This window comes from Methylobacterium planeticum (assembly GCF_008806345.1).
Lineage (GTDB): Bacteria > Pseudomonadota > Alphaproteobacteria > Rhizobiales > Beijerinckiaceae > Methylobacterium > Methylobacterium planeticum.
This window is the reverse complement of record NZ_VZZJ01000009.1, coordinates 110,989-168,101: the sequence shown is the minus strand read 5'-3', so window position 1 is coordinate 168,101 and position 57,113 is coordinate 110,989. Positions and strand designations below refer to the sequence as shown.

48 protein-coding genes and 1 tRNA gene (2 of these 49 only partly in view) are annotated in these 57,113 nt (G+C 70.6%); 27 read left to right on the top strand and 22 right to left on the bottom strand.

The features are described from left to right. The 3 genes in view from F6X51_RS13095 to F6X51_RS13085 are tightly spaced (each overlapping or abutting the next) and all read left to right on the top strand, a layout consistent with a single transcriptional unit that may run on beyond the window. Positions 1-195, top strand: partial view of a transglutaminase family protein gene (locus F6X51_RS13095; protein WP_150964096.1) — the end only. The gene continues 3,075 nt to the left of window position 1, outside the view; 195 of the gene's 3,270 nt are visible here — the last part of the coding sequence; its start codon lies off the left edge, out of view; its stop codon occupies positions 193-195. Then, positions 192-2,711 carry a circularly permuted type 2 ATP-grasp protein gene (locus tag F6X51_RS13090; protein ID WP_150964095.1) on the top strand — a complete coding sequence of 840 codons (2,520 nt, stop codon included), beginning with the start codon at positions 192-194 and terminating at the stop codon, positions 2,709-2,711. The genes F6X51_RS13095 and F6X51_RS13090 overlap by 4 nt, the downstream gene beginning before the upstream one ends. Continuing rightward, positions 2,708-3,613, top strand: a complete 906-nt coding sequence (locus tag F6X51_RS13085) for a transglutaminase family protein (RefSeq protein ID WP_150964094.1) — start codon at positions 2,708-2,710, stop codon at positions 3,611-3,613. The genes F6X51_RS13090 and F6X51_RS13085 overlap by 4 nt, the downstream gene beginning before the upstream one ends. Before the next feature lie 173 nt (positions 3,614-3,786). Here the strand turns inward: F6X51_RS13085 and mntR are convergent, their stop codons facing one another. From mntR to F6X51_RS13045, 8 genes are all read right to left on the bottom strand, one after another. After that, positions 3,787-4,239, bottom strand: a complete 453-nt coding sequence (gene mntR / locus F6X51_RS13080) for a manganese-binding transcriptional regulator MntR (RefSeq protein WP_150964093.1) — start codon at positions 4,237-4,239, stop codon at positions 3,787-3,789. Between the two features lie 132 nt (positions 4,240-4,371). Then, on the bottom strand, positions 4,372-6,105 hold the full coding sequence (locus F6X51_RS13075; protein WP_150964092.1) for a thiamine pyrophosphate-binding protein: 1,734 nt from the start codon (positions 6,103-6,105) through the stop codon (positions 4,372-4,374). Positions 6,106-6,845: 740 nt separating this feature from the next. Then, positions 6,846-8,303: an amidase gene (locus F6X51_RS13070; protein WP_150964091.1), complete on the bottom strand. Its 1,458-nt coding sequence runs from the start codon at positions 8,301-8,303 to the stop codon at positions 6,846-6,848. 117 nt (positions 8,304-8,420) lie between these two features. Continuing rightward, the gene (locus tag F6X51_RS13065; protein WP_150964090.1) at positions 8,421-9,224 is read right to left on the bottom strand and encodes a succinate dehydrogenase iron-sulfur subunit; all 804 of its coding nucleotides are present in this window, start codon (positions 9,222-9,224) and stop codon (positions 8,421-8,423) included. A 93-nt stretch (positions 9,225-9,317) separates the two neighbouring features. Then, the gene (sdhA, locus tag F6X51_RS13060; protein WP_150964089.1) at positions 9,318-11,135 is read right to left on the bottom strand and encodes a succinate dehydrogenase flavoprotein subunit; all 1,818 of its coding nucleotides are present in this window, start codon (positions 11,133-11,135) and stop codon (positions 9,318-9,320) included. Positions 11,136-11,163: 28 nt separating this feature from the next. Further along, the gene (gene sdhD / locus F6X51_RS13055; RefSeq protein WP_150964088.1) at positions 11,164-11,577 is read right to left on the bottom strand and encodes a succinate dehydrogenase, hydrophobic membrane anchor protein; all 414 of its coding nucleotides are present in this window, start codon (positions 11,575-11,577) and stop codon (positions 11,164-11,166) included. 13 nt (positions 11,578-11,590) lie between these two features. Beyond that, positions 11,591-11,992, bottom strand: coding sequence for a succinate dehydrogenase, cytochrome b556 subunit (gene sdhC / locus F6X51_RS13050; protein ID WP_150964087.1), 402 nt, complete (start codon positions 11,990-11,992; stop codon positions 11,591-11,593). A gap of 147 nt (positions 11,993-12,139) precedes the next feature. Continuing rightward, positions 12,140-13,492, bottom strand: a complete 1,353-nt coding sequence (locus tag F6X51_RS13045) for an SLC13 family permease (protein WP_407658524.1) — start codon at positions 13,490-13,492, stop codon at positions 12,140-12,142. Between the two features lie 284 nt (positions 13,493-13,776). Here F6X51_RS13045 and F6X51_RS13040 point away from each other — a divergent pair, with 284 nt between their 5' ends. Next, positions 13,777-14,661: a LysR substrate-binding domain-containing protein gene (locus F6X51_RS13040; RefSeq protein ID WP_150964086.1), complete on the top strand. Its 885-nt coding sequence runs from the start codon at positions 13,777-13,779 to the stop codon at positions 14,659-14,661. Positions 14,662-14,884: 223 nt separating this feature from the next. Then, on the top strand, positions 14,885-15,484 hold the full coding sequence (locus F6X51_RS13035) for an AprI/Inh family metalloprotease inhibitor (protein ID WP_150964085.1): 600 nt from the start codon (positions 14,885-14,887) through the stop codon (positions 15,482-15,484). A gap of 37 nt (positions 15,485-15,521) precedes the next feature. Here the strand turns inward: F6X51_RS13035 and F6X51_RS13030 are convergent, their stop codons facing one another. After that, positions 15,522-17,222 (bottom strand): outer membrane beta-barrel protein, encoded by a 1,701-nt coding sequence (locus tag F6X51_RS13030; protein ID WP_150964084.1) that lies wholly within the window; start codon positions 17,220-17,222, stop codon positions 15,522-15,524. Positions 17,223-17,588: 366 nt separating this feature from the next. Here F6X51_RS13030 and F6X51_RS13025 point away from each other — a divergent pair, with 366 nt between their 5' ends. The 3 genes from F6X51_RS13025 (at position 17,589) to F6X51_RS13015 (ending at position 21,122) form a co-directional block, all read left to right on the top strand. Further along, positions 17,589-18,599 (top strand): KpsF/GutQ family sugar-phosphate isomerase, encoded by a 1,011-nt coding sequence (locus tag F6X51_RS13025; RefSeq protein ID WP_150964083.1) that lies wholly within the window; start codon positions 17,589-17,591, stop codon positions 18,597-18,599. A 107-nt stretch (positions 18,600-18,706) separates the two neighbouring features. Then, the gene (gene mutL / locus F6X51_RS13020; protein ID WP_150964131.1) at positions 18,707-20,710 is read left to right on the top strand and encodes a DNA mismatch repair endonuclease MutL; all 2,004 of its coding nucleotides are present in this window, start codon (positions 18,707-18,709) and stop codon (positions 20,708-20,710) included. Between the two features lie 7 nt (positions 20,711-20,717). Then, the gene (locus F6X51_RS13015) at positions 20,718-21,122 is read left to right on the top strand and encodes a cupin domain-containing protein (protein WP_191970108.1); all 405 of its coding nucleotides are present in this window, start codon (positions 20,718-20,720) and stop codon (positions 21,120-21,122) included. 82 nt (positions 21,123-21,204) lie between these two features. Here the strand turns inward: F6X51_RS13015 and rsmD are convergent, their stop codons facing one another. The 4 genes from rsmD to F6X51_RS12995 form a co-directional block, all read right to left on the bottom strand. Then, positions 21,205-21,762, bottom strand: coding sequence for a 16S rRNA (guanine(966)-N(2))-methyltransferase RsmD (rsmD, locus tag F6X51_RS13010; protein ID WP_150964081.1), 558 nt, complete (start codon positions 21,760-21,762; stop codon positions 21,205-21,207). Continuing rightward, positions 21,759-23,735, bottom strand: a complete 1,977-nt coding sequence (locus F6X51_RS13005) for a pseudouridine synthase (protein WP_150964130.1) — start codon at positions 23,733-23,735, stop codon at positions 21,759-21,761. The genes rsmD and F6X51_RS13005 overlap by 4 nt, the downstream gene beginning before the upstream one ends. An 823-nt stretch (positions 23,736-24,558) precedes the next feature. Then, complete coding sequence (locus tag F6X51_RS13000) at positions 24,559-24,735, bottom strand: DUF1328 domain-containing protein (RefSeq protein WP_109895258.1); 177 nt, start codon at positions 24,733-24,735, stop codon at positions 24,559-24,561. 72 nt (positions 24,736-24,807) lie between these two features. Continuing rightward, positions 24,808-25,011, bottom strand: coding sequence for a CsbD family protein (locus F6X51_RS12995; protein WP_150964080.1), 204 nt, complete (start codon positions 25,009-25,011; stop codon positions 24,808-24,810). Between the two features lie 154 nt (positions 25,012-25,165). Between F6X51_RS12995 and F6X51_RS12990 the strand changes: the two genes are divergently transcribed. Further along, complete coding sequence (locus F6X51_RS12990; protein ID WP_150964079.1) at positions 25,166-25,630, top strand: nucleoside deaminase; 465 nt, start codon at positions 25,166-25,168, stop codon at positions 25,628-25,630. A 77-nt stretch (positions 25,631-25,707) separates the two neighbouring features. Beyond that, positions 25,708-26,412 (top strand): SDR family NAD(P)-dependent oxidoreductase, encoded by a 705-nt coding sequence (locus tag F6X51_RS12985; RefSeq protein WP_150964078.1) that lies wholly within the window; start codon positions 25,708-25,710, stop codon positions 26,410-26,412. Positions 26,413-26,424: 12 nt separating this feature from the next. Here the strand turns inward: F6X51_RS12985 and F6X51_RS12980 are convergent, their stop codons facing one another. From F6X51_RS12980 to purD, 3 genes are all read right to left on the bottom strand, one after another. Further along, a complete protein-coding gene (locus F6X51_RS12980) occupies positions 26,425-27,333 on the bottom strand; it encodes an alpha/beta hydrolase (RefSeq protein ID WP_150964077.1) in 909 nt (302 codons plus the stop codon). A 179-nt stretch (positions 27,334-27,512) separates the two neighbouring features. Next, positions 27,513-27,653 carry a hypothetical protein gene (locus tag F6X51_RS27885; protein WP_191970107.1) on the bottom strand — a complete coding sequence of 47 codons (141 nt, stop codon included), beginning with the start codon at positions 27,651-27,653 and terminating at the stop codon, positions 27,513-27,515. Positions 27,654-27,789: 136 nt separating this feature from the next. Beyond that, a complete protein-coding gene (purD, locus tag F6X51_RS12975) occupies positions 27,790-29,073 on the bottom strand; it encodes a phosphoribosylamine--glycine ligase (protein WP_150964076.1) in 1,284 nt (427 codons plus the stop codon). 227 nt (positions 29,074-29,300) lie between these two features. Between purD and xseA the strand changes: the two genes are divergently transcribed. The 12 genes from xseA to F6X51_RS12915 all read left to right on the top strand — a co-directional run bounded on the left by xseA (position 29,301) and on the right by F6X51_RS12915 (position 41,044). Further along, a complete protein-coding gene (gene xseA / locus F6X51_RS12970) occupies positions 29,301-30,878 on the top strand; it encodes an exodeoxyribonuclease VII large subunit (RefSeq protein ID WP_150964075.1) in 1,578 nt (525 codons plus the stop codon). A gap of 296 nt (positions 30,879-31,174) precedes the next feature. Further along, positions 31,175-31,402, top strand: a complete 228-nt coding sequence (locus F6X51_RS12965; protein WP_150964074.1) for a DUF4170 domain-containing protein — start codon at positions 31,175-31,177, stop codon at positions 31,400-31,402. Positions 31,403-31,616: 214 nt separating this feature from the next. Continuing rightward, positions 31,617-32,561: a ribose-phosphate pyrophosphokinase gene (locus tag F6X51_RS12960; RefSeq protein WP_150964073.1), complete on the top strand. Its 945-nt coding sequence runs from the start codon at positions 31,617-31,619 to the stop codon at positions 32,559-32,561. Between the two features lie 253 nt (positions 32,562-32,814). Beyond that, the gene (locus tag F6X51_RS12955; protein WP_150964072.1) at positions 32,815-33,534 is read left to right on the top strand and encodes a DUF1013 domain-containing protein; all 720 of its coding nucleotides are present in this window, start codon (positions 32,815-32,817) and stop codon (positions 33,532-33,534) included. Positions 33,535-33,673: 139 nt separating this feature from the next. Then, on the top strand, positions 33,674-34,243 hold the full coding sequence (locus F6X51_RS12950) for a hypothetical protein (RefSeq protein WP_246696780.1): 570 nt from the start codon (positions 33,674-33,676) through the stop codon (positions 34,241-34,243). A 311-nt stretch (positions 34,244-34,554) separates the two neighbouring features. Beyond that, a complete protein-coding gene (rpsA, locus tag F6X51_RS12945; RefSeq protein ID WP_150964071.1) occupies positions 34,555-36,270 on the top strand; it encodes a 30S ribosomal protein S1 in 1,716 nt (571 codons plus the stop codon). A 391-nt stretch (positions 36,271-36,661) separates the two neighbouring features. Further along, positions 36,662-37,648: a signal peptide peptidase SppA gene (gene sppA, locus F6X51_RS12940; protein WP_150964070.1), complete on the top strand. Its 987-nt coding sequence runs from the start codon at positions 36,662-36,664 to the stop codon at positions 37,646-37,648. A 32-nt stretch (positions 37,649-37,680) separates the two neighbouring features. Next, positions 37,681-38,040 (top strand): integration host factor subunit beta, encoded by a 360-nt coding sequence (gene ihfB, locus F6X51_RS12935; protein WP_281407641.1) that lies wholly within the window; start codon positions 37,681-37,683, stop codon positions 38,038-38,040. A gap of 12 nt (positions 38,041-38,052) precedes the next feature. Beyond that, the gene (locus F6X51_RS12930; RefSeq protein WP_150964068.1) at positions 38,053-38,418 is read left to right on the top strand and encodes a lipopolysaccharide assembly protein LapA domain-containing protein; all 366 of its coding nucleotides are present in this window, start codon (positions 38,053-38,055) and stop codon (positions 38,416-38,418) included. Between the two features lie 230 nt (positions 38,419-38,648). After that, a complete protein-coding gene (locus F6X51_RS12925; RefSeq protein WP_150964129.1) occupies positions 38,649-39,308 on the top strand; it encodes a phosphoribosylanthranilate isomerase in 660 nt (219 codons plus the stop codon). A 306-nt stretch (positions 39,309-39,614) separates the two neighbouring features. Continuing rightward, positions 39,615-40,856 (top strand): tryptophan synthase subunit beta, encoded by a 1,242-nt coding sequence (gene trpB, locus F6X51_RS12920; protein WP_150964067.1) that lies wholly within the window; start codon positions 39,615-39,617, stop codon positions 40,854-40,856. Between the two features lie 111 nt (positions 40,857-40,967). Continuing rightward, positions 40,968-41,044: transfer RNA gene (locus F6X51_RS12915), tRNA-Met, on the top strand. Positions 41,045-41,265: 221 nt separating this feature from the next. On the opposite strand, the gene F6X51_RS12910 is transcribed toward F6X51_RS12915, so the two are convergent. The 4 genes from F6X51_RS12910 to F6X51_RS12895 form a co-directional block, all read right to left on the bottom strand. Continuing rightward, positions 41,266-43,161 carry a peroxidase family protein gene (locus tag F6X51_RS12910; protein WP_150964066.1) on the bottom strand — a complete coding sequence of 632 codons (1,896 nt, stop codon included), beginning with the start codon at positions 43,159-43,161 and terminating at the stop codon, positions 41,266-41,268. Between the two features lie 1,568 nt (positions 43,162-44,729). Continuing rightward, a complete protein-coding gene (locus tag F6X51_RS12905) occupies positions 44,730-45,716 on the bottom strand; it encodes a glycoside hydrolase family 18 protein (RefSeq protein WP_150964065.1) in 987 nt (328 codons plus the stop codon). Next, the gene (locus F6X51_RS12900; RefSeq protein ID WP_191970106.1) at positions 45,713-46,996 is read right to left on the bottom strand and encodes a polysaccharide biosynthesis/export family protein; all 1,284 of its coding nucleotides are present in this window, start codon (positions 46,994-46,996) and stop codon (positions 45,713-45,715) included. Before F6X51_RS12900 ends, F6X51_RS12905 begins: the two co-directional genes overlap by 4 nt. Before the next feature lie 97 nt (positions 46,997-47,093). Next, positions 47,094-50,360 (bottom strand): polysaccharide deacetylase family protein, encoded by a 3,267-nt coding sequence (locus tag F6X51_RS12895; protein ID WP_191970105.1) that lies wholly within the window; start codon positions 50,358-50,360, stop codon positions 47,094-47,096. A 1,390-nt stretch (positions 50,361-51,750) separates the two neighbouring features. Here F6X51_RS12895 and F6X51_RS12890 point away from each other — a divergent pair. Then, positions 51,751-52,569 carry a hypothetical protein gene (locus tag F6X51_RS12890; RefSeq protein ID WP_150964062.1) on the top strand — a complete coding sequence of 273 codons (819 nt, stop codon included), beginning with the start codon at positions 51,751-51,753 and terminating at the stop codon, positions 52,567-52,569. 44 nt (positions 52,570-52,613) lie between these two features. Here F6X51_RS12890 and F6X51_RS12885 read toward each other — a convergent pair whose 3' ends face one another. Together F6X51_RS12885 and F6X51_RS12880 are read right to left on the bottom strand one after the other, a co-directional pair. Continuing rightward, complete coding sequence (locus F6X51_RS12885) at positions 52,614-53,453, bottom strand: Crp/Fnr family transcriptional regulator (protein WP_322098524.1); 840 nt, start codon at positions 53,451-53,453, stop codon at positions 52,614-52,616. 105 nt (positions 53,454-53,558) lie between these two features. Beyond that, positions 53,559-54,311 carry a Crp/Fnr family transcriptional regulator gene (locus F6X51_RS12880; RefSeq protein WP_150964061.1) on the bottom strand — a complete coding sequence of 251 codons (753 nt, stop codon included), beginning with the start codon at positions 54,309-54,311 and terminating at the stop codon, positions 53,559-53,561. 182 nt (positions 54,312-54,493) lie between these two features. On the opposite strand from F6X51_RS12880, the gene F6X51_RS12875 reads away from it, so the two are divergent. From F6X51_RS12875 to F6X51_RS12860, 4 genes are all read left to right on the top strand, one after another. Continuing rightward, positions 54,494-55,258 (top strand): Crp/Fnr family transcriptional regulator, encoded by a 765-nt coding sequence (locus F6X51_RS12875; RefSeq protein ID WP_150964060.1) that lies wholly within the window; start codon positions 54,494-54,496, stop codon positions 55,256-55,258. 1 nt (position 55,259) lies between these two features. Then, positions 55,260-55,523, top strand: coding sequence for a hypothetical protein (locus F6X51_RS12870; RefSeq protein ID WP_150964059.1), 264 nt, complete (start codon positions 55,260-55,262; stop codon positions 55,521-55,523). 129 nt (positions 55,524-55,652) lie between these two features. Beyond that, positions 55,653-55,871, top strand: a complete 219-nt coding sequence (locus tag F6X51_RS12865; protein WP_150964058.1) for a hypothetical protein — start codon at positions 55,653-55,655, stop codon at positions 55,869-55,871. A 347-nt stretch (positions 55,872-56,218) separates the two neighbouring features. Next, positions 56,219-57,113 carry the 5' portion of an HWE histidine kinase domain-containing protein gene (locus tag F6X51_RS12860; RefSeq protein ID WP_150964057.1) on the top strand. Its footprint extends 1,652 nt past the window's final position, so only the first 895 of its 2,547 coding nucleotides appear in the window; the start codon lies at positions 56,219-56,221; the stop codon falls past the right edge of the window.

The window sequence follows — 57,113 nt, the reverse complement described above, 5'->3', positions numbered from 1 at the left end:
TGCCGCTACCACGTCGCGCATCCCGGGGGCCGCAACTACGAGACCTACCCGGTCAACACCTACGAGGCGGAGGGGCGCCGGCTCGCCCGCTTCCAGGCGCACGGCCACACCCCGGGCCGGATCGAGATGCCGCTCGCCGAGGCGAACCCGGAATTCCCGCTCACCCTCGACCTGCGCAGACCCGCGCCGCGATGAGCCCGGCCGGCCGCCAGGGCGAGGAGGGACCGCCCGAGCGACTGGCCCGCTGGACCGGGGGCTACCGGCCTCAACCCGGGCTGCCGGACGAGTTCATGGCGGCGGACGGCGCGATGCGCGGCGCCTGGCCCCGGCTGCTCGAGCGCCTCGGCGACCTGGGCGAGGCCGAGATCATGGCCCGCTTCGTCTCGGCCGAGCGCCATATCCGGGACACCGGCATCTCCTTCCGGATCTACGGCGACCAGCGCGAGCATGCCTGGCCGCTCGGCTCGCTCCCCCTGGTGATCGAGGCCGACGAGTGGCGCACCCTGAGCGAGGGCCTCGTCCAGCGCGCGGAGCTGATGGAGGCGATCCTCGCCGACGTGTACGGGCCGGCCGGCCTCGTCTCGGCCGGGCTCCTGCCCGCTTCGGTCGTGGCGGGCAGCCCCGAGTTCCTGCGCCCCCTCCACGGGGTCAGCCCGCCGGGGGGGCGCTACCTCAAGCTCTACGCCGCCGATATCGGGCGGGCCCCCGACGGCCGCTGGCGGGTCCTCGCGGACCGCACGCAGGCCCCCTCGGGCCTCGGCTACGCGCTGGAGAACCGGATGGTGCTGAGCCGCACCTATCCGGACCTCTACCAGGACCTCCACGTCGAGCGCCTGCCGCCCTTCTTCCAGAGCTTTCGCGAGGGCCTCGCGGCGGGCGCCGAGCGGGCCGATCCCCGCATCTGCCTGCTGACCTCCGGGCCCTACAGCTCGACCTATGTCGAGCAGGCGGCGCTCGCCCGCTATCTCGGCCTGATGCTGGTCGAGGGGGACGACCTCGTGATGCAGGACGGGTGCCTGCAGGTGCGCACCGTCTCGGGGCTCAAGCGGGCCGACGCCCTCTGGCGCCGGATCGACGGGGACTACCTCGATCCGATCGAGCTGAACCCGGCCTCGCGCCTCGGCGTCCCCGGCCTGATCGAGGCCCTGCGCAACGGCAGCCTCGTGATGGCCAACATGCCGGGCTCGGGCATGGTCGAGTCGGGGGCGCTCGCCGCCTACCTGCCCGGCATCGCCCGCGCGCTCCTCGGCGAGGACCTGCGCCTCGAGAGCCCGCGGACCTGGTGGTGCGGCGACCCGGACGGCCTCGCCTACGTGCGCGACCACCTCGACGACCTGACCCTGCGCCCCGCCGCCACCCCCCAGCGCGGGGCGGGGCGCGACGCGATCCTGGGGCCGCACGCCCTCGCGGCCGACCGGGCGCAGGTCGTCGCGGCCCTGCGCGACCGGCCCTTCGACTATGTCGGCCAGGAACCCGCGCCCCTCTCGACGATGCCCGGGTGGGAGCGCACCGAGTCCGGCCTGCGCTTCGTGCCGCGGCCCTTCGCCCTCCGGGTCTTCGCCGCCCGGACGCCCCAGGGTTGGCGCGTGATGCCGGGCGGCTTCTGCCGGATCTCCGAGCGGCCCGACGTCGACCCGATCGAGATGCGCCTCGGCATCAAGTCGGCCGACGTCTGGATCCTCTCCGGCAGCCCGGTCGACGCCCCGACCCTCGCCGTGCAGGGCGCGCCCCGGGTCCGCCGGATCGCCGGGCACCTGCCCTCGCGGGCGGCCGACACCCTGTTCTGGTACGGGCGCTACACCGAGCGGGCGGAGGCGGTGATCCGCCTCGTCCTGGCCCATCTCGGGAGCGTGGGCGACGCGGTCGTCACCGACATCACCGGGGACGTGCGCGCCCCGACGGCCCTGCGCATCCGCGCCATCCTCGACGAGTGGGGCGCGGTCAGCGCCCCCGACCTGCCCACCGCCGCGATGGCGCAGGAGGCCCTCGTCGGGCGGGAGAGCCGCGGCTCCGCGCGGGCCCACATCCTCTCGGCCCGCACCAACGCCGCGACCCTGCGCACGCGGCTGTCGGGCGAGGCCTGGCGGGTGCTCGCCGACCTCGTCGACCTGCTCTCCCTCGACCAGGCCCGCGACTTCGCGGAATCGCAGTTGCTGCGCCGGGCCGAGCGGGCGCTCAGCCACATCGCCGCCCTGTCCGGGCTGACCCACGAGAACATGAGCCGGGCGGCCGGCTGGCACTTCGTCGATCTCGGCCGGCGCATCGAGCGGGCGATCAACACCTGCTCCTTCGCCATGGCCTTCGCGGGCGACGAGGCCAGCGCCGACGACCTCGGGGTGATGCTGGCCCTGTGCGACTCGCAAGTGACCTACGGGGCGCGCTACATGCAGGGCGTGGCCCTCGACCCCGTCCGCGACATGGTTCTGCTCGACCCCTACAATCCCCGCTCCGTCGCCTTCCAGGTGGAGGCGGTGCTGCGCCACCTCGCGGACCTGCCGGCGCTCAGCGCCGACGGCATCCCGGAGCCGCAGCGGCGCCTCGCCTCGCGGATCGCGGCCGAGTTCTCCGCCGGGGAGGCCGGGGATTTCGACGGCGTCGCGATGGCGCGCCTCGAGAGCGAGCTGGAGCGCCTCGCCGACGCCGTCGCGGGCCGCTACTTCCCGAACGGGCCGCACGCCCTGCGCCCGGAGAAGCTCGCGGGGCTCGCGTGATCTACACGTTGCGCCACCTGACCGCCTATCGCTACGGCCGGCCCGCCCGCTTCGCCCGCTGCTCGCTGCGCCTCCGCCCCCGCGACGGCGAGGGCCAGACCGTGCTGGCGAGCCGCGTCGAGATCACCCCGGCCCCGAGGACCGAGGTCCGGCGCCAGGATTATTTCGGGATCGAGACCACGGCGATCACCATCGACACGCCGCACACGGCCTTCCGGGTCGAGGCCCTGTCCCGCATCGAGGTGGCCCGTCCGCCCCTGCCGGACCCGGAGGCCGGCCGGCCCTGGGAGAGCGTGCGCGACGCGGCCGCGGCGAGCCGCGACCTCGGGCCGGATTCGCCCGTGCACTTCCTGTTCCCGAGCCAGCGCGTGCCCCTGGTGGCCGCCGTCACCGATTACGCGCGGGCGAGCGTCCTGCCCGGCCGCAGCGCCTACGGGCTCGCCCACGACCTGATGCGGCGCATCCGGGACGATTTCCGCTTCGACGCGAAGGCCACCACCGTGTCGACGCCCCTGGCCGAGGCCTTCGCGCTCCGGGCCGGCGTCTGCCAGGACTTCACCCACGTGATGATCGCGGGGCTGCGCGGCCTCGGCCTGCCCGCCGCCTATGTCAGCGGCTACCTGCGCACCATCCCGCCGCCCGGACGGCCGCGCCTGCGCGGGGCGGATGCCAGCCACGCCTGGGTCTCGGTCTGGTGTGGCGACCGCTGGATCGGCCTCGACCCGACGAACGGCGTCGGGGTGCGCGACGACCACATCGTGGTGGCGCGGGGCCGGGATTACGGCGACGTCTCGCCCATCGACGGGATCGTCAGCGCCTCGGGCTCCCAGAAGCTGAAGGTCGAGGTCGACGTGGTGCCGGAGCACGAGGAGGCGGAGGTCGCCGCCGCGCTCTTCGCCTGAATCCCGCATCCCCCGCATGGACAGGGCCGCCCCGCATGCCCTGTGGCGCGCCATCCCGGTCGGAGATGTCGCCGGGAGGCCGGCCTCCCGCCGCATCCCGCGGGAGGGCGGGGTGATCCGATACGGCCCAAGGGCCGGGGCAGAGCCGGGGCCCGCGGATCCGCCTCCGAGTCTCAGGCGTCCCGCTCGCCCTCGGCGAAGCGGCGGAAGGCCTCGAGGGTCTCGGTGCTGACATGGTGTTCGATGCCCTCCGCGTCCCGGCGGGCGGTCTCGGGGCTGACCCCGAGGGCGCAGAGGAAGCCCTCGACGATGCGGTGGCGCTCGCGGCTCTGCTCGGCGAGCACCCGGCCGGCCTCGGTCAGGAACACCCCCCGGTAGGGCCGCTGCTGCACGAAGCCCTCCTCGGCCAGCCGCTTGAGCATCTTGGCGACGGTGGGCTGGGCCACCCCGAGGCGGGCCGCGATGTCGACCTGGCGGGCCTCGCCGCCGTCGCCGATCAGGTCGGCGATCAGCTCAACGTAATCCTCGACGAGCTCGAGCCGGCGCGCCTCCCGGGCCTGCCGGAAGCTCTCGACATGGACTTCCGGATCGAGGAGGGCGGGCTCGGGTCTCGACGATTCCTGCATGGTGCCGGCCTGTCTCCCCGCTGCTCCGCACCGGTCCCGGGCGCGGTCCCCTCTGTCGGGCCTGTGTAGCAAACGCGGGTGGGGGTACGGGAGTCCCGCCCGCCGAATTCGCCGTCCCCCTCCGGCTCCCCGTCAGGTCGGGCTGACGATCACCTCGATCAGGTTCGGCAGGCCCGAGCGCAGGCCGGCCTCGATCGCCGGGGCGATCTCCTCCGCCCGGGTGATCCGCCGCGCCGCGACCCCCATCGAGGCCGCGAGCGCCGGGAAGTCGAGGCGCGGGTCGACGAGGTCCATGGCGATGAAGCGGTTGGCCCGCACCGAGGCGTAGTGCGTCTGGCTCTTCATGAACTTCTTCAGGATGTTGTACTCGGCGTTGTTGATCACCACGAAGGTGATGGGCAGCCGCTCGTGGGCGGCGCTCCACAGGGCCTGGGGCGAGTACATCGCGGCCCCGTCGCCGACGATGCAGACCACGGGCGACCGGTCGAGCCCGAGGGAGAACCCGACCGAGGCCGGCATGCCCCAGCCGAGGACGCCGCCGCGCATCGAGGAATATTGCCGGGTCCAGTTGCTGTGCAGGAAGGTGCGCAGGTGCCCGAGGGTGGCGGGCGCCTCGTCCACGATGGCGATGTCGGAGCCGACCGCCCGGGCGATCTCGCGGGCGGCCACGAGCGGCGTCACCACGGGGGCGTCGAACTGGGCGTCGGCGGCCGAGAACAGCCGGGCCCGCCGGGCGTCGTAGGCGAGGACCGCCCGGGCGCGCTCCGCCGCGTAGGCCTCGCGGCGGTCGGCGATCCGGGCCTCGAGGAGCGGCTGCAGCACCGTCAGGGAGGCCCGGATGTCGCCCACCATCGAGAGCGCCGTGACGTAGGTGCGCCCGAGGTCGCGCACGTCGGCCGAGAGCTGGAACACCTGCGTGCCCGGCGGCACCGCCGAGCCCTCGGTGTACAGGACCGTGATCAGCGACTTGCCGCCGAGCGCGAAGACCGCGTCGTAACCCCCGAGGATCTCGGCGATCTCGGTGGCCTTGGTCGGCAGGTTCCCGGCCCAGAGCGGGTGCGCGGTGGGGAACGGGATATGGGCCGGCCAGGACGAGCCGTAGACCGGAGCGGCCAGCGCGTCGGCGAGGCGCACGGCCTCGGCGGACGCGTCGCTCGACTCGATCTCGTCGCCCGCGATCAGCGCCAGCCGCCCGGGCGGGATCGCCGCGAGGTGGTCGGCCAGCCGGTCGAGGGAGCCCGCCACGGCGCAGCGGTCGATGGTGGAGATCTCGCCCGGCGAGGCGTCGGTCATCTCCTCCATCACGTCCATGGGCAGCGACAGGAAGACCGGGCCGGAGGGGGCGGCGTTGGAATCGTGGAAGGCGCGGCGCAGCAGGATCGGCAGCTGGTCCGCGTGCGTCACCTCGCGGGCCCATTTCACGGCGGGCGCCGCGATGGTGACGAGGTCGCCGAACAGCAGCGGGTCGGTGAGGACGTGCCGGGAATCCTGCTGGCCTGCCGTCACCACGAGGGGCGTGCCCGTGATGTGGGCGTTGAGCAGGTTGCCGAAGCCGTGCCCGAGGCCGCCCGCCGTGTGCAGGTTGAGGAAGGCCGGCCGGCGCGCCCCCTGGGCGTAGCCGTCCGCCATCGCGACCGCGCTCGCCTCCTGCAGGGCCAGCACGTAGGCGATGTCGGTGGCCTCCGTCAGGGCGTCGATCAGCGGCAGCTCGGTGGTGCCCGGGTTGCCGAAGATGTAGCGCACGCCCTCGCTGCGCAGCACCTCGACGAGGACCGCCGCGCCGCGGCGGCGCCCGAGGGCCTCGGTGGTGGTGATCGCGCTCTTCGTGGTCGTGCTCTTCGTGGTTGCGTTCTTCGTGGTCGTCATGGACCCCCGCCTGCCTGACCCGCCGCCCCGAGGCCGAGGCTACGCCGTCCCGCAGGAGGCTACGCCTTCGCGCGGGCGAGGCAATCGCCCCCGGCGCGCGATGCCCGGCCGAGACCGGCCCGGGCATGCATGCCGGGCCTGCCGGCGGGGCATCCCCCTCGGGCCTTCGCGGCGCGGCCCCAACGCGGATGCGGCCCTGCAAACGGAAGCGGCCCCGCGCGCGGATGCGCCGGGGGCTTGGCCGGAAGGGTCGTGACGGGTCGCGCCGGGTGACGCGGGACGCCGAAAGACCATCGAGGGTTGGAACGAGACCGGTCTCCCGGCGTCCCGCGGCCGCCGGGCCCTCGCGGGACCGCCGGCCGATTTGGCGTCGCGGATCTGGTGCGTCCGCATCGACTCCGACGTCGGGGCGGGGGTCGGACCTCGTCCCCGTTGCGGGCCTGCCTCGCCGCACCGGGCCTCGTAGTGGGCCCGGCCTCGGATGTGCCCGAGGGCGCCCCGGCCACCGGCCGGACACGTCCCCTGTCGCGCGAACGCCCGGGGCGATGGCGACCGAAGCCATCGACGCGGGACCGCCTCGGTCCCCAGCCCCCGCGGCCGGTCTCCGCGGGAGCCCCCGTCGGGTGGGGGCGAGCGGCCAAGGGTCTATGACAGGAAACCCAAAATGTCAAGTTATTTTTCCTAGGTGCCGCGTCGGGCATCCCGGCCCCGGGGCCGGGGGGGGCGCGGCGGATGCCGGCTCAGAGCCCGTCGAGGAGCGGCGGCCGGCGGCGCTCGACCCAGCGGGTGGCCGCGTCGTAGGCGGCGCCGAGTTCGAGGCAGGCGCGCTCGCCGTGGTTGGGGCCGACGATCTGGATGCCGGTCGGGAGCCCCTCAGGGCCGAAGCCCGCCGGGACGTTGAGGGCGGGCAGGCCGCTCATGGTGACGGGGATCACAACCTGCATCCAGCGATGGTAGGTGTCCATGTCCCGCCCGCCGACCCGCTTCGGCCAGGGCAGGGCGGCGTCGAAGGGGAAGACCTGGGCGCTCGGCATCGCCAGGAAGTCGAAGCGCCGCATGAAGACCCGCAGGGTCTCGTACCAGGCGCTGCGCCCGGCCAGGGCCGCCGCGACCCGGCCGGCGTCGAGGGCGAGGCCGCGCTCCACCTCCCAGATCGCCTCGGGCTTCAGGAGCGCCCGCCGGGCCGGGTCGGCGTAGAGCGGGCCGAGGCTCGTGGCCGTGAGCCAGGCGCGCAGCACCAGCCAGTCCCGCCACAGGGCCTCGAAGTCGAAGGCCGGGCAGGCCTCCGCCACCTCGCAGCCGATCGCGGCGAGATCCGCGAGCGCCGCCCGCCCGAGTTCGAGCACGCCGGGCTCGAAGGGCAGGTGGCCGCGCAGGTCCCCGAGCCAGGCGATGCGGGTCCCCGCAAAGTCCCGCCCCAGGGGGGCGGCGAAGACGGCGGGATCGGCCGCGATGGCGAGCGGGCAGCGCGGGTCGGGGCCGGCCTGGACCGACAGCATCAGGCCGATATCGGCGGGCGAGCGGCCGATCGCGCCCTCCACCGCGAGGCCCGGGGTGAACAGGTCGGGGCCGGCCTGCGGGATGCGGCCGTAGCAGGGGCGCAGGCCGTAGAGGTTGTTGAAGGCGGGCGGGTTGCGCAGGGACCCGGCATGGTCGCTGCCGTCCGCGACGGGCTGCATCCGGAGCGCCACCGCCACCGCCGCGCCCCCGCTCGAGCCGCCGGCGGTGCGGGTGGGGTCGTGGGCGTTGCGGGTGGTGCCGTGGACCGGGTTGAAGGTCTGCGAGCCGAGGCCGAATTCCGGCGTGGCGGTCTTGCCGATGAAGAGCGCGCCGCCCCGGCGCAGGCGCTCCGCCATGAGCGAATCCGCCCCGGCGACCCGGTCGCGGAAGATCGGCGAGCCCTGCGTGAAGGGCAGGCCCGCCACCGCCGCGAGGTCCTTCACCGCCAGGGGGATGCCGTGGAGCGGGCCCCGGCTCCGGCCGCGGGCGAGGTCCGCGTCGCGCTCGCCCGCCTGCCGCATCAGGTCCTCGCGCGGCTGCAGCGCCACGATGGCGTTGACGGCGGGGTTCAGCCGCTCGATCCGGTCGAGATAGGCCGCCATCACCTCGGCGCAGGAGACCCTGCGCGCGTGGATCGCCCGGGACAGGGCGACGGCCCCGAGCTCGACGATGGCGCCCGCGGCGGATCGGGACGTCATGGTTCACCCGTCATGGTTCACCCGTCATGGCTCACCCGTCATGGCTCATTCCAGGCCGCGACACGCGCCCCTGCCGGCCGGATGCCGCCCGTGGGGCGCCAAGGCCGGCCCCCGCCGTCAGACCTCGCGGGCGATCATCATCTTCTTGATCTCCGCGATGGCCTTGGCCGGGTTGAGGTTCTTCGGGCAGGTATTGGCGCAGTTCATGATGGTGTGGCAGCGGTAGAGCCGGAACGGGTCGTGCAGCCCGTCGAGGCGCTCGCCGGTGCCCTCGTCGCGGCTGTCGATCAGCCAGCGATAGGCCTGGAGCAGGGCGGCGGGGCCGAGGAAGCGGTCGCCGTTCCACCAGTAGCTCGGGCAGGAGGTGGTGCAGCAGGCGCAGAGGATGCACTCGTAGAGCCCGTCGAGGCGGGCCCGGTCCTCCGGGGTCTGCTTCCACTCGGTCTCGGGGGAGGGCGTCTCGGTCTGGAGCCAGGGCTCGATCGAGGCGTGCTGGGCGAAGAAGGTCGTCAGGTCCGGCACCAGGTCCTTGAGCACCGGCATGTGCGGCAGCGGGTAGATCCGCACCGCCGGGTGCTTCTTGCCGGAGGCGTGCGCCTTGCACTCGTCGATGCCCATGGTGCAGGCGAGCGCGTTCTGGCCCTCGATGTTCATGGCGCAGGAGCCGCAGATGCCCTCGCGGCAGGAGCGGCGGAAGACCAGCGTCGAGTCGATCCGGTTCTTGATCCACAGGAGCGCGTCGAGGACCATCGGGCCGCAATCGTCCCGGTCGACCTGGTAGGTGTCGATGCGCGGGTTCGCCCCGTCATCCGGGTTCCAGCGGTAGACGCGGAATTCCTGCAGGCGCTTGGCGCCCTCGGGCGCCGGCCAGGCCTTGCCCTCGTGGATCTGGGAGTTCTTCGGAAGGGTGAACTGAGCCATGACTGTCTCGCTGTCACGAGGCCGAAACACGACGGCCGGGGAACGCCGCCGGGGCTCGTTCCGCTCCAGGCCGCCGCATGAGGAGAGGGAGGGTCAGTACACGCGCGCCTTCGGCTCGATGTACTGGATCTCGTTCGACATCGTGTAGGTGTGGACCGGGCGGTAATCGATCGAGACCTGGTGGCTCTGGTCGTCGAGCCAGGAGAGGGTGTGCTTCATCCACTCCTTGTCGTCGCGGTCGGGGAAGTCCTCGCGGGCGTGGGCCCCGCGGGATTCTTTGCGGTTGGCCGCCGATTCCATGGTGACGACGGCCTGGCCGATCAGGTTGTCGAACTCGAGGGTCTCGAGGAGGTCGGTGTTCCAGACGAGCGACCGGTCCGTGATGCGGATGTCGGCGGCCGCGTTCCAGACCTTGTGGATCAGGCCCTTGCCCTCCTCCAGCACCTCGCCGGTGCGGAAGACCGCGCAGTTGTTCTGCATGGTCTTCTGCATCTCGAGGCGCAGCTCCGCCGTGGGCGTGCCGCCGTCGGCGTAGCGGAAGCGGTCGAGGCGGGCGAGCGCCTTGTCGGCGGAGCCCTTGGGCAGCTCCATCTGGCGGCCGTTCGGCTCGACGATCTCGGCGCAGCGCAGGCCCGCCGCGCGGCCGAACACCACGAGGTCGATGAGCGAGTTCGAGCCGAGGCGGTTGGCCCCGTGCACCGAGACGCAGGCGGCCTCGCCGAGCGCCATCAGGCCCGGCACCACGGTGTCGGGGTTGCCGTCGCGCAGGGTCAGCACCTCGCCGTGATAGTTCGTCGGGATGCCCCCCATGTTGTAGTGCACGGTCGGCAGGACCGGGATCGGCTCCCTGGTCACGTCGACGCCCGCGAAGATCTTGGCGCTCTCCGAGATGCCCGGCAGGCGCTCGTGCAGGATCTTGGGGTCGAGGTGGTCGAGGTGGAGGAAGATGTGATCGCCCTGCCGGCCGACGCCGCGGCCGGCCCGGATCTCCATCGTCATCGAGCGCGAGACCACGTCGCGGGAGGCGAGGTCCTTGGCGCTCGGGGCGTAGCGCTCCATGAAGCGCTCGCCCTCGGAATTCGTCAGGTAGCCGCCCTCGCCCCGCGCCCCCTCGGTGATGAGGCAGCCGGCGCCGTAGATGCCGGTGGGGTGGAACTGCACGAACTCCATGTCCTGCAGGGGCAGGCCGGCGCGCAGCACCATGGCGTTGCCGTCGCCCGTGCAGGTATGGGCGGAGGTGGCCGAGAAGTAGGAGCGGCCGTAGCCGCCGGTGGCCAGGATCGTCATCTGGGCCCGGAAGCGGTGGATCTCCCCCGAGGCCTGGTCGATCGCGATGACGCCGAGGCAGCGGCCCTCCTCGTCCATGATCAGGTCGAGGGCGAAGTACTCGATGAAGAAGTTGGTGTGGTTCTTCACCGCCTGCCCGTAGAGGGTGTGGAGCATGGCGTGGCCGGTGCGGTCGGCCGCCGCGCAGGTGCGCTGGGCGGTGCCCTTGCCGTAATCGGTGGTCATGCCGCCGAAGGGGCGCTGGTAGATCTTGCCCTCCTCGGTGCGGGAGAACGGCACGCCCCAGTGCTCGAGCTCGTAGACCGCCGCGGGGGCGTTGCGCACGAGGTACTCGATCGCGTCCTGGTCGCCGAGCCAGTCCGAGCCCTTCACGGTGTCGTACATGTGCCAGCGCCAGTCGTCCGGGCCCATGTTGCCGAGCGAGGCCGAGATGCCGCCCTGCGCCGCCACCGTGTGCGAGCGGGTCGGGAAGACCTTGCTGATGCAGGCGGTGCGCAGGCCCGCCTGCGAGCAGCCGACCGTGGCGCGCAGGCCCGCGCCGCCGGCCCCGACGATCACCACGTCGAAGGTGTGGTCGTGGATGGTGTAGGCGGGCTGCGTCCCGTTCGATCCGTTGGCGGCCATGGGTCGGCTCCTCAATCTCTCCAGGGGGTCAGGCGAGGCGGCTCAAGCCCACGCGCAGGATCGCGTACAGGCAGGCGACGGCGACGATGACCGCGTAGACGTTGTTGGCGAAGACCGCGGCGATGCGCAGGCCCTTGCCGTGGACGTAATCCTCGATGATGACCTGCATGCCGAGGCGCATGTGCAGCGTCACGGAGATCACCGCGAGGATCAGGATCAGGGCCGCCAGGGGGTGGCTCATCAGCGCCACCGCCTCCGGGTAGGGCCGGCCGGCCATGAGCGCGACGATCACCACGAAGGCGACCATCAGGGGCGCGTTGGCGGCCGCCGTGACGCGCTGCATCCACCAGTGGCCGGCGCCGTGGCCGGAGGGGCCGAGGCCCTGGACGCGGGCCCGGGGGGTGCGGATCGACAGGGTGGTGTTCTGGCGGTTGTCGGCCATGGCGGAGCCTCCCTCAGCGCAGGGTCAGGGCGAGCGCCCAGATGATCACGGTGAGGGCCACCGAGCCGATGAGCGTGCCGCGCGAGAGCCACATCCGGCGCTCGCGGTCGAGGCCGAGGCCGAAATCCCAGAGGAAGTGGCGCAGGCCCCCGAGCATGTGGTGCATCAGGATCCAGGTATAGGCGAAGAGCACGAGGCGCCCGAGGATCGAGCCGAAGAACCACGCCACCCAGCCATAGGCCGCCGGGCCGGACGCCAGGGCCACGAGCCAGATCGCCACCAGCGCCGAGCCGCCGTAGAGCGCCGTGCCGGTGATCCGGTGGAACACCGACATCGCCATGGTCCAGGTCCAGCGGTAGATCTGGAGGTGCGGCGAGAGCGGCTGGGCGACCGTCGGTCTGGCGGTTGGGGCCATCGTGGAGCGATCCTCGGATGGGTGGGATGGGGCTGGCGAAGTCTGGAGTGGGTCTAAGTTCGTATCGCTAGTGCGGCGCAGCGCAAGCCGCAATGCGGCATGAGGCGACGCCGAGGCCGGGGCGGATTTGATATTCGACGCATTTTGTCACCGGATCTGTCCCAGGAATTGCCACCAGAGATAGTCGAGTGGCGCTGTTACAATCAGCGAGACGAGCCCCAGTGCCATCGTGACCTTGGTGGCGTCCCTGAGGCTCACCCGCCCGAGGTCGCTCGCGAACACGATCGGGGGCGCCTGGTAGGGCAGGAACAGGGTCGAGTAGCCCACCACCTGCACCATCACGACGCTCATCAGGTCGAGGCCGGAGGCCCGCGCCATCTCCCCCGCGAGCGCGGTGTAGAGGGCGGGCGCCCCGTTCGCCGTGACCACCAGGGCGAGGAGCGTGGCGATCAGGGTGAGGACTCCGAAGTTGCGCGCCGTCGCGCCGGGCTCGAGGGGCGCCACCGCCAGGAGGGCGTGGCCGAGGCGGGCGCCGAGGCCGGTCTCGTTGACGAGGGCCACGAGGCCGAGGAGCGCCGCGATGTAGAAGCAGGTGCGCAGGTTGACCGCCCCGAAGGCGTCCGGCGCCAGGACGCCGACGCGCGGCATCAGGCAGATCACCGCCGCCGACAGACCGACCCAGGCCGGGGCGATGTGGTGCAGGCTGTCGGTGACCCAGAGGCCCAGGGTGGCGAGCAGGATCACGGCGAGGCGGCGCTCCTCGGGGGAGAGGGGCGTGAGCGGGGCCGGGGCGGTCTCGGCCGCCCCCGGCTCCATCCGGTCGGGGAAGATCCACAGGATCAGCCAGACCAGGAGCCCGCCCTTCACCAGCGCCAGCACGGGGGCGTGCAGCAGGAGGTAGGGCAGGTAGGCGAGGTGGAGGCCGTGCTGCACCTCGGCGGTGCCCGCCATCACGAGGTTCGGGACATTGGCGGGCAGGATCGCGGCGGACAGGATCGGGGTGGCGAGGCCGACCGCCAGCACCGCCCCGACGCGCCCGCGCCGGCCCTGCGCCAGCCCGAACCCGTCGCAGAGGGCCAGCACCACGGGGACGAGGAGCGCGATCCGGCCGAGATTGGAGGGCATCACGAAGGCGAGCCCGAAGGAGAGCGCCACGATGCCGGCGATGAAGCGGGCGTAGGAGCCGGAGAGATGCCCGGCGAGCGACCGGGCGAGGCGGGCGCCGAGGCCGGTCCGGGTCATGGCGTGGCCCACCACCATGCCGCTCAGCACCAGCCAGAAGGCCGAGGAGGCGAAGCCCGAGAACACCGTCGAGGGCGCCCCGAGCCGGAACAGCATCGCGGCGGCGAAGAACAGCATCGCGGTGACGATCTCGGCCACGAGGGCCGTCGCCCACAGGCCCATGCAGAGCACGAGCAGGCCGCCGGTGACGGCGCTCGCCGTCCCGCCGAGGGCCGCGATGGGGCCCGTCCATAGCCCGAAGAGGGCGCTCGCTTGCATCGCGGCGGCCGATCCATTCCTGAGACGGCGCGGGTTCCTTGTCCCGGGATGGGCGGCACCCTGCGCGTGCCGGGGACTCTCCCTGGAACTGGTCCGGTTCGCAATTCGGGAGTGCTGGACACAGCCTTCGCCATCGGCGAAGGATGAAAGGCCGGCCTCCGCCGTGTGGGCGGGCCATCCCCCTCGGCGGAGGGGCGTCACGGGGCGGGGGAGGGGGCAGGAGCGCCCGCCGGGCTTCGCGGCCGGCGGAAGCTTTCGCGGAAACCCGGGGAGCGGTCCGCCCGATGTTGCGCTTCGATCTCGTCGATCTCGGCCTGTTCCGCCACGTCGTCGAGGCGGGCTCGATCACGCACGGGGCGGAGCGGGCCCACCTCGCCCTCGCGGCCGCCTCGACGCGGATCCGCTCGATGGAGGAGACCCTCGGCGCCGCGCTCCTGATCCGCAGCCGCCAGGGGGTGATCCCGACGCCGGCGGGGCGGGCGCTCCTCGCCCATGCCCGCACCCTGCTCGCCGACATCGACCGGATGCAGGGGGAGCTCTCGGCCTATTCGGGGGGCACGGCCGGGCAGATCCGGGTCCTGTCGAACACCCACGCGCTGACCGAGTTCCTGCCCGAGGCGCTCTCGGCCTACCTCGCGGCCCATCCGGGCATCAGCGTCGACATCGACGAGCGCACCTCGGACGAGATCGTCGGCCTCGTGGCCGAGGGGGCGGCCGATCTCGGCATCGTCTCGGGCACGGTCGATACCGGCCGGCTCCAGACCTTCCCGTTCCGGCAGGACCGCTTCGTGCTGGTGGCGGCCCTCGGCCATCCCCTGGCCGAGCGGGACGCGGCCGCCTTCGCGGAGGTGCTGAGCCACGATCTCGTCGGCCTCGACCGGCTCAGCGCCATCACGCGGTTCCTGGCCGAGAAGGCGGCCCGCATCGGCCGGCCGATGCGCCTGCGGGTGCAGCTGCGCAGCTTCGACGCGGTCTGCCGCCTCGTCGAGTGCCGGGTCGGCCTCGGCATCGTGCCGGAGACGACGGCGCGCCGCGCCGCCCGCGCCATGGCGATCCGGGTGGTCCCCCTCGACGACGTCTGGGCGGTCCGCGACCTCACCCTCTGCCTGCGCGACCTCGCGGCGCTGCCGGCCTTCGCGCGGGACTTCGTGGCGCATCTGCGGGGGTGAGGCGCGGGGAGCCCGGCCGGGGCCCCGGGCCCGGGGGAGGAGCCCGGCGCCCCTGCGGCACCGCCGCCACACTCGCCGGAAAAGCCGCGCGCGGGGCCGCTTCCCCCGCCCCGGGTCCGGCCGCCGCCTTGCGGGCAGCGCAATTGGCGGTGAGGCAGGCGCCATCGCGGCCCTCCGCGCGCCGCCGGCGCGCCGCACGGGGCCACCCGGGGATATGGAATCGATGCCGCGTCAGGTCCTGTCGTCTCTCGCCGTCGTCGCGCTCGCGGCGGCGCTCGCCGCCTGCAGCAGCACGTCGCGCTTCGACGGGCCGCGCGCCCGCGGCGGCCCGGGCGCGCAGGCGGCCCTGGAGCCGACCGTGCCGGCCATGCCCTCGGGCGCCGTCACCAGCGCCCCCCTGGCGCCGCCGCCCGGCGCCAGCGCCTCGCCGGACGGGCCGCCGCCGGTCGGCGGCGCGGTCGCGGCCGTGGTGCCGCCCCCGGGCTCGAACGTCATCGCCGAGCCCGTGACGCCGCCGCCCCCGCCGCCCCCCGTGGTGGCCACGGGCCGCTCCGCGGTGGTGGGCAGCTGGAACGCCAGGGACGCCACCGGGGCGAGCTGCAAGGTCTCCCTGTCGAGCGCGCCCGCCCTCGACCTCTACAAGGCCTCGGCCGCGGGCTGCCCGAACAAGGACCTGGCCAAGGTCACGGCCTGGGATTACCGCGACGGCGAGGTCTACCTCTACCAGGCCGGCGGCACCGTCGCGGCGCGCCTGCGCCAGGGCGGGGGCGCCCTCGACGGGGCCCTGACGAAGTCCGGCGCCACCCTGGCCCTGGTGCGCTGAGGCGCAGGCCTTAGCAGGATCGGCCGGAGCGCCCGCCTCAGGGGTTGACCCTGAGGCCGAGCAGGAAGGTGTTGTCCCGGAAGCTCGCGCTCGCCACCGTGCTGTCCACCTGCTGGTAGACGTAGGTGCCGCGCAGGGTGAGCCAGCGGTTGAAGCGGTAATCGAGCCGGGCGGTGGCCGAGAAGCCGTTCTCCCGGATGCTGGTGCCCTGGTAGTCGTTGCGCAGGAGCGCCCCCCCGAGGGTGATCGAGAGGTTGCGCAGGAGGTCGTGCTGGACCTCCAGGGTCGCGACCTCGGTGAGGATGCCGCTGGAACCCACGACGCTCGTCTCGGTGACCCCCGTGACCGCGCCGAGGCGCACGGTGGTGAGGGGGCTCGCCGCCCAGACCAGGTTGGCGTTGAGGATCGGCGCCGTGATGTCGCGCAGCGCCGGGTCGACATAGGTGCGGTGCTGGAAGCCCGCCGAGATCTCGCCCGAGAGGAAGCGGGTCAGGTTGAAGGCCGCGCCCGCCGCCAGGGTCACCCCGTCCGAATCCCGGCGCAGGCCGGCGGAATCGCGCGCGAGGTCATAGATCCGGGTGTCGCCCAGCACGTCGACGAAGGGCGTGATCACGGGTGATATCTCGTAGGACGTGCGCAGGCGCAGGCCGTACTGGTTGAGGTTGCGGTCGGCGAGGCTCAGGGACGTCCCGTTCGACAGGCGGGCATCCTCGTACTCGCTGCGGTCGACCGAGCCGCGCAGGGAGACCTGCAGCCGGTTGAAGGTCTGGGTCGCCCCGACCGTGGTGCCGTAGGTCGCCACGATCGGCCGCGAGGCGGCGGCGATCTGCAGGTCGGGGCTGCCGGTGCGCTGGGTGTCGACGAGAAAGCGGCCCTCGACGTCGAGGCGCAGGTCCCGGTTGGCGTCGATCCGCAAGCGCACGTTGCCGACCCCGTTCGGGCGGCTCGCCTCGTCGTTCTCGGGGAAATTGAAGTAGCCGGCGCGCAGCTCGCCCGCGAGCTCGCTCGCCGACCAGTCGCTGCGGAAGTTCAGCTCGCCCTCGCTGCGCAACGCCACCGAGCCCTTGGCGAGCCGGTTCGTGATCTGGTCCGGGTTGGTGTCGTAGCCGAGGCTCTGGGTGAAGGCCGGGAACAGCGTGACGTTGCCGAGCCGGATCCCGAGGGGCGCGTAGGCGTCGTCGATGGGCGCGAGGGGGCGGCGCAGGGCGAGGCCGAGCAGCGCGCCGGGCGTCTGCAGGCCGAGGATCGGCAGGGCCGCGGGCAGGGGCCCGGGCAGCGGCACGCCGACGACGGGATTCTGCACCACCGGGCTCAAGCGCAGCGCCGGGGGCGGCACCTGCGTGGCCAGCTGGGTGACGCTGCGCGTGGCGCTGCCGATCCGGCGGGCCGGGGCGGCGCGCTGGCGCAGCAGGCTCGAGGGCGCGCGGTTGTTCGGGGCGGTGGCGCTCCGCTCCGCCGCGCGGGTCGCGCGCTGGGCGGTGCCGAGGCGGGGGCGGCCGGGCTCGGCCGGGCCGAGGCCGGCGGAATCGTCGCCCGCGGGGCTGGCGCCGCCGAGGCCCCCGGCGCCGGCCGGGGTGCGGCCGGTGCGCAGGGTGGGCAGGCCGTCGTCGCCCGGGGCCTGCCCGGCGCCGGGATTCTCCGAGCTGCCCGGGACCGGTGGCGCGGCGCTGAAGGCGGGGGCCTGGGCGGTCGCGGGCGCGGCGGCGGCGACCCAGAGGGGCAGCGCCAGCAGGAGCATGCCCGGCGCTGCCGGGCGGCGCGCCCCCGGCCCCGGCCGGCCGGCCGGCCCGCCTGTCCCCCCGATCGGCCTCCCCCGTGTCACCGTCCGTCGATCCCCCGCGGCGCCTGCCCGGGCGCCCGTTCTGGACAGGGGCACCGCACATGGTTAACGGGCCTACAACGGTCACGGTTAACGGGCGGTCAACGGGCCGGCCCCAACGGGATGCGGCGGGGATGCGGCGCGGGGGACGCGGGCCCGGCCGGCCTTTCGCGGGCACGCCACCGCCGCAGCCGCCATCCGACCACATTCGCCGGCCAAGGAATCCCGGAGCGACGCCGATCCGGGGCAGGGGCCCCGGCGACACGCCGAGGGAGCGGGCCCGACATGGCTCTGGCACAGCGGGTTGAGGACGCGGACGAGGCGACGCCGGCGGCGGCGGTGGCCTCGGCTCTGCGCACCATCGGCACCGAGCGGGACGGCCTCGCCTGCCTGATGGAGGCGATCGGCAACGGGCTCGGGGGGCCCTTCGCGGCGGCGGTGGAGCGCATCGCCCGGGCGCGGGGCCGCGTCATCCTCACGGGCATGGGCAAGTCCGGCCATATCGGCCGCAAGATCGCCGCGACGCTGGCCTCCACGGGCACCCCCGCCCTCTACGTCCACCCGGCGGAGGCGAGCCACGGCGACCTCGGCATGGTCCAGCCCGACGACGTGGTGCTGGCGCTGTCGTGGTCCGGCGAGACCACGGAGCTCGCCGACATCATCGGCTACGCCAAGCGCTACCGGGTCGGCCTCGTGGCGATCACGGCGAACGCCGCCTCGACGCTCGGGCGCGAGGCCGACATCTGCCTGACCCTGCCGAAGGCCCGCGAGGCCTGCCCGAACGGGCTCGCGCCGACGACCTCGACGGCGATGCAGCTGGCGCTCGGCGACGCCCTCGCGGTGGCGCTCCTCGAGGACCGCGGCTTCTCGGCCCGGGAATTCTCGATCTACCACCCGGGCGGGCGCCTCGGCGCCTCCCTGCGCCAGGTGCGCGAGGTGATGCATGCGGGGGACCAGCTCCCCGTCGTGCCCCGCGGCACCCCGATGCGGGCGGCCATCGCGGAGATCGACGCCAAGGGCTTCGGCTCGGTGATCGTGGTCGAGGCGGACGGGCGCCTCGCCGGCATCGTCACGGACGGCGACCTGCGCCGCAACGTCTTCCGGGCCGACCTCGACGCCCTCACGGTCGAGGCCGTGATGAGCGCCCATCCGCGCACCGTGAACCCCGAGACGCTGCTGGCCAAGGCCCTGGAGATCCAGGAATCCTCCAAGATCACCGCCCTGATCGTGGTCGAGGACGGCCGCCCCGTCGGACTTGTCCACTACCACGATCTGCTGCGCTCGGGCGTCGCCTGAGCGCGGCATCGCCGCGCCCTCGGCCCACACCCTCGGCCCACACCCTCGACCTGCACCCTCGACCTGCACCCTTGGATCGGACCGCCCGGCGCGTCTATATCTCCCGGATGCTACGCCCGGTCCGCCGCCTCGATCCGATCCTCGTCGACCGCATCGCGGCGGGCGAGGTGGTGGAGCGCCCGGCCTCCGCCGTGAAGGAGCTCGTCGAGAACGCCATCGACGCGGATGCCCGCGCGATCGAGGTCACGATCGAGGCCGGCGGGCGCCGCCTGATCCGGGTCGTCGACGACGGCATCGGCATGAGCCCGGAGGATCTCGGGCTGGCGGTGGAGCGCCACGCCACCTCGAAGCTCCCCTCGGGGGACCTCAGCCGCATCGACAGCCTGGGCTTCCGGGGCGAGGCCCTGCCCTCGATCGGCGCGGTGGCCCGCCTCAGCATCACGACCCGGAACGCGGACGCCCCCTCCGGCGCGGCGCTCACCGTCGATGCCGGGCTCAAGGGCGAGGTCCGGCCGGCGCCCGCCGCCCGCGGCACCCGGATCGAGGTGGCGGAGCTGTTCTCGGCCACCCCCGCCCGGCTCAAGTTCCTCAAGTCCGACCGGGCCGAGACCGCCGCCATCGCGGACATCCTGCGCCGCCTCGCGGTGGCCCATCCGGGCATCCGCTTCACCCTGCGCACCGAGGGCGGCGCCCCGCTGGTCTTCCCGGCCGAGACCGGGGACGGCCCCGCCGCGGCCCTGCGCCGGCTCGTGGCGGTGCTCGGGCCGGATTTCGGTCCGAACGCGGTGCCGGTCGCGCTGGCGCGGGAGAGCTTCGCGCTGTCGGGCCATATCGGCCTGCCGACCTTCCACCGGGGCGCGGGCAACCACATCCACTTCACGGTGAACGGGCGCCCGGTGCGCGACCGGCTGCTCCTCGGCGCCGTGCGGGGCGCCTACGCCGACAGCATGGCCTCCGACCGCCACCCGGTCCTGGCGCTGAGCCTCGCCTGCGACCCCGCGGCGGTCGACGTCAATGTCCACCCGGCCAAGACCGAGGTGCGCTTCCGCGAGCCGGGGCTGGTGCGGGCGCTGATCGTCAGCGCGATCCACGAGGCTTTGCGCCGCGGCGGCGCCCGGGCCTCGACCACCAACGCCGCCCGGACGCTCGACGCCCTGCGCCCGGCCCCGCCGGGGCCGGAACCGGGCCGGGGCGGGGCGTTCGGCGTGCATACCGGCGCCGCGGCGCCGAGCCTGTTCCAGCCCACCCGGCCGGCCGCCTTCCGGTCCGGCGCGCCCTCCTTCGCGGCCCCGGCGGAGCGCGCCCCCGCGGGCCCCGGGCGGGGCTTCGGCGAGGTGGCCCAGGCTAGGCTCGCCGAAGCCGGGCTCGCGGAAAGCCCCCTCGCGGAGCCCGTGCCCGACCTCGTCCAGCCCGACCTCGCCCCGCCCGACCTCGCCCCGCCGGCCGCGGACCTGCGCGCGCCCGAGGCGGGCGGGGGGGGCCTCGACCACCCCCGCCTCGACTATCCCCTCGGGGCCGCCCGCGCCCAGCTCCACGAGACCTACATCGTGGCCCAGACCCGGGACGGCATCGTCCTCGTCGACCAGCACGCCGCCCACGAGCGCCTCGTCTACGAGCGGCTGAAGCGCGAGCGGGCGCAGGGGGGCATCAGCCGCCAGGGCCTGCTCATCCCCGACGTCGTCGAGATGGCCCCCCACGACGCCGAGCGCCTCGTTTCCGCCGCCCCCGACCTCGACCGGCTCGGCCTGACCCTCGAGGCCTTCGGCCCCGGCGCCGTGCTGGTGCGCGAGGTTCCGGCGATCCTCGGCGAGGCCTCGATCCGCAACCTCGTCACCGACATCCTCGACGCCCTCTCCGAGAGCGGGCTCGAGGAGGGCGCCGAGGCCGACCCGCAGGAGGGCGGGCCCCTCGGCCGGCGCCTCGACGCGATCCTGTCGCGGATGAGCTGCCACGGCTCGATCCGGGCCGGGCGGCGCCTGCGCCCCGAGGAGATGAACGCGCTCCTGCGCGAGATGGAGGCGACGCCGCTCTCCGGCTCGTGCAACCACGGCCGCCCCACCTTCGTCAGCCTCAAGCTCGCCGATATCGAGCGCCTGTTCGGGCGGCGCTGAGCCTGTGGTGAGGCTCGGCCCCTCCGGCAACCTGTTCGCGGGGCTCGATCCCGGGGCCCCCGCGGAGGTGTTCGAGACCCTGGCCTCGGCGCCGGGCCTGCGCATCGAGCGCATCGTCTCGACGGGCCAGCACACCCCGCCGGGCGTCTACGACGACCAGCCCCAGACCGAGTGGGTCGTGGTGCTCGCGGGCGCGGCCGAGCTCGAATTCGCCGACGAGGCCGCCCCCCGCCGCCTCGGCCCGGGCGACTACGTGCTGATCGCCCCCCACCGCCGCCACCGGGTCGCCCGCACCGCGGCCGGGACGCCGACCGTGTGGCTCGCGCTGCATTGGGGCGAGGGGGTGGGCGAGGACGGTGGCGAGGAGGATGGCGACGGGACGGCTTCGCGGCGGCCCTCGACGTCCCGGTGATCGGCGTGCAGCTGCGCCTCGCGGAGAGTGAAAGCGGACCCCCGGCCGGAGCCGGCCGGCTGAGCGCCGGAGCCCGGAGGCCTCAGCCCCCGAAGCGGGCCAGCGCGACCTGCGTCTCGCCGTAGCTGCGCCGCTCGATCTCGGCGAAGCCCGGCGGCAGCGCGAGGGCGGCGCTCGCCGCCTCCTCGACGATCACCAGGGCGTCGGGCGCGAGCCAGCCGCCCTCCGCCGCCGCCGTCAGGGCCGCGGGCGCGAGGTCGCGGCCATAGGGGGGATCGCAGAAGACGAGGCCGTAGCGGCCGGCCGGGCCGGCGGGGCCGAGGCGGGTCGCGTCGCGCCGGAACAGCCGGGTCGCGCCTTCGAGCCCGAGGCTCTCGATGTTCTCGCGGATGAGGGCGCGCGCCTCGGCGCCCTCGTCGACGAGGAGCGCGTAGGCGGCGCCGCGCGACAGGGCCTCGAAGCTGAGCGCCCCGGTGCCGGCGAAGAGGTCGAGCACCCGGGCGCCCGCGGCCGCGTCGTCGTAGGCATGCGCGAGGACGTTGAAGAGGGCCTCGCGCAGGCGGTCCGAGGTCGGCCGGATCGCGTCCGTGCGGGGTGCGGCGAGGCGACGGCCCCGCAGCGCCCCGCCGACGATCCTCAACGGGCGCCGCCGCGGGGCGGACGCCCGCCGGGCTTGCCGCCGAAGCCGCCGGGCTTGCCCCCGGCCGGACGCCCGCCCGGCTTGCCGCCGAAGCCCCCCGGCTTGCCGCCGCCCGACCGGGCCCCGCCGGGCTTGCCACCGAAGCCGCCGGGCTTGCCGCCGAACCCGCTGGGCTTGCCGCCGAACCCGCCGGGCTTGCCCCCGCGGGGCTTGTCGCCCGTCATCCGGTCGTCGCCCTTGAAGTCCCGGCTCTTGAAGTCCCGGCCCTTGTAGCCGCCGTCGCGGTCGCCGAAGGCGCGCGGCTTGGCGTCCCGGGCGCCGGACTCGCCGAAGCGGCCGCCGCCGGAGCGCTCGCCGCCCCGGAACCCGCGGTCGTCGCGGCCCTCGCCGCGCCCGCCGAAGCGCTCGCCGCCGGAGCGCTCGGGGCGGCCCCCCTCCGGACGGGGCCGGAAGCCCCGGTCCTCGCCGCCCGCATCGCGCCGGGGCGGACGCGCCGCCCCCTCGCGCCGCTCGAAGCGCGCGCCGCCGCGGTCCTGCCCGCGATCGCCGTCACGGTCCGGGCGCGGGGCCCGGGCCGGGCGGCTGCCGTCCGGCGCCCGGGCGTAGCGGCGCGGCGCCACCTCGGGCGCCTCCTCGACCGGGCTCGACTTCAGGCGCTCGACCACGACGCGGCGCTCCCCCGTGCGGATCGCGCCGACGCGCTCGCGCCCGCGCTCGGCCGAGGCCGCGCGCTCGCTGCGCGGATCGGCCCCGCGGCGCGGCACCCGCGCGGCCCGGGGGGCGTCCTCGGCCGGCTCGTCCGCGTGCCAGACCGAGCGGCGGGGGCCGGCGCCCAGGCCGCCCGTGGGGACGCGGGCCGGGGCGGCGGAGCCGCCCGGGCGCCCCCCGAAGGCGGGGCCGCGCCCCTGGCGGACCGCCGAGGCCGCGGATTTCGCCGGGCGCGGCGCCTGCTCGGCGGCGCCGCGCGCCGCCGTCTTGGGCGAGCCGAACGGGGCGATCGGCTCGCGCACCGGGCTCTCGAAATCGACGCCCGCCTGGGCCGCGAGGCTCGGGCCGAGCTGCTCCTTCAGCACCTTGGTGCGGATCTCGTCCACGAGGCCGGCCTCGAGGTCGCCGAGCTGGAACGGCCCGAAGGACAGGCGGATCAGCCGGTTCACCGAGAGGCCGAGATGCTCGAGGATGCGCTTGACCTCGCGGTTCTTGCCCTCGCGCAGGCCGAGCGTCAGCCAGAGGTTGTCGCCCTGGACCCGGTCGAGGGTGGCCTCGATCGCGCCGTACTCCATCCCGTCGATGGTGACGCCCTTGCGCAGCTTGTCGAGCTCGGCCTGGTTGGTGTCGCCGTGGGCGCGCACGCGGTAGCGCCGCAGCCAGCCGGTATCGGGATGCGCGATCACCTTGGCGAGGCCGCCGTCGTTGGTCAGCAGCAGCAGGCCCTCGGTGTTGATGTCGAGGCGGCCCACCGCGACCACCCGGGGCAGATCCTCGGGCAGCGCCTCGAACACGGTCTGGCGCCCCTCCGGGTCGCGGGCCGTGGTGACGAGGCCGCGGGGCTTGTGGAAGACCCAGAGCCGGGTGCGCTCGCGGGCGGGCAGGGGCTCGTCGTCCACCGTGACGACGTCGTCCTCCGTCACGTTCATGGCGGGCGAGGTCAGGACCCGGCCGTTGAGGCGGACCCGGCCCTCGGCGATCATCGCCTCGGCGTCCCGGCGCGAGGCGATGCCGGCCCGCGCGATCGCCTTGGCGATGCGCTCGCCCTCGTAGGTCTCGGGGGCGGGCTCGGGGCGGGGGGACCCGGCCGGAACGGCGGTGTCCGCCGCGGCCGCCTCGCCCGCGCCCGGAACGGCGGTGTCCGCCGCGTCCGTCCCCCGGCGGATCGCCGGCGGCGCGTCGGGGCTGGCCGGCGCCGGGCGCCGGCGCAGGGGGGCATCCCCGCCGCGGGCCTTGGCGGGGCGCGGGGCCGGCCTGTCCGAGATCGTGCGGGTGCCCGTGTTGGCGTCGGTGGCGGGCGACCACGGCTCGGCGGCCGCCTCCGGGGCGGTCCCGGAGACCGCGCCGGAGGCGCCCGGGCCGGCCTTCGCCGCGCGCTTCGCCGTCACCTTCGGCTCCGATCCGGGCTCGAGCTTGGATTCTGGCTTGGCTTCGACCTTGGCTTCGACCTTGGCTTCGGCCGCGGGCGCGGCAGCCGGCTCGAGCCGGGCGCTCGGCTTGGCCTCGACCGCCGCGGGTCCGGCCTGCGTCCCGGCCTTCGTTCCGGCCTTCGTTCCGGCCTTGGCCTTCCTGGCCTTGGGCGCGGCCTCGGATGTCGGCTCGGGCTCGGCCTCGGGCCTCGCGGCGGGTTCAGCCTTCACGGACTTCGCCTTCGGCGCAGCCTTCGTCTTGGCCTCGGGTTCGGTCTTGGCCTCGGATTCGACCACAGCCGCGGTCTGGGCCTCGGCGTCGGGCTTCCCCTTCCCCTTGGCCTTCGGCTTCGCCGCGGGCTCGGCCGCAGATCTGGCCGCGGGCTTCGCGTCCGGCTTGGCCGCGGGCTTGGCGTCGGACTTGGCCTTGAGCTTCGCCGCGGGCTTGGCGCGCGCCGCCTTGGATGGGGTCTTGGGCTCGCGGGCCTCCGTGGGCTCGCGGGCGTCGTCGTTCGGAGTGTCGGTCATGCCAAGCCCCATAACAGAGCGGGTTGCCCGGCGCGAGACGTCCGTGGCCTTCATCCGGGGCGGGGCGAACGAAAAAAGGCGGCCCGGGGGCCGCCTCGCTCGTCAAGGCCCGTCCGGGGCGTCTCTCGGGACGCCCCGTCTCACGCTCCGGTCAGAGCCGGGGCGAGCGGCCCCGCATCACGCCGAACACGGCGGAGATCAGGAACAGCGCGATGGCGACGAAGAAGACGATCTTGGCCGCCTCCATGGCGGTTCCGGCGATGCCGCCGAACCCGAGCAGCGCGGCGATGACCGCGACGACGAGGAAAGTGACTGCCCAACCGATCATGGTGTCCTCCTGATGGTGACGATGCCGCTCAACGGCCACGCTTGGCCGCCGGTTCCGCCGGGAGGAAGCCGATCAGAGCTTCTTCTTGGCGGCGTCGGCGACGTCCTTCACGCCGTCCTTGGCGTCTCCGACCGTACGCTGCGCATCGCCCTTCAGTTCCTGCGCCTTGCCCTCGGCTTGGAGCTTGTCGTTGTCGGTGGCCTTGCCGACCCCCTGCTTGACGTTGCCGATCGCCTCGTTGGCGGCGCCCTTCAGCTTGTCCGTGGTGCTGCTCATCGGTGTCTCCTCGACTTCAGGCTGTGGATCGACTGCCTTGGGATCAGAACGGGCACGCGGTCGCGAATGTTCCGCCAATTAACATCCCGGCACCGGCCCGGCACCGGCGCCCGGACCCTTCCCGGAAGCGGGGGCGGGGGCTAGAACCGGGGCCGTGCCGACCGCGATCCCGCCCGATCCCGACCCCCTCAGCCTCGCCTTCGCGGCCGCCCGCCGGGCGGCGGCCGAGGGGGAGGTGCCCGTCGGCGCGGCGGTGACGCGCGGGGGCTCGGTGCTGGCGGTCGCCCACAACCGGCCCCGGGCCCTGAACGACCCGACCGCGCATGCGGAGATCCTGGCGATCCGGGCGGCCTGCGCGGCGATCGGCGACGCGCGCCTGATCGATTGCGACCTCTACGTCACCCTGGAGCCCTGCCCGATGTGCGCGGGCGCGATCTCCTTCGCGCGCATCCGCCGGCTCTACTTCGCGGCCCCCGACCCGAAGGGCGGCGGCGTCGAGCACGGGCCGCGGGTGTTCAACCAGCCGACCTGCCACCACGCCCCCGAGGTCTATGGCGGCCTGCGCGAGGCGGAGGCCGCCGGCCTGCTGCGGGCGTTCTTCGGTTCGCGGCGGAGGTGAGGACGCGCCTCCGCCGAGAGACCCGCAACCGGCCCCGAACGCGCGCGGGAGGGGGCCCCAGAGGAGGAAGACGAGCCATGGTTCCGCTCTATCAGCGCGCCCTCATCGTCGGCGCCGGGTCCGGCCTCGGCGCCGCCCTCGCCCGCCACTTCGCCGGGCGGGGGATGCGGGTCGGGCTCGCCGCCCGCAGCGTCGACAAGCTCGCGGACCTCGCGGCCGGGACCGGGGCGGCGCTGCACGCCTGCGACGCGAGCCGGCCCGGCGAGGTCGAGGCCCTGTTCGCCCGGCTGGAGCCGGCGCTCGGCGGCCACCCGGACGTCGTGGTCTACAACGCGAGCGGGCGCCTGCGCGGCCCCCTGGTCGACCTCGACCCCGAGGCGGTGGCCCGGTCCCTGATGGTCACGGCCTACGGGGGCTTCCTGGTGGCGCAGGCCGCGGCCCGGCGCATGCTGCCGGCGCGGCACGGGGCGCTCCTGTTCACCGGCGCCTCGGCGAGCGTGAAGGGATTCGCCGGCTCCGCCCCCTTCGCGATGGGCAAGTTCGGCCTGCGCGGCCTCGCCGAGAGCCTGTCGCGCGAGCTGCAGCCGCAGGGCATCCACGTGGCGCACGTCATCGTGGACGGCGCCATCCGGAACCCCGCGCGCAGCGGCGAGCCGGCGGACGCCCCCGACAGCACCCTCGACCCCGACGCCATCGCGCGGGCCTACGGCGACATCCTCGGCCAGGACCGCAGCGCCTGGACCTCGGAGATCGCGCTGCGCCCCTTCGTCGAGCGCTTCTGAGGTCTCTCAGCCTCAGCCGGAGAGGAAGGCCTGGAGGGCGGGCAGCGCCGCCCCGGGATTCTCCTCGGCGAGGAAGTGGCCGGAGGCGATCACCGAGCCGGTGATGGCCGGCGCGAAGGTGCGCCGCCAGGCGGCGAGGGCGGTCTCGGGCTTGCCGTGCTCGAGATAGGCGTCGCTCGACAGGAGCAGGGTCGGCATCGCGAGGGTCCGGCCCGCCGCGAGGTCGGCCGCGTCCGCCGCCCGGTCCGGCCCCGCGCCGGCCCGGTAATCCTCGCACATGGCGTGGATGCGCTCGGGCACGTTCCAGGACTGGCGGTAGAGCGCGAGGGCGTCGGGCGCGAAGGCCGCGAGGTCGTGCGTCCTGGTCCAGTCGCGCAGGAGCCCCTCGAAATAGGCGTCGGGCCCGCGCCCGATCGCGGTCTCGGGCGCGGGCCCGGCGAGGAAGGGCCAGTGCGCGTTCATGCCGGGATGCGCCTCGATCCGCTCCCACTGGACGAGGGTCGGCACGATGTCGAGGAGGGCGAGGCGCGCCACCCGTCCGGGCTCGTCGAGGGCGAGGCGGTAGGCGACGCGGGCGCCGCGGTCGTGCCCGGCGATCGCGAAGTGGACGTGGCCGATGCGCTCCATCAGGGCGACGATCTCGCGTCCCTGGGTCCGCTTGGCGTAGGCCTCGTGGCCGGCATCCCCCGGGGGTGCGTCGGACCAGCCGTAGCCCTTGAGGTCGAGGCAGACCACCCGGTGGGTGCGTGCCAGGCTCGGGGCGAGGCGGTGCCACATCGCGTGGGTCTGCGGGAAGCCGTGGAGCAGGAGCAGGGGCGGCCCGTCCGCCGGCCCGCCCGCGCGGGCGAAGGCGCGGCCCCCCGGCCCGTCGATCCAGAGGGCCTCGAAGCCCGGAAACAGATCCGCCTGCACGTCGGCCATGAGGTGCGTCCTCCCGTGATCCGCCCCGGTTCGGCGCCCGGGGGCGCGACACCCTAGCGCTCCCGCGCGGGCGCGCGAAGAGGCCTCGCGCGGGGACACCACACGCGCAGGGACGCACCGGGCGGCGGCGCGGCGCCCCGGGGGGTGTCAGGCCGCCCGGTCTGGCTACTTGCCCCCGGCTACTTGCCCGAGAGCCCCTTGGAGAGGCCGGCCACGCGCCTGGCCATGCGGCGGGCGGGCGCGTCGAAGGTGTCGAGGAACAGGACGCCGCCCATCACGGAGGCGATCATGATCAGGAGTTGAGCCAGCGCCTGGGACATCGACGGGTCTTTCGAGCTTCTCGCATCACGCCCGGCGCCGTGCGTCCGGGGCCGCCCCGGACCGGGCCGGCGCACCGATGGAAGCGGAACTTGGTGAACGCCGCGTTAGCGTCCGCCGCCGGTCGGCGGGCCGGCGTCAGATCCCCCCGCCCGCGACCTCGCGGGCGACGGCCCGCCGGCCGATGTCGCGGCGGCAGAAGCCCTCCGGCCAGTCGATCCGGGCGACCGCCGCGTAGGCGCGGGCCTGGGCCTCCATCACGCTGTCGCCGAGCGCCGTCACGGCGAGCACCCGGCCGCCATCGGCCAGGAGCCGGCCGCCCTCGGCCCGGGTGCCGGCCTGGAAGACGAAGACCGCGTCGCTCGCCTCCGCCTCCGCCACGCCCCGGATCGTCGAGCCCCGCACCACCGTGCCGGGATAGCCCGCCGCCGCCATCACCACCGTGAGGGCGGCCCGGCGCTCGTCGAACTCGAGGATGACGCCCGAGAGGTCCCCGTCGCAGGCCGAGAGCAGGGCGGGCACGAGGTCCGAGGCGAGGCGCGGCATCAGCACCTGCGCCTCCGGGTCGCCGAAGCGGGTGTTGTACTCGATGAGCTTCGGCCCGTCCTCGGTGAGCATCAGCCCGGCATAGAGGATGCCGGTGAAGGGCATCCCCCGCGCCCGCATGCCCTGGAGCGTCGGCGCGATGATGCGGTCCATCACGATCCGCTCGATCGCCGGGGTCACGATGGTGGCGGGCGAGTAGGCCCCCATCCCGCCGGTATTCGGGCCCCGGTCGCCGTCGAAGACGCGCTTGTGGTCCTGGGCGGTGCCGATCGGGATGGCGCGGGTGCCGTCGCAGAGGGCGAAGAAGCTCGCCTCCTCGCCGGTCATGCATTCCTCGATGACGATCTGCGCCCCCGGCTCCGCGAACAGGGCCCGGATCGCGGCCTCGGCCTGATCCACGGTCTCGGCCACGGTCACGCCCTTGCCGGCCGCGAGCCCGTCCGCCTTGACGACGATCGGGGCGCCCGTCTCCCGCAGGTAGGCGAGCGCCGGCTCGAGGGCCTGGAACCGCGCGAAGGCGGCGGTGGGGATGCCGTACTCGGCGCAGAGGTCCTTGGTGAAGCCCTTCGAGCCCTCGAGCTGGGCCGCGGCCCGCGTCGGCCCGAAGGTGCGCAGGCCCGCCGCCGTCAGGTCGTCGACGAGGCCCGCCACCAGGGGGGCCTCGGGCCCCACCACCACGAGGCCGACGCCGTTGCGCTCGCAGAAGGCGCGCACCGCCGCGTGGTCCGCGATGGGCAGGTCGGGCCGGTTCTCCCCGTGCTGGGCCGTGCCGGGATTGCCCGGCGCGGTGAACAGGCGGGTGCAGAGCGGGCTCTTCGAGAGAGCGTAGGCCAGCGCGTGCTCGCGGCCGCCGGAGCCGATCAGAAGGATGTTCATCAGGAGGGGGTTTTCCCCAAAAACAGGCTCCGAGGGAAGGATGATTCTGGCGTCCGGCGCGCGTCGCGCACCGGAAGGCCGGTTTTCGCCCCGGCGCGCGGGGCGCGGGGAAGGGGCGCGGGGAGGCGGGGGCGGGGAGGCGGGAGGCCCGGGAAGGCCCGAATGATCGCCGGGCGTGTCCGCCGCGCCCTCGACCGGCGCGCCCGCCGCCGCTAGCCTCGGGCCCCATGTCCATCCTCGCCGCCCTGACGCCCGCGCCGACCACGAACGAGACCGAGTGGTCGGTCGGCGACCTCGCGGCGGCCCTGCGCCGGACGCTGGAGGACGCCTTCGGGCACGTGCGCCTGCGCGGCGAGATCTCGGGCTATCGCGGCCAGCACGGCTCGGGCCACGCCTACTTCTCCCTCAAGGACGGCACGGCGCGCATCGACGCGGTGGTCTGGAAGGGCACCTTCAACCGCCTGCGGCAGAAGCCCAAGGAGGGCCTCGAGGTCGTCGCGACCGGGCGCATCACGACCTTCGCGGGCAAGTCCTCCTACCAGATCGTGATCGAGAGCCTGGAGCCCGCCGGCATCGGCGCCTGGATGGCGCTGCTCGAGGAGCGCAAGCGCGTCCTCGCCGCCGAGGGGCTGTTCGCCCCCGAGGCCAAGCGCCCGATCCCCTACCTGCCCGGCGTCGTCGGAATCGTCACCTCGCCCACCGGCGCGGTGATCCGCGACATCCTGCACCGCCTCGAGGACCGCTTTCCCCGCCACGTCCTGGTCTGGCCCGTGCGGGTGCAGGGGGAGGGGGCGGCCGAGGAGGTCGCGGCGGCGATCCGGGGCTTCAACGCCCTCACGCCCGGCGGCCCGATCCCGCGGCCGGACCTGCTCATCGTCGCCCGCGGCGGCGGCTCGATCGAGGACCTCTGGGCCTTCAACGAGGAGGTGGTGGTGCGCGCCGCCTTCGCCGGCACCATCCCGCTGATCTCGGCCGTCGGCCACGAGACCGACACCACGCTGATCGACCACGTCTCGGACCGGCGCGCCCCGACGCCGACGGGGGCCGCCGAGATGGCGGTGCCGGTGCGCACCGACCTGATGGCGCAGGTCGACGACCTGGCGCGCCGCCAGGGCGGGGCGATCCTGCGCAAGCTCGAGCGGGAGCGCACCGACCTGCGGGCGCTGCTGCGGGCGATGCCGGACGCCGACGCCTTCCTGGCCGCCAAGCGCCAGCGCCTCGACCTCGCCGAGGCCCGCCTGCGGCCGGCGCTCGCGGGCAATGCCGGCGCCTACCGGGCCCGGTTCGGGCAGGTGATCGAGCGCCTGAGCCGGCACCCGCCGGCCCTCGCCCTCGCCCGCGCCCGGGCCCGCCTCGCCGCCATCGACCACCGGCCCCGCACCGCGATGGTCCACGGCCTCGCGCGGCGGGCCGACGCGGTCGCGGCCCTCGGCCGCCTCCTCGGATCCCTCGGCTACCGGGCCGTGCTCGCCCGCGGCTACGCCCTGGTGCGCGACGAGGACGGCCTGCCCCTGCGCGGCGTCGCGGGCCTCGCCCCCGGCCAGCGCCTGCGCGTCGAGTTCGCCGACGGCACCGCCACGGTCCGCACCGAGGACGGGGGACCGCTCGCCGGGACCGAGCCGGCCCCCCGGACGCCGCGGCGGGCCCCGCGCCGCGCCGCCAAGCCCGCGGATCCGGCCGGGGCGGGGACGGGGGAGGCGGCGGGGGAGGCGGCCGCCGGCGACCCGGCCCGGGGCCGGCGCGCCGCCAAGGCGGAGGGCGCCCCGGAGGACACCCCCGCGGCGCGCCAGGGCAGCCTGTTCTGAGGCCCGGCTCGGGCCGAGACCCTGGGAAGCCCCTGGTTCGACGGTCCCTGCCGCCGCCGCGGTGCGCCCCCCGCCCGCGCCGGGCGCGCTTGACGGACGTGCCGTCGTTTGCGACCGGACCCTGGCGCGGCACGAGTCCTGCCTGCCAAGGCTTGCCTGCCAAAGCTTGCCTGCCAAGCCTCGTCCGCCAGGGCTTGCCTGACGGGCGGGGCCCGGGGGGCTCCGCCGCGCGACGAGCGAACCCCGAGGAACCCTCCGCCGCGCGGTCCCGCCGGGCGGCCTTGCCAGGACACGCGATGACCACGACCATCGACAGCACGCAGAAGCTCCACCTCGTGTTCGGGGGCGAGCTGGAGAACCTCGACGGCGTCCGCTTCCGCGACATCGCGGGGCTCGACGTGGTCGGCATCTTCCCCGATTACGCCTCCGCCCAGGTGGCCTGGAAGGCCAAGGCCCAGGCCACCGTGGACCAGGCGCAGACGCGCTACTTCATCGTGCACCTGCACCGGCTGCTGGAGCCGTAGGGCCGGCGAGGCCCGGCGATCCGGGACCCGAGACCCGGGCGGGCCCAGGTCGGTGCAGGGCAGGCCTGCCCGCGGCATGAAGCCATTGTGACACTTCTCCACCGCTGATAAGAGCCCGGCCGGTCGTTCCGGCGTTCCATACGGCCGGATCGGCAATCTGTTCAGGTAATGTCAGCGTTTCTCGGCCCGAGATCCTCGACGTGAGTGTGCCGGTATGAAGTCCTCGATCAAGATCATCGCCGGCAATGCGAGCCGGCCATTGGCCGAGGCCATCGCCGCCTACCTCGAACTGCCCCTCGCCAAGTGCATGGTGCGGCGCTTCGCCGACATGGAGATCTTCGTCGAGCTGCAGGAGAACGTCCGCGGCGAGGACGTGTTCATCGTCCAGTCGACGTCGTTCCCGGCCAACGACCACCTGATGGAACTGCTGATCATGATCGACGCGGCGCGGCGCTCCTCGGCGCGCCGCATCACGGCGGTGATCCCGTATTTCGGCTATGCCCGGCAGGACCGGCGCACCTCGGGCCGCACCCCGATCTCGGCCAAGCTCGTGGCGAACCTGATCACGGAAGCGGGCGCCGACCGGGTGCTCACCCTCGATCTCCACGCCGGCCAGATCCAGGGCTTCTTCGACATCCCGACCGACAACCTCTTCGCCGCCCCCGTGATGGTGCGCGACATCAAGGAGCGCCTGCCGGTCCAGGACCGCCTCGTGGTCTCCCCCGACGTCGGCGGCGTGGTCCGGGCGCGCGCCATCGCCAAGCGCATCGACGCCTCCCTGGCCATCGTCGACAAGCGCCGCGAGCGCCCCGGCGAATCCGAGGTGATGAACATCATCGGCGAGGTCGAGGGGCGCTCCTGCATCCTCGTCGACGACATCGTCGATTCGGGCGGCACCCTGGTCAACGCCGCCGAGGCGCTGCTCAATGCCGGCGCCAAGGAGGTCTCGGCCTACATCACGCACGGGGTGCTCTCGGGCGGCGCGGTCTCGCGGATCGCCGCCTCGCGCATGAAGGAGCTGGTGATCACCGATTCGATCCAGCCGACGCAGGCGGTCAAGCTCGCCCGCAACATCCGGGTCGCCTCGATCGCGCCGCTGCTCGGCGAGGCCATCGGGCGCACCGCCACCGAGTCGAGCGTCTCCAGCCTGTTCGACTGACCCGCCCCATCCCCGCCCCCTGAGGCGGGCCGCCGCGCCGGACGGGCGCGCCGCGGGCGGGCCCGCCGGAGGGGGGCCGCCCCCGCGAACGCGATTGCGCGGAACCCTCCGGAACCTATATAGACGACGTTCCCCTTTTACAGCGTGAGACGGGATGCTCCGGACCCTCGGATCAGCGGGCCGGAGCCCGCGGGCCATCGCCCGCGTGTTCCTGATCGGTCCCGTCCCCCGTCCATTCGTTGGAGTTTCCCCCATGTCCCAGGGTCCGCTGATGCCGAAGGCGACCGCCGTGTGGCTGGTCGAGAACACCTCGCTCGCCTTCGAGCAGATCGCCGACTTCTGCAAGCTCCACCCCCTCGAGGTGAAGGGGATCGCCGACGGCGAGGTCGCCGCCGGGATCAAGGGCCTCGACCCGATCACCACCGGCCAGCTCACCCGCGACGAGATCGAGAAGGCGCAGAAATCGCCGAACTACTGCCTCAAGGTCGCGGTCTCGAAGGTGAAGCTGCCCGAGGTCAAGCGCACCACCAAGGGCCCGCGCTACACCCCGCTCTCGCGCCGCCAGGACCGCCCGAACGCGATCCTCTGGCTGCTGCGCAACCATCCCGAACTCAAGGACGCGCAGATCATCCGCCTCGTCGGCACCACCAAGTCGACGATCCAGCAGATCCGCGAGCGCACCCACTGGAACTCGGGCTCGCTGCAGCCGATGGACCCGGTGACCCTCGGCCTCTGCACCCAGATCGACCTCGATTTCGAGGTGCAGCGCGCCGCCAAGGACCGCCCCGCCGCGGTGGCGGCCGATGCCGGCGCCTCCCTGCTGCCCGCCGAGGTCTCGACCGCCCCCGAGGCGGAGCCGGAGGAGCGCGACGAGCACCGCCACGGCAGCCGCGGCGAGGAGCGCCTCGACGCCGATTCGGTCTTCGCCAAGCTCAAGGGCATGCGCCGCCCGGAGGACGACGACGAGGATTGAGGGCGCGCGTCCGGAATCATAATTCAGGGGGCGCCGGCAAATCGGGGGTAGCGGCCGCATTCGGCGGTCGCCAAGCGGCCCGACATGCGCGATAGTGCCGTTCGCGACACTCCGCGATGACGAGACGAAGGGACGCCCGATGGCTTCTCCCGCCACCGACATCGACGCCCGGGCGGCGCTCGAGCCGCCGGGCCTGATGGCCGGAACCGCCCTCGGGTCCGTCCCCGACGCCACCCTCGCCCCCGCCTCCCATGCCGGGATGGACCGGACGCTCGAGCCGATCACGCTGGCCGATTCGCTGATGATCGAGGCGGGCTGGAGCCCGGCGAATTTCGGGGAGGCGGGGCCGAACCCGCCCTACCTGCGCATCGGCGGCAAGCTCTGGGTGACGCTCACCGAGTTCGAGCCCTGCTTCTCCTCCTTCCACCGGGACCGGGTGCTGTTCCGCTCCAAGGTCTCGATGGCCGAGCACCTGCAGAAATACGATCAGATCATGATCGACCCGCTCGCCTTCGAGGAATGCTACGGCCCGGGCGAGGGCACCGAGGCGACCTTCCCGTTCGGCTCCTGGCTGACGATCCGGGCGGTCGAGTTCGACGGGCTCCGGCTCTGGGGCCGCCGCCACGGGCGCGTGGTCCTGCCCCTCGAACCCCTGGCGATCGCCTCCGCGGTCTGGCTGCGCAGCACCGGGTCGATCCCGGTCGCCTGAGGCCGGGCGCCGGCCCGGGATCCCGGGCCGCGCGGGCGCTCCGCGGGCTGTTGCCGTTTTGCCGCCGATCGGATAAGGAACGCCCGATTGTCCGGACGGAACCGCATCAGGCTCACGGCCCCGTGCCCAGCCCGCGCTCCGCCGGGAGGATCGCCCTCGACCATTGCTCGAGAGAATGCGTCGGCCCTCCCCGCGGGGAGGCGAAGCCCGCCAAGGCCGTGTACCGGTCCGCGGGCGGCACTGCGAGAGGGCAACCCGCAACACGAGCCGCCGTCGCAGGCCTCTGGAATCGAGGCCGTTCAGGAGACAGAATGACTGCTGGTACCGCTGTGCAGCGCGCACCGAGCCGCGAGGATTTCGCGGCGCTGCTCGAGGAGAGCTTCCTCAGCCACGAGATCACCGAAGGCTCCGTCGTCAAGGGTCGCGTCGTCGCGATCGAGAAGGACGTCGCCGTCATCGATATCGGCGCCAAGACCGAGGGACGCGTCGCCCTCAAGGAATTCAACGGCCCCGGCCGCGAGGGCGAACTCGCCGTCGGCGACGAGGTCGAGGTCTATGTCGACCGCATCGAGAACGCGCTCGGCGAGGCCGTGATCTCGCGCGACAAGGCGCGCCGCGAGGAGAGCTGGGTCAAGCTCGAGAAGGCCTTCGAGGCCAACGAGCGCGTCACCGGCACGATCTTCAACCAGGTCAAGGGCGGCTACACCGTCGACCTCGACGGCGCCGTGGCCTTCCTGCCGCGCAGCCAGGTCGACATCCGCCCGGTCCGCGACGTCACGCCGCTGCTGGGCACGCCGCAGCCCTTCCAGATCCTCAAGATGGATCGCCGCCGCGGCAACATCGTGGTGTCGCGCCGCACCGTCCTCGAGGAGAGCCGCGCCGAGCAGCGCTCCGAGCTCGTGGCCAACCTCGAAGAGGGTCAGGTCATCGACGGCGTCGTCAAGAACATCACCGAGTACGGCGCCTTCGTCGACCTCGGCGGCATCGACGGCCTGCTCCACGTCACCGACATGGCGTGGCGCCGCGTGAACCATCCGTCCGAGGTCGTGACCATCGGCCAGACGGTCAAGGTCAAGATCATCAAGATCAACCACGAGACGCACCGCATCTCGCTCGGCATCAAGCAGCTGCTGGCCGATCCGTGGGAGGGCATCGCCCAGCGCTACCCGGTCGACGCCAAGCTCAAGGGCCGTGTCACCAACATCACCGATTACGGCGCCTTCGTGGAGCTGGAGCCGGGGATCGAGGGCCTGATCCACGTCTCCGAGATGTCCTGGACGAAGAAGAACGTCCACCCGGGCAAGATCGTCTCCACCTCGCAGGAGGTCGAGGTGCAGATCCTCGAGGTCGATCCGGTCAAGCGCCGCATCTCGCTCGGCCTCAAGCAGACCCTCCAGAACCCCTGGGAGGCCTTCGCCGAGCAGCACCCGGTCGGCTCCGAGGTCGAGGGCGAGGTCAAGAACAAGACCGAGTTCGGCCTGTTCATCGGCCTCGACGGCGACGTCGACGGCATGGTGCACCTGTCGGACCTCGACTGGAACCGTCCGGGCGAGCAGGTCATCGAGGAGTTCAAGAAGGGCGACATGCTGCGCGCCCAGGTTCTCGACGTCGACGTCGAGAAGGAGCGCATCTCGCTCGGCATCAAGCAGCTCGGCGGCGACCCCTTCGCGGAGGCCGGCGAGATCAAGAAGGGCCAGATCGTCACCTGCGAGGTGACCGAGGTCAAGGATTCGGGCATCGAGGTGAAGATCGTCGATACCGACCTCTCGACCTTCATCCGCCGCGCCGAGCTCGCCCGCGACCGCGGCGACCAGCGTCCGGAGCGCTTCGCGGCCGGCGAGAAGTTCGACGCCCGCGTGGTCCAGTTCGACCGCAAGGCGCGCCGCGTCCAGCTCTCCATCAAGGCGCTGGAAGTGGCCGAGGAGAAGGAGGCGATGGCCCAGTTCGGCTCCGCCGATTCGGGCGCCTCCCTCGGCGACATCCTGGGCGCGGCCTTCAAGAAGGCCCGCACCAGCGACGACAAGTAGACCTGACCGCCCCCCCCGCCCGGCACCGAGCCGGGCGGGGTCTTCAGGACGGACGAGACGAGGCCCGCGCGGGGGATCCCCCGCGCGGGCCTCGTCGTTTGCGGGTTTGTCGCCGATCCCGGGCCGCGGCCGCCGAGTCCCCCCTTGCCGGTCCGCCTCCGGCGGGGCTAGAACACGGCTCGCGGGAGAGCCCCCGGGCATCCGCGAGTCCGTAAGCAAACCAATGACTTGGTCTGCACCCGGGCGTGGGTGCAGACTTGGCCGGGATGTGGGACCGGGATGTAGGACACGAGGGCTCGCGGGCCGGCCGCCGGAGGCGGACGGGCGCCCGTGATCGCAGGCGAGAACAGGATCCGGCATCCAGCCGGAGCGCGAGGGAGTGAACCATCGCATGGCCGCTGACGCCGAACTTCTGATCGATCGACGCCGCCTGCGCCGCAAGCTCTCCCTGTGGCGGGTGCTGGGCATCGGCGGCCTCGTCGTGGCGGCGGGCGCCGTGGGCTTCCGGATCCGCGCCGGCACCGAGGGGCCGCTCTTCGGCGCCGTGCAGCCGCAGATCGCCCGCATCTCCATCGGGGGCTTCATCGCGGGCAGCGAATCCACCGCCAAGCTGATGAAGCGCGTCGGCGATTCCGCCGCCGTGCAGGGGGTCGTCGTCTCGATCAACTCCCCGGGCGGCACCACCACGGGCTCGGAGGAGCTGTTCCGCAACCTGCGCACGCTCGCCGAGAAGAAGCCGATCGTGGCCTTCGTGGACGGCACGGCGGCCTCGGGCGCCTACATCACGGCGATCGCGGCCGACCACATCGTGGCGCGCGAGACCTCCCTGGTCGGCTCGATCGGCGTCCTGTTCCAGTACCCGGACGTCTCGGGCCTCCTCGACAAGGTCGGGGTCAAGGTCGAGTCCGTGAAATCCTCGCCCCTCAAGGCCGAGCCCTCGGGCTTCACCCCGACCTCGCCGGAGGCGCGCGCCGCCCTGGCGGCCGTCGTCGGCGACACCTACGGCTGGTTCAAGGGCCTCGTGGCCGACCGGCGCGGGATGGACGAGACGCAGCTCGCCGCGGTGGCGGACGGGCGCGTCTTCAGCGGCCGCCAGAGCGTGCCGCTCCGCCTCGTCGACGAGCTCGGCAGCGAGCGCCAGGCCATCGCCTGGCTCGAGAACGAGCGCAAGGTGGGCAAGAACCTGCCCGTGCGCGACTGGAAGCCGACGAGCGACAGCAACTTCAGGCTCTGGTCGGCCCTCGGCCTCGGGGCGGACCTCCTCGGCCTCGACGGACTCGGCGCCAGCCTGCGCATCCTCGGCACCGAGACGGGCGAGATCGCGCGGGGCGGCCTGCTCGCCCTGTGGCGCCCGAGCCCCACCGACGCGGCCCCCTGAGGCGCGCCGACGCGCTCCCGCAGAGCTCCCGAATTCCGGCGCCCGGCCCCCACACACGGAATGTTCGAGAAGACCGCATGATCAAGTCAGAGCTTGTGCTGAAGATCGCCGAGCAGAACCCCCACCTCTACCAGCGCGACGTCGAGACCCTGGTGAACGCGATCCTCGACACGATCGCGGACGCCCTCGCGCGCGGCGACCGGGTGGAGCTCCGGGGCTTCGGCGCCTTCTCGGTCAAGCGCCGCGATGCGCGGCGGGGACGCAACCCGCGCACGGGCGCGGCCGTTGCCGTCTCCGAGAAGGCCATCCCGGTGTTCAAGACGGGCAAGGAGATGCGCCAGCGCCTCAACGCGGCCGGCATCGGCGAGAGCCATGCCGCCGCGTCGAACTAACCGGAGAGATCGATGATCCGCTTCCTCAAGGGTCTGGTCCTGCTGCCCATCGCCATCCTGGTGGTGCTGCTGGCCGTGGCGAACCGCGACGCCGTGCGCCTGTCCTTCGATCCGTTCTCGCCGGAAGCCCCCGTCTTCAGCCTGACCCTGCCGCTCTACGCGGTCCTGTTCGTGGCCGTGGCCCTCGGCGTCGTGGTCGGCGGCATCGGCGCCTGGCTCGGCCAGGGCGAGACCCGCCGCAAGGCCCGCGAGCGCCGCCGCGAGATCCGCCGCCTCGAGGGCGAGACCGCCCGCCTCAAGACCTACGCCCCCGAGACGCAGGCCTCCTCCTACGGCACCCTGGCGGGCAACCGCACCGCCCTGCCGGCCCCGCGCTAGAGCGGGCCTCCCGGCCGGGCCCTTGGTCGGGCTCTTGTTCGGGCTCTTGGCCGGGCCCTTGGCCGGGCTCTCGGCCGGCCCCTTGTTCGGGCCTCCGGCCCGGGCGCAGGGAGACATCAACGCCCAGACGACAGAACCGCCGAACGCCGGAAGACCTGCGCGGCGCGGGGCCCGGCCCCGGCGGGCCCGCGGACGCGGGGCGCGGCGGAATCGGCTATAAGCCCCGCATGATGGCTCCCGCGACCGTTCCCGCCCGCGTCAAGATCTGCGGCCTCAGCACCGAGGCCACCCTCGAGGCCGCGCTCTCGGCCGGCGCGGACTGGATCGGCCTCGTGCATTTCGCCCGCAGCCCGCGCCATCTCGGCCTCGCCCGGGCCGGGGCGCTCGCCGCCCTGGCCCGCGGCCGGGCCGAGCGCGTCGTGCTCTTGGTCGATCCGGACGATGCCCTGGTGGAGGCCGCCGTCGCGGCGATCGACCCGGACCTGATCCAGCTCCACGGGGGCGAGAGCCCGGAGCGGGTGGCGGCGATCCGGGCCCTGGCGCGCAGGCCGGTGATGAAGGCCCTCGGCGTCGCGGCGCGGGCCGACCTCGCGGCGGTCCCGGCCTACGCGCGCGTCGCCGACCGCCTCCTCCTCGACGCCAAGGCGCCCCCCGGGGCGGACCTGCCCGGCGGCAACGGGCGCGCCTTCGACTGGGACCTGCTCGCCGGCGCGGACCTGCCGGCGGGCACGATGCTGTCGGGGGGGCTCTCGCCCGGGACCGTGGCGGAGGCCCTGCGCCGCACCGGGCTGCGGGCCGTCGACGTCTCCTCCGGGGTCGAGCTGCGGCCGGGCGAGAAGGACCCGGTCCGCATCGCCGCCTTCGTGGAGGCCGTGCGCGGGGCCGGATGAGCGGCGCGCCCGGGCGGCAGATCCCCGGGAGGCCGGGCGACGATTTCGCGAAACGTCGCGCCTGCCGCATTGTGGTGGCGCCCCCCGCGGGTTTAGAGCCTCTGGCAAAGCCCCCGGGGCACGGACTGCCCCCCGGGGCACGGATTGCCCATCGGGGAACCCTGACCCACCGGGGGAACCTCACATACCGGGTGAACCTTGGGGCCCGTGAACCTTGCCATCCGGGGGCCTTGCCCATCCGGGGGCCCTCCGCTCCGGGGCGCGCTCCCGGGCGGGCGCCGCCCCTCGCCAGAAGGACGTGATTGCGTGACCCTCGCCCCCACCCCGAACTCGTTCCGCACCGGCCCCGACGAGCGCGGCCGCTTCGGCATCTTCGGCGGTCGCTTCGTGGCCGAGACCCTGATGCCGCTGATCCTCGACCTCGAGGCGGCCTACGAGGCCGCCAAGGCCGATCCGTCGTTCCAGGCCGAGATGGTGTCCTACGGCACCCACTATATCGGCCGCCCGAGCCCGCTCTACTACGCCGAGCGCCTGACCGAGCACATGCGGGCGGGTGCGCCCGCGGGCCGCGGGGCCAAGCTCTACTTCAAGCGCGAGGAGCTGAACCACACGGGTTCGCACAAGGTGAACAACGTGCTGGGCCAGATCCTGCTCGCCCGCCGCATGGGCAAGCCGCGGATCATCGCCGAGACGGGGGCGGGCCAGCACGGCGTCGCCACCGCGACGCTCTGCGCCCGCTTCGGCCTGCAATGCGTGGTCTACATGGGCGCCGTCGACGTGGCCCGGCAGGCCCCGAACGTGTTCCGCATGAAGATGCTCGGCGCCGAGGTGATCCCGGTCGAATCCGGCACCAGGACCCTCAAGGACGCCATGAACGAGGCCCTGCGCGACTGGGTCACGAACGTGGCGGACACCTTCTACTGCATCGGCACGGTGGCGGGGCCGCATCCCTATCCGGCGATGGTGCGCGACTTCCAGTCGGTGATCGGCCGCGAGACCCGCGAGCAGATGCTGGCGCAGGAGGGGCGCCTGCCCGACTCGCTCATCGCCTGCATCGGCGGCGGCTCGAACGCCATGGGGCTGTTCCACCCCTTCCTCGACGACCGCGAGGTCGAGATCTACGGGGTCGAGGCCGCCGGCCACGGGGTCGCCTCGGGCCTGCACGCGGCCTCGCTGACCGGCGGCAAGCCGGGGGTGCTGCACGGCAACCGCACCTACCTGCTGCAGGACGCGGACGGCCAGATCGCCGACGCGCACTCGATCTCGGCGGGCCTCGACTATCCGGGCATCGGCCCCGAGCACGCCTGGCTGCACGAGGCGGGGCGCGTCACCTACCTGTCGGCCACCGACGGCGAGACCCTCGAGGCCTTCAGGCTCTGCTCGAAGCTGGAGGGCATCATCCCGGCCCTCGAGCCCGCCCACGCCCTCGCCAAGGTGCTGGAGATCGCCCCCGCCAAGCCCGCCGACCACCTGATGGTGCTCAACCTCTCGGGCCGCGGCGACAAGGACATCCCCCAGGTGGCCGAAATCTTCGGCACCCGCCTCTGAGGCCCGGAAATCCCGCGGGCGCGGGCCGGCAGACCGTTGACACCGGAAGGCCGGTTTCCCTATACCCCGGGCGTCCGACCGGCCGCCCGCGTGGCGGACGGCCCGGCGCGTGGCGGGGTAGCTCAGCTGGTTAGAGCAGAGGAATCATAATCCTTGTGTCGGGGGTTCAAATCCCTCCCTCGCTACCAAAATTCTACGGCCTTTGCAGGCAGTTCGCTCCAAAGCCCTGGACCCCGCGTCCGGGGTTTTTGCGTTTTGGCCAACAAACGCGCCAGGCCGCCCGACCCGGACGCGCTTCCCAGGGCCCGCCAGGTCATCGCAGACGCCAAGGAGGTCTCGCAGTGAGACACCACCCCGGCGGCGTGGGTTTGGACCGTTCCCTACGGGCAGCCCGATAGGAACGCTGGCGTCAAGCGAAGCTGTAATCGTTCGGAGTGAGTTGAGCCACCGATACTCCCCACAGTTGAACCTGAACGCTCCCGTAGGTCACGACGACATGCCCGTGATCCTGGGATACCATCGGTTCCGCCGCGCTCCCCTCCTGCCCGTGGTGCCCATGATGGAGACCTGAAGCGTGCGGCCGGCCAGACGCATCGGACTCAACCCCGGCTTCCCCCTGGAAAACCAGATGGTCCTGTCCCGGCTGGAAGTCGGTGACAACGGCGCGCGTGTTCGCGGTGAAGACGAACTGATCGCTTCCAGCTCCGCCGGTGAGTGTCTGATGACCAGTGCCGGCGATCAGCATATCGCCCGTCTGTCCACCGACCACGAGCGCGTCGCCATTCGTGCCGATTACGAGTTGCGGCGCATCTGGGTCCTCGGATGCGACACCGCTTTCGTGGCGATCGTAGAAGGTGAAGACATCGTCTTGGAGGTACCGGGTGTCGGTGTCCCGCAAGATGATATCCGACAGCGTCGTGTGCTGGATGTCGTTCAGCGTCTGCCGATCGAACTGACCATTCTGGTACCAGAGGCGATCGCCGTCGCGCAGGCGCTCGAACTGCGAGCTGATGATGGCTGAGAACGTTGGCCCGAGTTCGGAGCCTGGCGCGTGACTTTCGGCGAGACCACCGGTCCAGAGGTCGACGGCGTCCACGGTACCGAACGCTTCGCGCATCGCGGCGACCGTGGCCTGATCGTCCGTGATGTCGGAAAAGTCCTTGTAGGGTGCAAGGCCCAGATCCGCGCGGGTCTCGTTGAGGGTGCCTAGCCCGAGGTCGCGCCCCCGCTGAATGTTGATGCTCGCCAGATCCTGACCGACCGGCGGATCGACCAGGAAGTTGCGCAAGTCCTCGACGATGCGGGCATCCATGGTCTGCGAGGCATCGTCGCCGAGGTGCCGCAGGAAGCCGTCAGCCCCGGATGCCGCCGCGAATGCCGCCGGTGTCAACCCAAAGGTGTCCCGAAGTTCGAGCCCCGGCCCGATCAGGTTGCCGGCCTCGTCGACGCGCTCCGTCTCAGCGGAGACGATCGAGTGCCCGAACCGGTAGGCCGCGCCCGCGAACTCGACGCTGATCCTCGGGTCGGTCGCCGGATCGTATCCCTGATAGGACGGGATCGCATGGGCTCCGAGGAGGTGGGGCAGGAACTCGTCGTAGGTGATGTGCTGGATTTCCGCCGTCACGATCGCCCGTGCCTGCTGGTAGAGGGCCTCTCCGTCGAGTCCCGGATCGGCCGCATGCAGCCGATCGACCTGGAAATTGTGCTCGCGCAGGAAGAGCGTCTGGAGCGACGTCAAGGACGGGTTCTCGGTGGCGCGAACATCACCCGCCAGGAAGGCGCCGTTCACGATCGGCAGGTTGTCGCCGGAGGAGGTCGCGAGATGGCCGTCCGGGAGCCGCAGGCTCGCGGCGGTGGCGGCGTCCGAGCCGTAGACCATCGAGGCGTCGAGCCAGCCGGTGACAGAGTTCTGCGCGATCGCCGGCACGCCGGTGCCGGCCCCGGTCGCGGGATCAACAACGGCGCGGGTGATCGGGATCAGGCTGCCGGCTGGGAAGTAGGCGTCGCCGGACGGGATCGCGACGTCAATATGCGTGACCCCATCGTTGCGGCTGAGGTCTAGATCATGGTCGATGAACTGGCCCCAGGCGTAGAGCATGCCTGAAAGGCCGTCCGGGTTCGGGATCGTCGGGTCGCCCTGGCCGACGACGATGTTGCTGATCGATCGGGGGTTCGGCCCATCAACAAGGGACGAGATCCCGTCCGCGAAATGCGCCTCGCCAAGCCGGGCGAAATCGCTGCCGGCCGCATTGAGATCGGGTTGAGCCAAGTTGTTGCCCGAACCATTGACGGAATAGAAGTCCATGTCGGCACGTCCTTTCACCGCATGTCGGCAGGGTGTCGCGCAGCCGGCAGGATCCGGAGGCCGTCCGATGCGCGTCAGAGGATGAGGAGGGTCAGAGCGGCATCATCGTCGCTTGCGACGAGGCCCGTCACAGCGCAGCCGCAAGCCAACGAGGCGCCTTCGCTTAGCGCTCATGGAAGGTCCTCCTCGCATGCTCAGCGGGCAGCAGCCAGCCAGATGCGCACAGACGCGGACGGCCAGCCCAGCGTTGATAGACGATGTGGCGGCGAGCGGAACAATACGTGGCGATTGATCGTCTTCTCTTCAGCAAATGTTAAATCAATTCGATTTGTTCATGCTGCCATGCAACAATCTATGTTTAGCAGAATTCAATTCTCGATTTTTCTTGAGACTATTTCACCCGACCGATCGGTTTGAATGCTTTCTGCATTCACATCGAAAAATACTATACAGACATTCCACCAGCGCTGATTCAACAGATTTGTTGCCTGCGCTCCAGATAATACTCTGCCCAACTCGGGAGTCGTCGAAAGCACAATCGCGTCTAAATCTTCGGTGCTCATGTTGTGCGGAAGCGTACACCGTCCGTCGCAGCTGTTGGATGTTTCCCTTCCCCGCATTGCCGATGTCAAACCATCGTGCGCGCCAGGAACAGCTTGGCCGTCCGACTTCGGCGGCGAGCTCGATAGGCTTAAAGTCCTGATTAAAGCTTGCGGCACCTTGATCAAGACATGTCGGGTTTTTTAACAGGGCGCAGGATCGCCCTCGATTGTTTCCTCATGAAAGGTCACCTGTCCTGTTTCAGGTTCGATCAATCCCCCTTCAAGGTGACGTCACGGACGATAACCTCCGCCTGAAAGTCGATATATTTCTGATATCAAAGTATTAATTTAACGTTCGCGTTTTTATGCGTATCAATTTACCTGCGATTTCAGACGGGTGGTTTAACAAACATATGATGGGTTTGATTATGGATTAGATTTCTGTAGCTGGAATTCAGCCGGGCTGCATTGCGAGGCAGCAGGCCAGATCAAGATCTATTCGGTAGATCTGATCGACGGTTCTTCGATAGTAAAGGCATCGCTCCTGCGATCGCCAGAGCGGTCTCGCCGAGCCGGCATATGTCGAGCCGAGAGCCGGTGGTTTCGACTCCGGGGGCGCCGCCGACGCCTTGGTGTGATGCGTCTGAACGCGGACAGACGCGCATTCCCGCGCCATCGTGAGGCATGCGAGCGACGGCGTTGCGCTCATAGGCATCGCAAGCATGGAAACCGCCTGCGGATCCCCCTCGCAGGCGGTTTCCATGCCTGACCTCGACGCGCCTTGCGGTTCCAGCGAGCACGTCCGAAGACTTGAGAAAGGGGCCAAATCGCGCGTCATAACCGCCCCTGACGCGCGTGGACACGGCGCGGATTACGCGACTGGTGCGGCCTGGGGCGGCGGCCGATCCATTCGAAGCATGCGAGTCGTCTTCGTCGTCCACATCCTGCTTCGAATTTTACGCGGTCGAAGGCTGAACTGCCAAGCTCGTAAAGAGAGAGGGTGCATTCAGCGTCAGCTTAGCAACCCTAATTCGGGCCCATCTGCTCAATGGCGTGGATGAGGGCGGAGATCAACGCGTCTGGGCCCGGTCGATCTGGGCCCGGGTTGGATGGGTTCTCCTTGCCAATCGCCCAGACCATCGCCCCGTTCGCGCCCTTGGGTATCGCGGCTCGTACGGTCTCGACGGCCTCCGGCACGGTGTAGGCGTGTCCACCCCAGGCTTCTGGCGGCGAGGTGAGCCCGATCAGGATCGGGCCCTCGAACCGGCTTCGGTAGGCCGCGTAGGCGTCGAGCGGTCGAAATGTCGGCCCGGCGTCGTAGGCCATGAGGCTGAGGCCATCAATGAGCGCCCGTCGTTTCGCATCGCGCAGCAGCGGCAGGAATGCCCCGTAGGTTGGACCACCGATCGGGGGCGCCTCGCTCCAGGGGCCCTCGCCGTAGGCGCCGGTGTTCGTCGCCGTGAGCCAGATTGCGATCGGGCGCGGCAGGGTTGCGCGCGCCGCCTCGACGACCTCAAGCAGGAGCGCATCGCTGTCGCAGGACATCTGGCCGGAGCGCTCTCCGCACCTCGGATCAGCGGGCTCGAAGTCGAGATCGACACCGTCGAGATCGAAATCCTCGACGAGGCGGCGGGCCGCCCGTGGATCGAAGCGGTTCCAATTCGCGAATTTCTCGCCCCCGATCGACACCAGAATCCGGATACCTGGGATCCGCGCCCGAAGCGCCTTCAGCGACGCTTTCAGAACTGGCCCGGAATACGGCACCTGCAGGCCGGTGCCCGCTAGATCGAGACCGCCGGCATAAGTCGCGTCCGGACGCATGAACGCGAGGAAGATCTCGGTCACGCCCTCAGGGATCCCAGCCAGGCGGTCGTCGATCCCCGAGGTCGATTCCGCCCGCGCGGCCCAAGTGGCGTAGTAGGCACCGAGCTGGACCGGCCGCTCCCCGGTTACGGCCGCCGCCGCCCCGGCAGTCATCACCAAGGCGGCTATGGAGACGCTCAGAAGCCTCATTGGGAGGCGATCCGTGCAGCCTGGGCAGGCGTGATCTGCAGGACGTCGCCGGGCTCGAGGGACGAATCCTCCTGTGCCGGCCGCCGCTTCAAGCCCAGCTGCGTCCGGTGAAGGATCGTGAGAGTCATCTCCTTACGATTGGCGGCCTGGCTCTCCAGGATGCCTGGAAGCTGAGCGAGTGCGGTGGTTACGGCCGCTCGTGTCAGCTCTTCCTCGTCAACCACGCTCTGCAACTCGCGAATTTCTCGCTCGCGTTCGACCTCCCCCTCGACCGCGATGCGGAGCTGGTCGTGCAGGAGGTCGGAGATGCGGTGCTCCGTCTGCGCGATCCCGGCCTTCGCATCCTGCAACCGCTCTTTGGCATCGCCAAGTTCGGTGACGCTTGTATAGAACGTAGCATCGGTCGTTGCCCCGCGCTCACGAAGCTTGCCGAGATGGTCCATCCTCAGGCTTCTGTTGCCGATATTCGACTCGACCTGGGTCAGTTTGCTGCGCTGGATCGTCAGTTCGGCGTCATAGGATTGAATGGCAGCCTCAATCGCGGCCTCCTGTTTCTTGCGCTTCGACCGCTCCACTTGTCGGAACGTGTCGGCCTCGGCAAGGCGCGCCTTGCCGGAGGCGGTGCCGACCAGCTCGAACAAGCGCTTTGTCGCGGGCTTGGTGCCATCGCGCTCCGCAACGAGGACCGCGACCCGGGCGAGGGAGCGGGTCAGCCGCTCGCTCGACTTGAGCAGGCGCTCCCTTTCCCGCGCCGTGTCGAGGAGACGCCATTGATCCTGCGGCGCGGTCTCGACCGCCCCGGCGAGCGCCAGAGCGTGTAGCACGCTCATGCCCGGAATGAATTTGTAGGGGCCGGGCCTCGCAACGGGTCCCAGAACGTAGACGGGCTCCCGCTCCGCCAACTGGATGCCGACCCGCACGGACCCGTTGAGCTTGCTGCTCAGCGCGCTCGAAAGCGCGTGATCGAGATCTTGGAACGTCGTTCCGGCGACGGCGATCGAGCCCGCGAAAGGCACATAGATGTTACCGTCCTCTTGGACAATGTACTCGCCCGACAGTTCGGGCCGCTCGACCGCCGAGGCGACGATGTCGCGACGCCCCTCGCCGCCTCGCAGATCAGGCAGCAACTGCTCGAAGACGGTGATCTTAAGCTTGTCGCCGATGGCGTAGGAAGCGGGGCGGTTGATCTCCACGCTCGTCAGCCGCTCGACCTTCGGCGCCAAGGTCGGTTTCTGGGCCTCGGCGAGGTCCTGAGCCCAGGCCGCCGAAGTGAGGCTCATAGCGATCGTGCACAGAGCCGTCCGTAGAGCCCGCTTAGCGGGAAGTCCGGTCGGCCGGTTCATTTCCATCATCGCTCCGCTCCCTCTTGCAACGGTGTCAAAGGCTTCGAGCCGGTGCGATCGGTAGATCGACGCTTCCGGTTCGGACGAGCTTGCCCCAGCCGACAAAGGTGCCTCTCAGGGCGGTCAACAGGGTTCGGATGGCGGTGACGTACAGAAGCTGGCGGTAGCAGAACCGCTGGAGAACGAGGAGCGGCAGCAGGCGCCACTCCGTCGTCGGGCCGTGCAGGAGGAGCGCGGCGAAGCCGGCAAGGAGATCGAAAATCTGGAAAACCAGCCAGTAAGCCGCGAGCAGTTCGACCGTCTCGTTACCCTGCTCCGTAGAGCCCGTGGTCAGGACGTCGACGGCGCTGGAAATCACCGTGAAGGCGAGCATCAGGTCCATCAGCGGCGCGAGCAGCGTAAACAGGAACTGGAACAGGAGCACGTTCGGGACGAGGACGAAGGAGATCCCGCGCGCCTTCCGCAGGCTCGCCGGGGCGTGCTTGTAGGCGACCTGCAGGGTTCCGAACATCCAGCGGAAGCGCTGCTTGAGGAAGGCGGCCAGCCGTTCGGGTGCCTCGGTCAGGGCCCGGGCGCGGGGCTCGCACACGACCTTCCACCCCGCGAATTCGAGAGCGACCGTGAGGTCGGCATCTTCCGCGAGCGTATCGGAAGAGTAGCCTCCGACCTCCAGTAGAGCCTCGCGCCGCCACGCACCGATCGCTCCGGGCACGACACCGATGGCATTGATGAGCTCGAAAGCTCGGCGGTCGAGGTTCTGGCTCAGCGTGTACTCGAGCGCTTGGAAACGCGTGACCAGCGTCTTGCGGTTGCCGACCAAGACGGTCCCTGCGACTGCGCCGACTTGTGGATCCGCGAAATGGCGCGCCAGAAGCTCGATCGCGTCATGTAGCAGGACTGTGTCGCCGTCGATGGCAATAACGATCTCGGCCGAGGTCTTCTGCAATCCGTAGTTGAGGGCCGCGGCCTTGCCGCCGTTCACCTTGCTGTGGACCTGCACCGCCGAATTTCCAGCGTAGGCTTCGCGGACCAGCGACGCCGTCGCGTCGGTCGATCCGTCGTCGATGACGAGGATCTCGATCCGCTCCGCGATCGTGGAGGTGAGGAGCGTCTGGATCGTCTTCATGATGACGATCTCCTCGTTATAGGCCGGGACCAGCACGGCGATCCCGCGTGGCTGCCAGCCCACCGCCGGGACTGGGTGGCCACCTCTCAGGCGATGCGCAGTCGCGCCGATGATGATCAGCGTCAGGCGGACGATCGCGAGCACGGAGGTCGCGATCGCGATGGTCGGCAGGGCTTCGGCTGTCCACGACGCCGACTGCGAGCCGAGGCGCCAGGCTTCAGTGCTAAGGAATTCCGTGAAACTCGCTACCCGCGTCGGCGGCATCACCGCGTCGCGCGGCTTACCCACGAGTTCATGCGTCGTTACGAACCGGAAGCCTTTGGCATGAAGCTGGTCGATGATGTCCGGTAGGGCGTCGATCGTCAGTTGCCGGTTGCCGCCGGCATCGTGCATGAGAACGATCTGGCCCCGGCCGCTCTCGACCGTACTCACCACGAGGTTGATCACATGCTCCTTTTTTACGCCGGTGAACGCGGGCGCCGCCCAGTCGTAGGAATCCGCGTCGAGGGCGCCGATCTGGTAGCCTAGCTCAGTCGAAACCTCGGCAAGTAGCGGTGACGTATCGAGGAAGGACAAGCTCGTGTAAGCCTCCGGTGGCCTGAACAGAGTTGTCCGCACCCCCGTCTGCGCCTCGATCACGCGCTGGGCCATGTTGAGCTCAACGGTGATCCGCTCCCGGCCGCTCTCCATGAGGCGCGCGTGTGAGAAGGTGTGGTTCCCGATGTCGTGCCCCTCGTCGTAGATCCGTTTCAGGAATCCTGGCGACTGCACGGCATTGCGGCCAATGACGTAGAAGGTCGCCCTCGCACCTTTCTCGCGAAGGATATCCAGGATCTTGCCGGTGTAATTCGGGTCGGGTCCGTCATCAAAAGTCAGTGCGACAAGTTTCTGCGAGATTGGATAGGACGTAGCCACCTGCGCTTGGCTCGGAGCTTGCTCGACCGACTGGCCGACGATGAGCCCGAGGCGCTCGTTGTAGACCAGCGTGCGTCGCCCCGGACCACCAGGAACCGCCGAGACTAGTGTGGCCTTGAGGCTCGAGAAAAAGTCTCGACCAGGTTGCAGCACGTCAAGGCTTCGAAGCGCCTCCGCGTCCGGGAGCTTCGTGCGACCCAACATCGACCAAATGCCCGCATCTTCGTAGCCGAGCGACCAGAGTGCAATGCCCGCGGGCTTGTAGGCCAGGGCAGCCCGGAGCTGGTTGAAGCCGGAGACCGCGTCGAGCAGCCAGACTTCGTGTGGGAATCCCTTTGCGTCGTGATAGCGAAAGGTTCCGTTGAGCGAGCCTTGGTCAAAGGTGAGCGAGGCGCCCCCGTTTTGCATGGTAGTCCAGGCGGCCGGTACAGAAACCTGCTTCATCCGGCCGAACGAATCCCAGTCGATCCCGAACGAGCCGACGCTAAGAATGGTCCGGTCTGGATTGACCCGAGCAAAGAGGCCGGCGAGTTGCGACTCGATCCACCCCTGTGGGACGATCGGGGCGGCCCGTTCGCGCTGAACGTTGTTGTGGGTCGTCACGAGAACGTAGTCGGCCGCCTTGCTGAACTCACCGATGCGCGCCGGACCGTCGGTGAGGCTCGTCATGACGATCAGCTTGCGATGCTTCTCCGCGAGCCGGTCCCTTAGTTCGCGGACGAAGTGGAGGACGATGCGATCGTTGAAGGGCGTCGCGTCAGGGACTTGCAAGGTGATCCCCGCGAACCCGGTTTGGTCCAGATAGGCTGTGATCTCAGAGATGACCCTGTCGCGCGCGGTGCTGAGCGCGAAGGCCAGGTTCGTTTCGTGCCGCGTCAGGCCGCTGTTGATGAGGGGATAGACCTGCAAATGCGGCGCGTTCGCCTTGATCCATTGTCCGACCTCCGAACTTTTGACATCGACCTGGATGCGGATCTGCCCGCCCTTCTGCTGCAACTCCAGCCAGTCCGGAACGATGCCGTCGAGCTCGGCGGTGCTCTGTTTGAGCGCTGCAAACGTGTTGGCGTTGGAAGCCATGTAGGCCAGCCGAAGGGTCTGCACCGCGGTGGCAGGAACCTGGCGATTTAAGGCTGGGTTAATCGGATCCGTCGTGACAACCCGACGAGCGATGATGGCAGTCTCCGGAGTCGCCATCTGCTTCGGCGTTTGCAATACAGGCAGATTTGGCGCAACGAGCATTCCGTAGATAAGCGTGATCAATCCCAACGCTGCGAGACATGATATTACTATCAACGCGCTGTTAGTTAGCCAGACGCGCCGACCGCTTTCACTGTAGAAAACTGGACGTGTTTCCGGCGACATGCAGGTTCTCTTTGTATGTTTTTCTGCCGATGATGTGAAATGTTACAAAATCTTTTGGACAACGAAGCCAACGAGCGCGCAACCAGATGCTAATGGCCAAGATATCTCAAGGGGCGCGGATTGGTTCTTTAGGCCTAACTGCGTGCGCAGAGGTGCTAAGCTGTGAGATTTCGAAATAGCCATAGAAGATCGTCGCAAGATTCGTTCGGTACGGTTTGTTTCAAAACGAGGCCTATTCCATCGAATTCGCGCCGAAAGCGCCGTCAAACAAGAGTGAACGATTTCGATTTATGAAATTTGGTCCAAAAATAAATTATCATAACAGTATGAAGTTGATTTTCGTTCAGTATCTCAGGCATCGTTATGCGCTTGAGCAATACTCGGTCCATGAAATAGATGTTTGGTTCGGTGCCCGTATTGTAAATTACTAAAGCAAACAGATCAATAATACAAATTATTTCTACTGAACTGAATCGCGTGCATCGGTGCGTACGGAGCAAAGGATCTTGATAAAATGGATCCAAGAGAATTGCAGATGTAGGCGGTAATCCAAGGACGTGCGCATGTGGATGCTGTTATGATTCTTTTATGGCTCGATCGCGCTCCAAATTTCTCTTAAGAAATAGAAAGATCTTGTACTTTTAGGATTTTTTTGAGATTGCTCTGGCGTTCTTGGAGAAAGTCTATTCCCGCGACGATCCCGGTTCGGTGTAACGGATTTGTTGGTCAATTTCGAGAAATTTTCAAGGCAGCAATTTCTCGATCATCACTGAGCTGTTATCGCATCAAATTTATTTGGGACGCGGTGCAGTCACATTGCGTAGTACCGCGCCTTGAACACACCCAAGATTTCAATGCGCTACATCACATTCGTTGCCAAGCATGCCCAGCATTGCTCTTCGATCAGTGTCGGGATCCGTCAATCTAACGCGCATGCATCCGCGCTTAGCCAAAGCCGGCGCGCCACAATTCGAAAGATCTGCATCAAAATGGTGTCGACGAGAGCTTGTTCACGCTCATCACCACCACAAGAAGTTCGACTCATTGCCAATCAAACGTCCAAGATCAGCCGAGATGTCTGGCTTATACGCGATTTATTGCAACAAGAAATTTTGCATTTTAAAGTACGACCTAATACAATTCATGTTTCTTGACGTATTGTTTGATACATAACTTCCGGGATTGTCTATTTTCTTCGAAATCGACGCCGCTTGACACATTTCAGCCATGTTTCGACGAATTTTATGTTTTCAGATGTCATTATTTGTTGTGAACAAAGGATTGCTGAATGGCAGAGCAGGCTGTTGATGCACGGGTGACAATGTACGGGTGGCCCGACAACGACCCGCCAGGGGCAGGGATCGCCTATCCGAATCTTCACCAGAAGGCTGGCGGGATCGGCACCTTCGAGGATCCGATCACGTTCGCAAGTGACGCACGGGATCTTGCTCCTGGCACGAAGATCTACGTGCCTTACCTGCAGAAATACTTTATTATGGAAGATTACTGTGCGGATGCCGTTGCGAGTTCAACCGACCCGCTGCATGTCGACCTCTGGGCTGGCGGCAGCCCAAGCGTCGACGTCGCGAAGCTCCTAGCTGTCGAGAACGGAAATACGCGAGACTCGGCACAGATAATCATCGATGCGGAGGCTGGGCATCCAGTCGATTTGACCCCCTTCGACAGCTTCGGCAGTGCTGCATCTGTTCCGACCGCATCGACCGTCAACAACGCGGTATCGCCGCCCGTCACTGCGGCAGCCCCTCCTGCGGCGGACAGCTCGCACGCCGGCACCCAGTCCTCAGACGCTTCCGGCATCCACGCCAGTGGCAGTGCCAGCCCTATCAGTGATCATTGGCATCACTCGTGGGGTCATGGTCACGGTGGCAGCTTTGCGTTCAACGCGCCTCAAGCCGGTAGCACCACCTCTGCTCTCACCCAGACCACCGAGGCGGCCGATCCACCGAACACCGCGACGAACTTCCATGCGGGTAATCAGGGCTTCCACCATGGAGGCTGTGGTGACCACGTCGATGCAGGTCATGTCGACTTCTCGGTCAACGTGATTGGTCATCACCTCACCGGGCACGCCGACTTTCATATCTGAGTGAGAAGGAGCCGCTCAATCGTGCACAGGGTGTCGGCGCAGGCTCAACCAGCCGCCCGCTTCTCCAGATGCAGGTACGTCGGATCGAATTCGGAGACGCCGATCAGGACATCCCAGGCCTGGATCACCAGGGCGCTGCCGCGCAGCGTGATCAGGCTCCTGCCGCGCATCTCCTGCAGCACCCGGTTCACGTGCACGTTCGACAGCCCCAGCGCGTCGCCGATGTCCATCTGCGTGATCGGCAAGGGGCAGCGGTGTTCGCCGGCAAGGCCGACCGCTTCGAGCTTGAGGTACATCTCGCAGAACAGGTGCGCGATCCGCCCGAAGGCTGACTTGCGGCCCATGCCGATCATCCACTCGCGGAAGATCGCCGCATCGACCAGCGTGTCCCGCCAGAGCACCTCTCCGATCCTGGGAAAGCGCGTCGACAACTCCCGCATGCTCTCGTGCGGGATGAAGGCCACCGTGGCTTGGGTGATCGTCCCGAGGCTGTGATCCATGGTGTGCAGATGCAGGCTCTGCAGGTCGGGGATGTCGCCGGGAATGTGGAAGGAGAAGATCTGGCGCTTCCCCTCGCCGATGATCTTGTAGCGGCAGGCCCAGCCATCGAGGATGAGGCAGCATTGCGAGGGCTTGTCGCCGTCGCGCACGATGTCCTGCCCTGCGTTGAGGAGGCGGGTTTTGGACGGCACGCTCAGGATGGCCTGACGCTCCCCGTCCGTGAGGGCGGCAATGCTCCCCAGCTTGCGAACGAGCAGGCTGAGGGCGTGGTGATCCGGATCCAACGGCATGACAACTTCGCCTTGCATGGCAGGCGGAAGCGCACGGCTCTCCCAGCCATCAGCACCTGTGTCGGACACGCTGATGGTGATCGAAAAGAACAATCTTGATGAAAGCGATCAACCACATACGTTATATTTGTGCGGTGGGTCCGTATGGTTATTTTTGTCTAAAAAACATCTTATGATGATTTATGCTGTCAAAAAGCATCATATGACGTGTCTTGCTTTCGTCGAGACCTCCGACCCCGGCCGGCCTTCGATCAGCCGCGCATACTCCGCCTCCGGTGCGCCGTAGGAGGCGCCTGCCAGATCGAGCAGCATCTCGCGCTTCAGGATCGTGATGGTGCCCCGCTCGCTCCCGATCATCCCGGACCGCTCGAATCCCGCCATCGTCGCGGTCAGGCCCGGACGGTTGATCCCCAGCATCAGCGACAGGAACCGATGCGTCGTCGGCAGCTCGTCGCCCTCGGTGCGGTCGTGGCACATCAGCAGCCAGCGCGCGAGGCGCTGCTCGACCTTGTAGCGCGTGTTGGCCAGCGCCGTGCCGGCGATCTGGACGTTCACGGACTGGGCGTAGCGCAGCAGCAGCGCCTGCAGATCCGAAGTGCTGCCGAGGATCTCGCGCAGGGACTCGGAGGACACGGACCAGCCGTAGCCGGCCATCTGGATCCGGCCCTCGTGCGGGGTCTGGTCCGTGGCGAACAGAACCGGCAGTCCGACCATGCCCTCACGGCCGATGAGAGCCAGCTCGACCTGCTTGCCGTCGGCGGCCGTGGCGATGTTGGAGAGGATGCCGTCCTCGATGAAGTGGACGCGCGGGATCGGGGTGTCGGGCTTGATCAGCACCTCGCCCAGCCGCAGCGGCACGGTCGAGAGGTGCGGCTGCAGCAGCGCAAAATCCGACTCGGACATCGCCCGCAGCAAGCGGTTGTGGCAGGCTCTCTGGATCGACGCTGGCACGGTCCCGACCTCACTGGGGCGGGAGCTACGAGCCCTTGACCGCCTGCGCCCGGATGCACCTGCAAGCGACGGCTCCCACTATGACCCTAATCGTCGGCGGCGGCAAATAACCGATCATAGGATGTCGCGGAGGTCGTTTTCGCGACCTAGGTTGTCGTATCTCCATCGACCGACGTGGCCAGATGCAGGACGTACTGATCCGCAAGCTGGAGGGCTTCGAAAGCCTCTCCGACCAAGACCGCGAGGCGCTCCAATCCTTGATGCCGAAGGTGCGGAAGGTGCCGGCGCGGACCGACCTGATCCGGGAAGGCGACGCGCCTGAATACGTCCACCTTGTTCTCGACGGCTACGCCTGCCGCTACAAGATGCTGCCGGACGGCCAGCGCCAGATCATGGCCTACCTGGTGCCGGGCGACTTCTGCGACCTCAACGTGTTCATCCTCGACCAGATGGACCACAACATCGGCACGATCTCGGCCTGCCAGGTCGTCGACATCCCGCGGCACGCCATCGACGACATCACGGCCCGCTACCCGCACGTCACCCGGGCGCTGTGGTGGTGCGCGCTCGTGGACGAGGCGGTGCTGCGCGAGTGGCTCGTCAACATCGGCGGTCGCCCCGCCGACCACCGCATCGCCCACCTGTTCTGCGAGCTGCTGCTGCGCCTGGAGGCGGTGGGCCGGGTCAGCGGCAACAGCTTCGACTTCCCCTTCACGCAGCCCGACATCGCCGACACGATGGGCCTGTCGAACGTGCATGTGAACCGCACGATCCGGGAGCTGCGAGCCCTCGGGCTCATCACGCTGAGGCAGCGGACCCTGACGATCCTCGACGTCGAGCGGCTGAAGGCCTACTGCAACTACAACCCGAACTACCTCCACCTCAGAAACACGCGCTGGGGTGCGCGGCGCATCATTCCGTGGCTGAGCAGCGGCCATGGAGGTTAGGGTGAGCCGACAGCACAACGTCGAGACCCTGGTTGTGCTGCAGCCGATCGCCGTCGACACGGGCAGCCCCGACCGCGTCGGCATGCTGGTGATGGCCAACGGGCTGCTCGTGGGCGTTCTGGTTCGTCTCGACACGCCCGAGCACGAGAGCCCGAACGGCTGGTTCCTGGAAGCCGGGCTCGGGCGATTGGCGGGATTGCGGGCCCCGGCCTTCGACACCCTCGAAGACGCCACGCGCTGGCTGCGGCAGCGGCTGAAGGGCTGAGGGTCATTCGGGCGCGAAGCCCGACGCGCCGCGACACCCGGTCCCTGAACCCGGGCGCTTGCCGCTTTGGCCCCCTTCCGACTTCGGATAGGTTTTCCGTATCGGGGGTCAGACGCGGAGGGCGCGATCATGATCGGATTGCCCAAGAACCTCACCCTCGATGAGGTGGAACGCCACCTCGCCCTGGGCGAGGCACACAGCACGGCTCTGACCGCCGCGATCATCGACCTCACCAGGGCCGGGTGCGATGCGACTGAGTTCGAGACGGTGCTCCGGGACATCCAGGACATCGTGGCGATCCTGCGCCGCCAGCGATGGGCGATCCCGGCTCGGGCATCGAAGCTGTGATCGGGCCCGGGGGGCCTCCCTCTTTTGCGGTTGTGAGCCCCGCCATCAGTGCACGGCACGGCCCTGCGCCGCGGCGGGGATCCGGGGTGGCAGGTCACCGGCCGCGCGTCATCGTCCCGAGAGTAGCCTGGCCGGTGCCCAAGGGCGGTTCATGCCGCCTGTCATGCGAGACGCCGGCTGATCCGTCTCAAGGCTCCAGAAACAGCGACATCTCATACGCCCCGGCTTTGGTGACGCAGCCGTCCAAGCGGCCTAGAACGCAAAGGGTGAGGTTGCGTGCAAGAGCCTCCTTGACCTGACATCTCGGCGACCGCCCGGTGGGCCGGTCGCGTCAACCGGTAGGGCCAATGACCTCGGGACCTCGCGTCGACCTGACCAATTGCGACCGCGAGCCCATCCAGGTTCCAGGCAGCATCCAGCCCCATGGCTGCCTGCTCGCCTGCGACGCGTCGGCGGCCATCGTCCTGCGCCATTCCGCGAACGCGCCGGACCTGCTCGGGACGACCGGGGACCCGAACGGTCGCCGTCTGGAAGCGGTCCTCGGGGACGAGGCCGCCCACACCGTCCGGAACTCGCTGGCGCGCACCAGGGACGCGTCCCGCCCGGCGCTCACGTTCGATCTGAGCCTGCCCTCGGGACAGGCCTTCGACGTCGCCGCCCATCTCTTCAAGGGCACCGTCGTCGTCGAGTTCGAGCCGGCGGGCGCGAACGTGGCGGAACCACTCGAACTCGCCCGCACCGTGATCGCCCAGGTCCGGGAGATCGACCGGACGGACCGACTCTTCCGCGATGCGGCTCGTCTCGTCCGGGCCATGCTCGGCTACGACCGGGTGATGGTCTACCAGCTCGGGGCGGATGGTGCCGGCAAGGTGATCGCCGAGGCCAAGCGAAGCGATCTCGAAAGTTTCCTGGGGCAGTTCTTTCCGGCTTCGGACATTCCGCAGCAGGCGCGGGCGCTCTACCTGCGCAATCCCATCCGCATCATCTCGGACGCCGATTTCAGGACCGTTCCCATCGAGCCCGTCCTTGACCTGTCGGGCGAGCCGCTCGATCTGTCCTACGCGCACCTGCGCAGCGTCTCGCCGATCCATTGCGAGTACCTGCGCAACATGGGCGTGGGCGCCTCCATGTCGATCTCGATCATCGTCGGGGGGGGGCTCTGGGGCCTGATCGCCTGCCACCATTATTCGCCCCGAACCCTGGCCATGGGCCAGAGGGTGGCGGCCGAGATGTTCGGCGAGT

What these genes read in the sequence shown, in the direction of transcription:
- rpsA (WP_150964071.1), top strand. Translation starts at nt 34,555, where the DNA reads ATGACTGCTGGTACCGCTGTGCAGCGCGCACCGAGCCGCGAGGATTTC.
- F6X51_RS12985 (WP_150964078.1), top strand. Translation starts at nt 25,708, where the DNA reads ATGGTTCCGCTCTATCAGCGCGCCCTCATCGTCGGCGCCGGGTCCGGC.
- F6X51_RS12910 (WP_150964066.1), bottom strand. Translation starts at nt 43,161, where the DNA reads ATGGACTTCTATTCCGTCAATGGTTCGGGCAACAACTTGGCTCAACCC.
- F6X51_RS13025 (WP_150964083.1), top strand. Translation starts at nt 17,589, where the DNA reads ATGGCTCTGGCACAGCGGGTTGAGGACGCGGACGAGGCGACGCCGGCG.
- F6X51_RS13030 (WP_150964084.1), bottom strand. Translation starts at nt 17,222, where the DNA reads ATGCTCCTGCTGGCGCTGCCCCTCTGGGTCGCCGCCGCCGCGCCCGCG.
- F6X51_RS13000 (WP_109895258.1), bottom strand. Translation starts at nt 24,735, where the DNA reads ATGATCGGTTGGGCAGTCACTTTCCTCGTCGTCGCGGTCATCGCCGCG.
- F6X51_RS12925 (WP_150964129.1), top strand. Translation starts at nt 38,649, where the DNA reads ATGGCTCCCGCGACCGTTCCCGCCCGCGTCAAGATCTGCGGCCTCAGC.
- F6X51_RS12900 (WP_191970106.1), bottom strand. Translation starts at nt 46,996, where the DNA reads ATGAGCCTCACTTCGGCGGCCTGGGCTCAGGACCTCGCCGAGGCCCAG.
- F6X51_RS13065 (WP_150964090.1), bottom strand. Translation starts at nt 9,224, where the DNA reads ATGGCTCAGTTCACCCTTCCGAAGAACTCCCAGATCCACGAGGGCAAG.
- mutL (WP_150964131.1), top strand. Translation starts at nt 18,707, where the DNA reads ATGCTACGCCCGGTCCGCCGCCTCGATCCGATCCTCGTCGACCGCATC.
- F6X51_RS13035 (WP_150964085.1), top strand. Translation starts at nt 14,885, where the DNA reads ATGCCGCGTCAGGTCCTGTCGTCTCTCGCCGTCGTCGCGCTCGCGGCG.
- F6X51_RS12875 (WP_150964060.1), top strand. Translation starts at nt 54,494, where the DNA reads ATGCAGGACGTACTGATCCGCAAGCTGGAGGGCTTCGAAAGCCTCTCC.
- F6X51_RS12955 (WP_150964072.1), top strand. Translation starts at nt 32,815, where the DNA reads ATGTCCCAGGGTCCGCTGATGCCGAAGGCGACCGCCGTGTGGCTGGTC.
- F6X51_RS13040 (WP_150964086.1), top strand. Translation starts at nt 13,777, where the DNA reads ATGTTGCGCTTCGATCTCGTCGATCTCGGCCTGTTCCGCCACGTCGTC.
- sdhC (WP_150964087.1), bottom strand. Translation starts at nt 11,992, where the DNA reads ATGGCCCCAACCGCCAGACCGACGGTCGCCCAGCCGCTCTCGCCGCAC.
- F6X51_RS12965 (WP_150964074.1), top strand. Translation starts at nt 31,175, where the DNA reads ATGACCACGACCATCGACAGCACGCAGAAGCTCCACCTCGTGTTCGGG.
- xseA (WP_150964075.1), top strand. Translation starts at nt 29,301, where the DNA reads ATGTCCATCCTCGCCGCCCTGACGCCCGCGCCGACCACGAACGAGACC.
- F6X51_RS12905 (WP_150964065.1), bottom strand. Translation starts at nt 45,716, where the DNA reads ATGAGGCTTCTGAGCGTCTCCATAGCCGCCTTGGTGATGACTGCCGGG.
- F6X51_RS12960 (WP_150964073.1), top strand. Translation starts at nt 31,617, where the DNA reads ATGAAGTCCTCGATCAAGATCATCGCCGGCAATGCGAGCCGGCCATTG.
- F6X51_RS12865 (WP_150964058.1), top strand. Translation starts at nt 55,653, where the DNA reads ATGATCGGATTGCCCAAGAACCTCACCCTCGATGAGGTGGAACGCCAC.
- purD (WP_150964076.1), bottom strand. Translation starts at nt 29,073, where the DNA reads ATGAACATCCTTCTGATCGGCTCCGGCGGCCGCGAGCACGCGCTGGCC.
- F6X51_RS13090 (WP_150964095.1), top strand. Translation starts at nt 192, where the DNA reads ATGAGCCCGGCCGGCCGCCAGGGCGAGGAGGGACCGCCCGAGCGACTG.
- mntR (WP_150964093.1), bottom strand. Translation starts at nt 4,239, where the DNA reads ATGCAGGAATCGTCGAGACCCGAGCCCGCCCTCCTCGATCCGGAAGTC.
- F6X51_RS12890 (WP_150964062.1), top strand. Translation starts at nt 51,751, where the DNA reads ATGGCAGAGCAGGCTGTTGATGCACGGGTGACAATGTACGGGTGGCCC.
- F6X51_RS12930 (WP_150964068.1), top strand. Translation starts at nt 38,053, where the DNA reads ATGATCCGCTTCCTCAAGGGTCTGGTCCTGCTGCCCATCGCCATCCTG.
- F6X51_RS27885 (WP_191970107.1), bottom strand. Translation starts at nt 27,653, where the DNA reads ATGTCCCAGGCGCTGGCTCAACTCCTGATCATGATCGCCTCCGTGATG.
- F6X51_RS13075 (WP_150964092.1), bottom strand. Translation starts at nt 6,105, where the DNA reads ATGACGACCACGAAGAACGCAACCACGAAGAGCACGACCACGAAGAGC.
- F6X51_RS12980 (WP_150964077.1), bottom strand. Translation starts at nt 27,333, where the DNA reads ATGGCCGACGTGCAGGCGGATCTGTTTCCGGGCTTCGAGGCCCTCTGG.
- F6X51_RS13045 (WP_407658524.1), bottom strand. Translation starts at nt 13,492, where the DNA reads ATGCAAGCGAGCGCCCTCTTCGGGCTATGGACGGGCCCCATCGCGGCC.
- sdhD (WP_150964088.1), bottom strand. Translation starts at nt 11,577, where the DNA reads ATGGCCGACAACCGCCAGAACACCACCCTGTCGATCCGCACCCCCCGG.
- sdhA (WP_150964089.1), bottom strand. Translation starts at nt 11,135, where the DNA reads ATGGCCGCCAACGGATCGAACGGGACGCAGCCCGCCTACACCATCCAC.
- F6X51_RS13070 (WP_150964091.1), bottom strand. Translation starts at nt 8,303, where the DNA reads ATGACGTCCCGATCCGCCGCGGGCGCCATCGTCGAGCTCGGGGCCGTC.
- sppA (WP_150964070.1), top strand. Translation starts at nt 36,662, where the DNA reads ATGGCCGCTGACGCCGAACTTCTGATCGATCGACGCCGCCTGCGCCGC.
- F6X51_RS12995 (WP_150964080.1), bottom strand. Translation starts at nt 25,011, where the DNA reads ATGAGCAGCACCACGGACAAGCTGAAGGGCGCCGCCAACGAGGCGATC.
- F6X51_RS12950 (WP_246696780.1), top strand. Translation starts at nt 33,674, where the DNA reads ATGGCTTCTCCCGCCACCGACATCGACGCCCGGGCGGCGCTCGAGCCG.